Consider the following 50,753-nt stretch of genomic DNA (forward strand, 5'->3'; position numbering starts at 1 on the left):
GTAGTCGGTAATCGTCGTGATCTGGGCAACGTCGGAGGCGCGGGGTGTGCCAAACGCGTAATACGTTTGCCGTGAAGCCAGTGTCCCCGTTTGCGTGCTCGCTACGCTGGTGCTTCCCAGGTGGTCGCCGTGCAGGTAGGTTACGGTGCTGGCGTGCTTCATCGCGACCCGTTTCGCGCCAAACTAGGAGTATTTGGCAACTCTTGCCATCTTTCGGTTCATTTCAACTTGTGCTTCTTTTTTCCCTGCTTTTCCCAGAATTCATTGCCAACCTGTTGAATATAGGTCCCGGCAAAGGTCATAATTGTTATCAGCAGAGAAAGTAGTACTGGGATTTCAAGATTTTCCTCGATAGTATTTGCAGGAACAGACACTAACCAGGAAGCCAGAGATAAGCATAGAAAAGCACCAATTCCTGCGGTAATTCCGAGAGTTGCAGAAGTTTTCAGTTTTCCCATCTCCTTGGCGCGTGTCAAGAATATGTATATTGAATACCCAGTAGTTCCAAGCACGATGAAAAGTGCCAAGAGAACAACGCATGAGGTTTGGATCTGTTCAGGCATTTGCTAACCTTATCTGCATCCTGAAAGACCTGAACCAGTGATTGAAACTGGTCCGGTACATGGAATAGAAGGACCAAGGATATCGTTGGCGAAGAAATGCGTTGTCGAGACAGCGGTGCAGAAAATGGATTCTGGAATAAAACCCAAGGCTGTTGCAGTTACACTGTCAGCAGTCGCTGCCCCGAGCTGAACACCGCCAGGGATTAGTTTGGTTTCACCTGCAATCACATCCCCGGAACTAGTGAAAATTGTTCCTCCTACTGACAGGATGCTCGAGATATTGCGGAAAGGTTCACCGACACGTTCGCCCCAATTTACTCCGCCTACAATTCCTGCCAAAATTGCTCGCGGATCCTTTCCAACAACTGCGGCATAAACTCCTGCAAGACCACCACCGCCGACTGTAGTGCCGGCCGCAATAGTATCGAATCCCATTGACGCGGCGTCGAAACCTGAACCTATGACGTACAAGACTCGTGCAATATCGCGCCGCCGTGAATCGTCTCCTGTCTTCACCGGCGGTCTTGGCCCTTCATCTCCCGGCTCGCCTCCTCCACTATCAGCACCCACCCCGATGAAGGGAAAAAACACGCGACTGCTAGATTTGGCTCCTGTTCCACCTCCTCCTCCCCCATCTCCAGCGTCATCGCACTCATTTATTTCGCATCCATCATGCCCCGTCGGATCGGTGTACTTGACTGGGTTGTTTAGCGTGTACGCATAGCGGTTGAGACTTTGCGGATTGTACATATTGGGTATAATCGTATCGGGTTGAGTCCAGCGGTTAAGATAAGCGTCGTAATAGCGCGCATTGTAAAACATCAACCCAGCACTGGTGTCCGCGCGTTGCCCAGTAAACGTGAAATCGGTAATCGTCGTGATCTGGGCAACGTCGGAGGCGCGTGGGGTGCCAAACGCGTAATACGTTTGCCGTGAAGCCATTGTCCCCGTTTGCGTGCTCGCTACGCTGGTGCTTCCCAGGTGGTCGCCGTGCAGGTAAGTTAAGGTGCTGGCTTGCTTCATCGCCACGCGTTGTGCGCCAACGCCATGTGATGAATCACACGGCTGATGAGATCAAGCCCGCTGAAGTGGGCTGGCGCGCAATCGGCTTTGAGCTACCCAGGACCGCCGTCAATGTGAGTGCAATTAAACGCATCGCTTGCGACACAGAAGAGATGACAACGGGCAACCCCGAAACTAAACGGACAGACCCTGGGACGTGCAGTGTCCGTTCAATTCGATTTCATCCGTCGTCATCTTCATGTTGCCGCGCGCTTAACGATCGGGCGAAACCTTGGGACGCGGCAAAGGTTCGGGTAAAGACCTTGGCTTGACGGGAGCTTTGAACGCAGGACCTGCACTCGAGTTTGCAAAACTCACCCGACGATAATAGTACGACATGCCGTACCCGCCATCGGGACCGTACACCCCGACATACCAACCATACGTCACATTTGGTACAAAGCCACCGGGAAGACTGTTGAGCGTAAAGTTGCCGACATATCCCAACGGGACCGTTGATGCCGCAAGATTGGGATTTGTTGGATCGAATAGATTCCACTCATAACTATCGGTTGGTGTGGCGGGACGAACACCCCACGAAAAGGTAGCTGGCACATTGACTTTGTTTCCTGACAACGGCGATACCAGTGTGATGTTCGCGATGTCAAAGTCGCCGATCGCGACATCACTTGTCCCGGCAAAGGACGTCAATACGCGTGTTCCCCAGTATGCGAGCCGCGTACTCGCCGCAGAGTTCACGTACCGCACATAGTACCGTTGCCCAGAACCGAGTGCCGATGCAAAGAAAGTGTACTTGCCATCTGTTGCAGTACTGGCGGTTGCCACCGTTGACCAGGCAGAGCCATCGTAGAAACGTAATTCCAAGGGTACGCCGGCGGCGGGCGTTCCGTTGTCGGTGACGTAGCCATAGATTATGGGAGGCATAGAAATTAATGGTAAAAACACATGCGGAAAACTGACCTCTACTGTGGCTGTGCGCGTGAGAACAACACCATCACTATTAATAATCGCAGAATTAGTTATCGGCGTCCCGAATGCGAGTCCCGGTTTGATATTCGTCCGGAAAGTAATTGTCACATTTGCACCTGCGTTAACTGTACCAGCCCAGGTAATAACACCATTGGAATAATTGGCATTCCCACTGGTTGCGTTCAACGATCCATTCTTGTATATGAGTTCTATCGGCAAAGTATCTGATACCAAGACATTGCTAGTATTAGTAACACCTCGGTTAGCAAGCGCAATGGTATAATCTACCGAATCACCTTGGTCTCCTGTGCTCTTGCTTGCTGTCTTGGTTGAAGTTGCTAAACGACTAATAACTTCAAATCCTTTAGAGATCGTACGTATTTCTCCACCACCATACATGGTTGCCGAATTTGTGATAGTTTTCCCTACTGTCGTGGTCTGGTTCACGGTGGCTCCAAAAGTAATTGTGACTTGACCTCCCGAATTCACATTTCCATTCCAAGTTATCATCCCGCCGCTATATCCAAACACACCGCTCGTAGCATTCAATGTACCCACATTATAATTCAATGTGGATGGTAACGTATCAGTTATCAGAACGTTTGAAATATTGCTATTCCTACTATTTTGAACCACCAACGTAAAAACCACCGAATCACCAATTACTGCTGAGGTCTTATTAACATCCATAGTGGAATACTCAAGTGGCTGAGTTTCGAACGCCCCAATATCGCATCTGTCAGAACGCGCCAGGCCGCGTTGATCAATCGCCAAGATATTGCCTTGATTGTCGCTGCATCCCGCTGGATTGCCTGCATTGATGGCTGGACTTCCAAGCAGCAAAGCATGCGCCAACGTAGAACCGCCATTATCTTGGAGTAATCCTAATTTAGGATCGAGATTTGTTAAATCGCTTCCAACAAGTGAACAGTTGCTATTATATCGCACAAGGTTATACCCCAAACTGTTTACTGTCCCCGCGTAGCCCGGTTCGATGGAACAATCTTCCGTGCTATTGTTGGCAATTAGTGTGTTTTTCAAATTTATCGTTCCGAGATAGTTTTTGATTCCAGCCCAACCATTGTTACTTATTGTAGCATTGTTCAAGCTCACTGATCCACTCCAAGTCAAAATGCCAACACCATATGTATTGCCGCTAACAGTAGTGTTATCCAGGGTCAAAGCCCCAGAAAACCCCAAAATCCCACTCCCGCTAGTCTCACCCAAAAGTGTATTACCAGTAACAGAAGTATTACTCAACACAAGAGTTCCCGAGTTGTATATCCCGCCTCCGCCATTGCCGGGATATCCCAACATGCCAGCCCTGTTATTGATAATATTAGTATTGCTCACAGTTACTGAACCACCATTATTGTAGACGCCTCCGCCACTACTATCTGCTACATTCCCTTTGATGGTACTGTTTATTATAGTCAGAATGCTTGCTCCACCACCATTATAAATACCTCCTCCCAATCCAAAACTAGTAGCACTAGAAGAAGTGTTGCTAATAATCGCACTGTTGCTAACCGTCAGAGTACTTTGATTATTGCTAATGCCACCTCCAGAACCGGCAAAATTCAGGTCAAAACCATTCTGAACTGCAAACCGATCAACGACAACAATATTTCCATTGCCAAGTAAAATACCGCGCCTCACTCCCTGCCCATCAATCGTCGCCATCCCACTCTGCGTCGCGAACGTTGCCGCGTCCCATCCACCGGATAACGTCGCATCTTTGTTGATGAGCACAACCTCACTACCCGTCCCAGTATACGTCCCCACCGCGACGCGAATCGTGTCGCCGGCAACGAAACCGGGCTTGGCAAGCGCGGCGTTGATGGACGCGCACGCGGTTGCGGGAGTTTGGCAATCGCTGCCATCGCTTCCGCCATTTTTCACGTACCACACTCCCGCCGCGTGAACCGGTTGCGGAAGCGCCGAAAGTCCGAGCACCAACAAAGCCAAGATCATCGCGCCAAGAGCGAACATGATTCGGTAATGGGTGTTCATGGTATCCTCGTCGAATGAGAATGTCGTGCGTTTTGATGTTGTCGCGAAAGGGATGTGCTGTTATCGAATCGTTCAACGATTCGGTGCAACCTTGGGACGCGGCAGGTCTTCAACGGTTGGACGTGCGCGTGCCGGCGCATTTGGACGCGGTGCATTGCCTGTATTGTTAAAACCAACTACGTACAGATAGAATGATTCTCCGTATCCACCATCCGGGCTGTACACGCCGACATACCATGCATAAGGCGTTCCCGTGCTGAAACCGGCGGGCAAACTATTCAACGTGTACCCACCGGTATATCCCAATGGGGCTGTCCACCACCACGGGTTGCCATCCGTGTAATCAATCAGATTAAACTCATAACTATCGGTTGGTGTCGCCGAACGCCGAGTCCACTGGAATGTTGTGGGCAGAGACACAAGCGAACCAGGTGCGGGTGCATTTAGTTCGATATTTCCAATATCGAAATCCCCGATTGCGATATTATCGCCCATCGTATAAGAGGTCAAAACGCGCGTCGCCCAAGACGCTAATGTTAGAGGCGAACCGGTATTGATATATCGAACATAATATCGTTGTCCACTTGTAAGGGTGGGAGGATTGAGGAATAGATATGTCCCATCTGGATTAGTTCTTGTGGTAGCCCGCGTTGTCCAGCCTGAGCCATTATAGAATCGCAATTCTAATGGTACGTATGAATATGAGATAGGTTGACCATTAAAAGTCACGCGACCGTATATACCATTGATGCCTGAATCGGGAGAGCGACCAATAAGTGGAAAATGAATCGGCACGATTGGAGTTTTTATGTTAGCGGTACGCGTGTAGATATTTGTTCCATCGTTAATCAGCGCCACATTGTTTGCAGACAGGTTGGGTAGTGTGCCAAGTTTAACCATTGCTTGATAGGTTACGGTTACACCCATCCCTGCAGTGATAGTCCCAGCCCAAGTTACGCTGCTACTACTCTGACCGAATGTACCGCTTGTTGCCGTAATGGAGTTGTCCACAAGTGATAAAACACTGGGTAGGGTATCCGTCATACGAATACTTGGATAACTAATTGTATTACGATTAATCATTGAGATTGTATAGGTTAGCTTATCCCCCGGCATAGGGTTCGATTTGTTCACAGACTTGGCAACTGAAAGATTACCTTGCACCTCATACGCGCCAACATCACACCGGTCGGTTCGCGATACCCCACGCTGGTCGGTTGTTAATAGCCCGATACTTCCCGAACAGCCAGTAGGGTTACCGGCATTGACTGCCGGACTAGTAACTGCTAATGCACGCGTTTTGGTTGCACCTCCGTTGTTCTGAAGCGAACCCAACTGCGGGTCCAAGCCGGTCAAATCATTGAATTTCAACAAACAATTCCCAACATTCTTCACAAGATTGTAACCTAAACTGTTTGCAGAACCACCGCGGAGAGCGTCAATAGAACAATCACTGTTGCCGGCTGTCCCGTTATTGGAAAGAATCGTATTCTGCAACGCGATTATAGTACCAAAAATCGTTATTCCGTTACCTTCATTGTGACTGAGTGTTGTGCTATTCAAGGCGAGAGATCCGTACCATGTAGTAATTCCATCTCCACCTTGGTTATCACTTATCGTGCTGTTGTTCAAGGCAAGATCGCCTCCATTATAAATTCCTGCACCATCTCCAGCCAACATTGTGTTTCCACTTATTGTGCTACTCGTTATCGTCATCGTCGCCTTATTGTATATTCCACCACCATGGTTTAGATACCCCCCCGCGGTGTTTCCTTCCACGGTACTTGTATCCATCATAAGTTTTCCACAATTACGAATTCCTCCGGCATCTGTATTGCTTTGGTTATTACGGATGATCGTATTCTGTATCTGCATTTGACTAGAATAGCATTCATTAGCTATCCCACCGTCCCCTGTGTTATTTTCAACGACTGAATCTCGAAGCGTCACTACACCGTTTGAATTGCCAATCCCACCACCCGAATTATTTTTGATAACAATGTTTCTCAATCCTAATCCTGATTCCATATCCACAATCCCACCACCATAGATACCGGGAATACTATTGCCATTCTGAACTATAAAATTCTCCAAGGTTGCGTTGTTAATCCACGCGACCCATACCCCCAAGCGCGCCCCCTGCCCATCAATCGTCGCCATTCCGCTTTGCGTTGTGAATGTCGCCGCATCCCATCCGCCGGACAACGTCACATCTTTGTTGATGCGAACAACTTCACTACCCGTCCCGGTGTACGTTCCCACCGCAACGCGAATCGTGTCGCCGGCGACGAAACCGGGCTTGGCAAGCGCGGCGTTGATGGACGCGCACGCGGTTGCGGGCGTTTGGCAATCACTGCTGTCGCTTCCGCCGTTCTTCACGTACCACACCCCCGCCGCGTGAACCGGTTGCGGAAGGGCTGATCGGACCAACACAAGTAATGCTAACAGTACTGCACTCAAGACGATGGTGAATTTGGAACGAGTCTCCATTCTAGTCTCCGTCGAACGATTTTGACGCACAAGATTATTTTATCATTTGAGGGTAATGCCAGTCAATACAAAATCGGTTCCAAAAGAACACAAAAAGATAAATTTTCTTTACTTTTATCGGCACGAAAAAACCGCCGCGTGCTACATAATGTAGCGCGCGGCGGTTGTGTTTCGATATTCGGATATGCGCCTAACGCGGCACGATCTTGAACAAGAACCTACTCCGCACCATCGCCCAGAGCGCGAGAATCGTCATCAACTGCAAAGCCGTATTCAACGATTCGACTTGACTCCACTCTTTTTCCCACGATGGCAGAATCGCGGTGAATACGCCGAGTAGCGCGACGTGCATCGTGTACCCGTACAACGAATTTTGTCCGAGCGGCACAAGCAGCCATCCGAACATCGCCGTGAACGGTTTCCACAACAGCGTCAACGCGAGGTAGGCAAACATGAAAAAGACGAGCGTCACGATCAACCGCCCCGGTCCCACCACACTCTTGCGGAACAGTTCGAACAAGACCGCGTTCACATCCCAGCCCGGCAAGTACGCGTTAAGAAACGTCACGTCGCTATTGTAAAACTGGACCAGCCACACGAGCAAGGTCGCCGCGATCAAAAAAGCCGGCAGACGCGGAATCGCGTTCAGTTTTTGTTTGAGCGCGTCCCAGTGAAAACCAATCGCCATCGCGAGCAAGAACAAGAATTGCCACGAACCCAGGTTGAACGACCACCCGCCAATTACCGTCCACGGCATATACTGCCGCGTCGCGTACGCGATTGCCCAGACCGCCGCCGACAAGGCGATCAGCACCGCGGTGTGCCCACGCGCGAGCAACCACAAACCAATCGGCGCAAGCAACAAAAAGATCGTGTACATCAATGGAATATCCGTGAGGTAAACGACTTGATGCAGCGTCAGTACGTTGACGACGAATTCGAGCGGATTGTCGAGCGGCACGTCTTGCGCCCAGGGGAACTTGAGCGCGAACGCGACCACGGTCGAAATAAACGTGAGACCAATTGTCACTTGATATAGCGTGAACGCTCGCTTGAGCGCCTTGACCTGGGCGACGCGCACACCCTCTTTCAACGCGATGCCGCCGTACACCATCCCGACGACCAAGCCCGAAAGCACGACGAACGCTTCTGCCGCCGAAATCCAAAAACGATTCGCGCCGGTAAGCGGATACAGCCACGACGCGCCACCCATGTGATTGACGATCATCGCGAACACCGCAAACCCGCGCAACACATCCAGCCGCAAATCGCGTTTACCGACGGCGACGTACGCCCAATCGGTCGGCGCGGTCGCAACCCGGCGCCACACATTCGCGATGGCGGGTGTGGTGATGGCGACCATGGTCGCCACAGGCGATTTTCGAGAGGTGACTTCCAACTCTATATTCTCCCTGCGTCAGGATAAATGCTCATCAGCACAACTGATTGCAGTTTACAATCTTTAGATTAAGGCAATCTGAGATTTGGCGTAAGAATATCGTTAGACAATGGATACCTTCGTGGGGCAATTTTGGAAAATTGCCTTTCTTTGCTTGGCGAGTGGTGCGAGGAGATAGCAGGGACGCCGCCGTATTTCTTTCGCTCTCGGTGACGTCTTGATGTTGATCGGATGTTAACGCGGCACGATCTTGAACAGGAATCGGCGTTGCGCCATCCCCCAGATCGCGAGCACTGCGAGGAGTTGCAGACTGGTATTCAGTGTGGCGATGGTCGGCACATTGCTTGGCAGGTACGGCAGAACGATGTAGAACGCGCCGATGACCACGACGTGCATCGTGTATCCGTACAACGAATTTTGCCCGAGTGGCAGCAGCAACCAACCGAACGCTCCGACAATCGGTTTCCACATCAGCGTGACGAGCAGGTACGCGAATTGAAAGACAAAGAAACTCGCGATCAAACGTCCCGGTGCAAGCGCGCTCTTGAGGAAAAATTCGTGGACGAACGCGCTCGCATCCAAGCCAGGAATCAAACGCGCGAGGTGCGCGCCGTTCGTCGCGTGCAGTTGCATCAACCACACCACGACCAAGCCGGTGAATAGCAGGTACGGCAAGCGCGGCAGTCCGCTCAATTTTCGCACGAGCGATTTGCGATGGAATCCAACTGTCATTGCGACAAAGAACAACAACTGCCACGCCGGTACGTTGAACGTCGTGTTGCCGGCGATGTGCCACACACCGCTGATTTGCTCCGGCGCGATTTGAAACGCGAGCCACAACGCGGAGGATGCCGCGAGCAACCACCCCGTCCGCCCTTTTACAAGCAACCACAATCCGCCCGCCGCGCCGACCATCAACATGGTGTACAGCAACATCACATCGGTCAGGTACATCGTTTGGCGCAACGTCAGAACGTTGAACACGAATTCGATCGGGTTGCCGATCTGCACCATGCCTGCCCAGGGCAGACCAAAGAACAGGGTCAGCGCGGCAAACATAATCGTCAGCGCGACCGACAATTTGTACAACGTGAACGCGCGTTGCAATGCTTTGAGTTGCGCCGCGCGCAAACTCTCTTTCAACGCGATGCCGCCATAAATCATTCCAACGACCAGACCGGAGAGAAACACGAACGCTTCCGCCGCCGAAACGAAAAACGTATTGCCGCCCGTCGCGAGATACAACCAGGACGTGCCACCAAAGTGATCCACCACCATCGCGAACACCGCGAACCCGCGCAAGAGATCGAGCCGCAAATCGCGTCTGTCCGCGACGGCATACGCCCAATCCAAACGGAGCGCGCGCGGGAACGTATCGAGATTTGGGAACGTGCGAACGGATTGAGTTGCAACCTTGGCGGTTGTCATCGGTTGATTTGTCAGTTGATTCACAGTATCCTGCCTTCCGTCGAGTGCGATGTGATTGGATTATCTCGGATGGCTGTAATACAAGTTTAGTGCGCCTGTAAAATAGTTGTAAATGCTGGAACTGGTACTCGGGTACCAATTTTTTTCCGGTTGCATCTCCATTTACGTTGTTACCCCATCGCAAGTTTCGCAGATGAGAAAACTCTAATCAATATTAAAATTGCATCAATCCACCAATCGGTTCACTAATTAAAAACAGAGCGCGAAATTGTGGGGCAATTTTCAAAATTGCCGCCCCAACTTGTGTGTGACGAGGGTATGGATCAAACAAGAAACCAGGTTTCTTGGAGAAACCTGGTTTCTGTCGAGCGGTTGGTCCGCGAATCCTGGGTTGGGTAAAACTAGTGCGCGAAATCTATCGTCGCGGTGTTGCAGCCCGCGGTGCTCGTCGTCTGCACATTCGCGTTGCGCGACATCGGCTCGCCGGCTGAGTTGATGACGAACACGAACCAATTCCCTTCGATGTGTTGTCCCTCCGACAAACCCAAACGATACTTGCCTTGAAATGTTGGATCCGCGCGTTTGTAATCGGCTGGATTGATCCCGGTCGTCGCGTCGTCCACCGCCGGCGGTCCGTGCGGCGACCCAGACACACGAATCACGATGCCATTTTGCAACGCCTTGTTGTCGCTCACCGTGCCTTCGACACGCGTATTATCCGACGCGACGCAAACGATGCGCGTGACGCGGTAAAAGTACCCCGCATCGAGATCGGGCGTCGGCGGAGGTGGAACCGCCGTGGGCGGCGCAAGACGCGCGGTCGGCGGACGCGCGGTCGGTGGGCGTGTGGTTGGACGCGGCGATGGGGGCGGAGGCGGGGGTTGGGTCGGCGGCGGAACGGGTGTGGGGACGAGTGTGGGCGCGGGACGCGTGAAGGTCGCACGCGGACGCGTCTCGGTTGGCGTCGGCTCGGCTTGTGCGACCAGCTCCAATGTCTGACAACCGAACAGCGCAAACCAGATCAACCCACCCAGCACGATCCACCAGCGCATCGGCAAGGAACGCTTCACGTGCACCTCTCAGTGAAAAACCTTGCGAAGGTTGATTGGCTAAACCTTCGCAAGGTTGGCTGACGACTACTCAATGATACCGCTTGACCTCGAATCGGTATAACTCGACCGGCTCTTTCGGGTCGGTGATGTTCGCTTTGTGAACCCGCGTGTAGTAAAGTTGTTTTTCGGCGGTGTCAATCTCTTCGAGATCGGGCAGAAGCAAGCCGCGTTTCCAAACGTTGCGTTTCGATTGGACGATCAGTCCGTGCCGCTTGGGGTCTTGATCGCGAATGGATTCGATGAGGACTGGTTCGGTCAACACATCCACCGAAATATCCAAGCCGTCCAATTCCCAGGTCGTCAGCGGCGGGAAGCGAGGATCGCGGGTCGCCGCGCTGATCGCGTTCGCGATGATTTCTTCGGCGAGTGTGTCGCACTGGGGTTGAATCGTGCCGATACACCCGCGCAGTTCGCCGTTCGGTTGATGCAACGACACGAACGCGCCGGCGGGTGTTTGCATTTCGGCGGATAACTCGCGCGGCGGCGCAATCGTTTTGCGTTCGCGAAGGTACGCGTCAATCGCCGCGCGCGCGAGTTGGACGAACGGATGAGGTTGCGGAGCGCTCATCGTTGAGTCTCCTCACTGAGCGACGAAAATTATCGTCGCCAAAAATCTACCGAGCCAGCCCAGCAGGTACCGGCGGCATCAGGCGGCAGAGGGTTGATATTGATCGGTCCGCCCACATCCGAGATGCGGTTGCCGTTCGAATCCATCACCCAGACATAGTACGTGCCCGCCGGTTTATAAGGTCCGGCGTCTCCCGCCAAAGTAAACGAGTACACGCCGTCGTCAAAATTATTGATGACGATCCAGGGATCGGTCCCGCCGCCACCACCGAGCGCAACCTTAAGACCCGAAACGCCATACGCGCTTGGATCGCTGCTGTCGTACACTTTGCCCTTGATGTATTGTCCACCCGAGTGTGTACACGACGCAGGATTCGCGGCGTAGGGCATTTTGGAAACCACTGCCGTTGGTTGTACCACGACTGGTGGAGGTGGCACCGCAGTCGGTGGTCGCGCGGTCGGTCGTCGCGTCGGCGTGCGTGTCGGCGTCGGCGCGATAGTTGGCGGTGGGGTCGGGCTGGGTGGGACTAGTGTGGCAGTTGGCGGAATCGGGGTAAAAGTCGGACGGACGGTACGCGTGGGAGTCGCAGTCGGTTGAAGTTGAGTGACAAGGATATCGGCAGACTGACAGGCGAGCGCGGCGAGAACCAGAATACATCCTAGCAGGAGCCGCCCTCCCCAATGTTTCAAATTCATTCAACGCTCCTTTTGATAGATCGGCGCGCCGGAAAACGCGGAACACAACGCGCCGTTGCGGCACGGATTATACCACAAAGCAAAAGGGAGGCAAAAATGAACTGGGGAAAGCAGGACTCGCGCGATTTTACTTGATCGAGATGATTAATCCGCCTTATTCACTGCGCGTGCGCGAATAACCAGTCCGACTCGATTTGGGCGCGGGCGTCGCCGGACGCGCTTGCGCGCGGCGATGCGTCATGCGATAACTCGGCGCGAGGATTTCGTTCACCGAACTGCGCGCGAGATCAAAGATGCGCGTTTGGATGCGCGGGTCAATCTCGGCTTCGTGATGAATCGTGATAACCGTGGGCAAGCGCGCGATATAACGATAGTCAACGATCTGGAATAATTTTTCGCTTGCCCATGCCGTTGCGCTTTGCGCGCCGAAATCGTCGAGCACCAAGAAGGGCGCGGTCCGCGTCTCTTCAAAACGCTGATCGAGGGAAACCGCGCTCCCCGGCGCAAACGTCGCGCGCAAATGATCGAGCAAGTCTGCCACGACGACAAAGGTCACGCTGTGTCCGCTGTGCTGGATGCTGTTGGCAATCGCGGCGGCGAGATGCGTTTTGCCGCAGCCGTAATCGCCGGTGAACACAATGAATCCCTGGGGATGCGCGGCATAGTCCTGCGCGATGTGAACGACGCGCCGCAAGCTCGCGCGTTCGTCGCCCTTGAGCTCGTCGCCGCGCAAATCAAAACTATCGAACGTCATGTCCGCGTAGAAACTCAAATTCGACAGCGTCGAACGCGCGCTATCCGTGCCGCCCTGACGAAAATCCGGCGCGAGAATCGTCGCGATCGAACACAACGTCGCATCGCCAAATCGTGAGCGCAAGCGCGGCTCGATCTCTTCAAGTTCGCGGTTCGTCGTGATGACCGTCGGCAGTTGCGCGTTGTAGCGATGGTTCAGCAGTTGGAATAATTTTTCCTGCGCCCACGCGGTCGCGCTCTGCGCGCCGAAATCGTCGAGAATGAGAAACGCCGCGTCGCGAATGCCTTCGAAGCGTTCGTCGTATGAGACGCGGCTCGTCGGCGCGAACGTCGCGCGCAAATGGTCGAGCAAGTCCGGCACGACGACGAACAACGCCGGCTCGTTGCGCGCCAAGCGGTCGTTCGCAATCGCGGCGGCGAGATGCGTTTTGCCGCTACCGTATCCGCCCTTGAGCAACAACCAGCCGCGCGGCTCTTGCGCGAATTGGCGCGCGCGCTCGTACGCTTCGCGCAGATTCTTACGCTTGTCCGGATTCAACCCAATGCCGTCCGGCATGAACGTCGCGAACGTCATTTGCGCGAGATGCGTGATGCCGCTCGTTTGGCGCAACTCGTCGAGACTCGCCTGTTGTGTCTCGCGCAATTTGCACTCGCACGGAATCGCGCGCCCGAAATCAGGATGATCGAGCGGCACCTCGCGCCGCACGAATCCCGCGCCGTGACAAATTGGGCAGACTGCGTTATCGGTTGATATATTTACCGTATTCATCGCCATACCAACGTTTCCGTTTCTTCGATTCGCCCGCGCGCCCTTCTGCGTGCCAGCGCGCGAGAATTTTTGCGATGTAACGCCAATTGCGTTTGTTGTGCTCGACCGCGATTTTGATCGCGTCCGCGATCCACTCCGCCGAGTACTGCTTTTCCGCGTCCTTCAACTCGTCCGCGATGATCGGCGTCAGCAGACCGACGTTTTGTTCATACAACGAAAAGATATTCGGACGTTCTTGGATGGGCGCGGGTTCCGCGCGTATTGTTTCAACCTGACTCTCGAATTTTTCGTACGCGCGACGCCCGGCTTGCGTGTTGGCAAAATACACTGGGTCGTCCACGTCCCCGCACAACAACGTCCCGCGCTCTACCGCCGCGTCGAGTCCGCGTGTTAACGCGTCTTGAGCGTCGCCGATTGCCGCGAGCGATTGCATCAACGTGCGGTCGCCGCGCAACTCGCTTGCAGTCACGGGCTTGGCGCGACGATTGGGTTCAGCCATCAACCAGAAAATATGCAGCGTCACTTTCAACTCGGCAAGGTCGTCCATCGACGGGAGCAGTTCGCTGAAAAATAGATTCGGCAGTGGCGTTACCGCCACCTTGCCATCGGGAAAGCCAGAGAATTTTTTCATCAGTTTTGGAATGATTCACCACAGAGGTCACGGAGAGCACGGAGTTTTTTTGTTTTTTCTCTGTGCGCTCTGTGTTCTCAGTGGTGATATTTTACAACGGCTCGCCGCCACGCGAGTCCACGAGCAGGTTTTCAAACTTGGCTTGCTCTTCGATGAACAACAATTGCAAATCCTTGGTCGGACCGTGACGATGCTTGGCGACGATGAGTTCGGCGATCTTGTCGGGGTACGGTTTGTTCGGATGCTTGGCTTGCCATTTTTCAATCGTTGGATAGTACGTTTTTTCGCGAAAGATGAACATGACGACGTCCGCGTCCTGCTCGATCGAGCCAGATTCACGTAAATCCGCCAACTGCGGACGATGGTCGTCGCGTGATTCGACCGCGCGCGAGAGTTGTGACATGGCGATCACCGGCACGTGCAACTCGCGGGCGAGTTCTTTCAACTGGCGCGAAATCATCGCGATTTCCTGGACGCGATTTTCGATGCGCCCGCGCACGGTCATCAATTGCAAATAGTCCACAATCAACATATCGAGACCGAATTCAGATTTCAAACGACGCGCTTTGGCGCGAATTTCAATCGGCGTCAGCGCGGCGCTATCGTCAATAAAAATCTGGGTCTCGGAAAGTTCGCCGGTCGCCTCGACAAGTTTGGGGTACTCTTCGTCGGTGATTCTGCCGAGCCGTAGCGATTGCGAATCAATCACCGCCATGGACGACACGAGTCGTTGCACCAACTGCTCCGCCGACATTTCGAGCGAGAACAGCGCGATGCGTTTGTGGTGTTTGCGCGCGGCGTTCTGCATCACCGACAACCCGAACGATGTTTTACCCGACCCAGGTCGTCCCGCGATGATGATGAGATCGGAGGGCTGGAATCCGCCGAGCAAACGATCGAGGTCAACGAACCCGCTCGGCACACCCAGGATTTCGCCCTGGTGCTTTTGCACGTAATCGAGTTGATCGAGGAAACGATCCACCGCGATGCGGATGGGGACCATATCGCGGCTCATGCGCCGCTGCGCGACCGCAAAGATGGATTCTTCCGCGCGATCAATCAGCGTGTCCACATCTTCGACGCCTTCGTACGCCATCCCGGCGATGTGCCCCGCCGCCGAAATGAGTTTGCGTTGCGTCGAGATGCGCTCGACCAAGTGCGCGTAATGCTCGATGTGCACTGCAGTCGGCACCGCGTTAATCAGTGCGGTGATGTACGCCGCGCCGCCGACATCGTTGAGTTTGCCGCGCCGGTCGAGTTCGGTGACGACGCTCAAAAAGTCAATCGGCTCGCGGCGTTCGTGCAGCGCGAGGATCGCGTCGAAAATCCACGCGTGCTTTTCGAGATAAAAATCCTCGCTCTTGACGATGGGCGCGGTTTTGATAATCGCGTCCGGATCAATCAATAAGCCGCCGATAACCGCCCGTTCTGCTTCGAGGTTATGCGGCACCAGCTTATCCGGCGTCGCATTCATCCGCGTCTCTATCACCGACACACCTTTTGAGACCTCACCCCACTCCCCCCACCCCCTCTCCCCTCTCCCAAACAAAGTTTGGGAGAGGGGAGAGGGGGCAAGGGGGTGAGAGGTGAGGCATGAGGCATTTCTACAAAGTGATTCCCGACCTCTTGCGAGCGCCGGGAATCGGTCACGTCAATCTTCTTTGGGCTTGTTCTCGCCCTTGCCCAGACCATCGAGGTCGAGGTCTTCGAGCAAATCGCGAAAGGCATCCAGACTTTCTTCAGATTCTTTTTCCGCCGGCGCTTCGCTTTCGCTCGCGCGAATCGAGGCGGTTGCCATCACTTGATCGGCGACAAAGATCGGCAATTGCATTCGCACCGCAATCGCAATCGCGTCGCTCGGTCGCGCATCCAATTCGATGTCGCGCCCGTTCACTTTCATCACAATGCGCGCGTAAAACGTATCCTCGCGCAAATCCGCGACGACGATACGTTCCGCCTTGCCGCCCACCTCGCCGATCAACGACTTGAACAAATCATGCGTCAACGGTCTGCCGGGCTGGGTGCCTTGCAACGCGATATTGATCGCTTCGGCTTCAAACGGTCCGATCCAAATCGGGAGAAAGCGTTCGTCTTCGTCTTTGAGCACCACGATGCGATGCGGCGAAACGAGACTCACCCGAATGCTGTCTATCGTGACGGGAACTAGAATCAATTTGTCTTCCATCGCGCCCTCCACATTCCACTGCCGGCATTATACCACAAGTGCAAAGCCGCGACAACCGTGTTTAACGACTATTTTGTAGTAATCGCGGGATGATGCTATAATGCGCGGCGGTTTCTCAGGTGAGTGGCTCGTTCCGCGTTGACACACTGCCGATTGAATCCAAACACAGGACGCGAAGACACCTAGACACGCCACAGCCCGCGCCGTGTCTCCCTTGCATCGTGTCGCCGTGTCGTGTTTTTTAGGGAGAAGTGATATGCCTGATCTTGGTGCGTTGGGTCCGATTCTGCAACTCGTCGCCGCGTTCTTCGGCGCGTACCTGCTCGCGATTTGGATTAGTCTAATCGTGTGGACGTTCCGCGATGTGCGTTCGCGTTCGCGCGATCTGTTCATGCAACTCTTGTCGGTCGCGCTCGTCATCATCTTTAACATTCCTGGGTTGCTGTTGTACTTTTTGTTGCGCCCGCGCGAAACACTTGCGGAGCAGTACGAACGCGAGTTATCTGAAGAAGCGTTGCTCCAGGACATTGAAGAACGGCAGGCATGCCCGGCGTGTCAACAAAAAATCAAAGATGATTTTCTCTACTGCCCCAATTGCCACACCAAATTGAAACGCCGTTGTGACAACTGTCATCGCATCACGAGTCTGCGCTGGAACATTTGCCCATTTTGCGGCGCACCCGCAACTGCGCCGAATCTGCCACCGCCGCCGTAAAACATCAGACCCGCAGGGTCGCTCACGCGAAAACCCTGCGGGTCTTTTATTTGTGTTCCATCTCCCCGAGACGTTCTGACGTTTGTCAACACCCCGGTTCGCCCGCGTGTCCACAACACGTTTGGCGCGTCGCGATTTTCCGCGCATTGTTGCGAATCAACAACCAGAGTTTCGTATGCCACGGATAAGGCGCGCGCATGTTCGTCCAAAAGTTGTCGAGCGTGCCGCGTCGCCAGCGCGATGCGCTCATTCGCCTTCGCCTGCCACGCGAACCTGGATCATATTCGTTCGCCCGGCAATACCGGCGGGAACGCCGGCGGTGATGACCGCGATCTGTCCTTTCTCGATCAAGCCCTGCTCCATCGCCGCCGCGAGACTTTCCGCGATGATGGCTTCGGCGGAGGTCGCGTGACTGAGCAACGCACAGCGCACGCCCCACACGAGCGCGAGCCGTCGTTGCGTGCGCTCATTCGACGTGACCGCGAGAATCGGCGTGGGCGCGCGATGGCGCGAGATCATGCGCGCGGTGTGCCCGCTCGACGTGAGCGCGATGATGAGACGCGCGTTCAATTGCTTGGCGATGTCGCCGACCGCGTTGCCGATCACGTCCGTGATACCCGCCGACGCGTCGCGATTCTCACGCGGCATCCCGCGATAACGCACGCGCTCTTCCGTCACCTGTGCGATGCGCGCCATGATTTCCGTGGCTTGCAACGGATACTTGCCCGCCGCCGTTTCGCCCGATAGCATCACCGCGTCCGTGCCGTCGAGGATCGCGTTCGCCACATCGCTCGCCTCCGCGCGCGTCGGGCGCGGATTTGCGATCATAGATTCGAGCATCTGCGTCGCGGTAATCACCGGCTTGCCGACGGCGTTCGCCTTGCGAATGATCGTCTTTTGATAGATCGGTACTTGCTCCGGCGGCGTCTCCACACCCAGGTCGCCGCGCGCGACCATCACCCCATCGCTCACGGCGATGATCGCGTCAATTTGATCGAGCGCCTCCGGCTTTTCGATTTTCGCGATGATGGGAATGAACGCGTTCTGCCCCGCGATCAGCCGACGCAATTCGAGCACGTCGTCCGCGCGGCGCACGAACGAGAGCGCGAGATAGTCCAGTTCCTGCTCGACCGCAAACAGCGCGTCCGTTCGATCCTTGGGTGTTAGCGCGGAAAGTTGCAGCGGTACGTTCGGCAAGTTGACGCCTTTGCGCGATTTCAACTCGCCGCCTTCAACAACCTGGGTCACTACATCCGTGTCGGTCTTGGAGAGGACGCGCAGTTCAATCGCGCCGTCGTCAATCAAAATGCGATCACCCGGACTCGCGGCGTGCGGGAGTTCCGGCAAATCAATGCTCGCGATTTCCGAGTTGCCTTCGACCACACGCGTCGTCAGCGTGAACGTCGCGCCGTCCACCAGCATCACCGGTGCTTGCGCCAGCACGCCGATGCGAATTTTCGGACCTTGCAAATCGCCCATCAACGCAATCGTCGCGCTTTCTTCGCGTGCGAGGCGGCGCACACGCGCGATGCGCGCGGTGTGCGTCGCGTGATCGCCGTGCGAAAAATTCAGCCGCGCCACGTCCATCCCGGCGCGAATCAAGCCGCGCACCATGTCGTCCGAATCGGTCGCTGGTCCCAGCGTGCAAACGATGCGGGTGCGTTGTGGTAGCATCACTCCGCCTTTTTCACCCAAACGTAACTGGCGACTTCGCGGCTGATCGCCACGGTGCGCGCGCCAACGCGCAACGTGAGCGGTCCACGCAATGGCGCGATCTCGTCCACGCCGAGTCGCGCGTTCGGCATGATGCCTTGCTTACCTAAATAATCGAGCAGTTCCGCGACATTCTCGGCGTACTCCGAGATGCGCGTCACGCTTACCTTGTCGCCCACTTTCGCGCCGCTGAGTTGGAAGGTCTTGGGCGCGGGCGCCATACTCTTGGCATTACCGGGAATCGGATTGCCGTGCGGACACGTCGTCGGATAGTCGAGATGCTTGTTGAGCAACGCGGCAACTTCTTCCGACATCGCGTGTTCGAGCCGGTGCGCTTCGGCGTCGCATTTTGCCCAGTCGAAGCCGAGCACGTCGGTCAGCCAGCGTTCGACGAGGCGATGCCGATGTTGCAAACGTTCCGCGACGGCTTGTCCTCTCGGCGTCATCGCGATTTCTTTACGGTCATTCAGTTTGACGAGACCGTCGCGCGCCATGCGCTTGATGGTCGCCGTGACGGTTGGACGCGAAACGTGCAGCGATTCCGCCAGCCGCGCGCCGATCACGGCTTGCTCTTCGACTGCCATCATGTAAATGATTTCAAGATACGCTTCGACAGTTGGAGTCGTCATACATCACCCTTGGTCACGCCTGGAAAAAGCAAGCGGGGGTTGCCCGCGTGCTATGCCGGGCGGACTCGATGTCTAACGGATGCTTTATCAAAAAGAGTTGACAAATTTTATTTGTTAGTGTATACTAACAATAATAGTTTGCAACACAATACTCTAACTCGTCTTGCGTTTGCGATTATACACGATAAGCCCGCGCGTGTAAAGATGCACGCGCCCAGGAGGAATCACGATGGTTTCCGCATTGCTCATCACCCTGCGCGAAGGACTCGAAGCCGCGCTCATCGTCGGCATCGTGCTGGGGTACCTGAACAAGACCGGTCAACGCGACCGCACGCCGTTTGCATGGGCGGGCGTCGCCGCCGCCGCCGGGTTGAGCGCGCTCGCCGCGCTGACGATGCGTTTTATCGGCGCAGAATTGGAAGAACCGTTCGAGCAGATATTTGAAGGCACGACGATGTGGGTTGCCGTCGCCGTGTTGACGTGGATGATTTTTTGGATGCGCTACCAAGCGCGTTTTCTCAAGAGCGATCTGGAACGGCGCGTGCAGACGGCGGTGACACGGGGACAGAACTGGGGCGTGTTCACGCTCGCGTTCGTCGCTGTGTTGCGCGAGGGCGTCGAGATGGCGCTGTTCCTCGCGGCGAACGCGTTCGCGGCGGATGGGCAGGGTACGCTTGTTGGCGCGCTCCTGGGCTTGGCGCTCGCGACGGCGAGCGGTGTGTTGATCTATGTGTACGCGGTGCGGCTCGACGTGAAATTATTTTTCACCGTCACCAGCTATCTCTTGATCGTGTTTGCCGCGGGGTTGCTCGCGCATGGCGTTCACGAGTTTCAAGAAATCGGCTGGTTGCCCATTCTGAGTACGATTGCCTGGGACACCAAAGCGTGGTTGAGCGATCAATCGCCGCTCGGCGCGTTATTGCGCGCGTTGGTGGGCTACAACGACAACCCCACTTTGCTCGAAGTTGTGAGTTACCTCGCGTACTGGGTGGTCGTGCTGCAAGCCGTGCGCTGGTGGACGAGACGGTTGGCAACTCAACTCGCGCGCGCGTGAAAATTGTAGGGCGCACAACTGTGCGCCCGTTTACACTTGCTCTGCCAGGATAATCGCTTCCGCGATTTCGCGCATACTCTTGCGCGCGTTGCGCGCTTGGAGTTGAATCCGCGCGAACGCGTCCGGCTCCTCGATCGTGTGCCGCTTCATCAAAATCCCTTTGGCGCGCTCGACCAACTTGCGCGTCTCCAACGCTTCCTTCAGCCCACCGACTTCGTCGTAGAGCACCGCCTTTTCCAATTCGCCGGCGGCGACATCCGCGATGATCGAAATCAGTTCGATATCGTCCGGCGTGTACTCGCGCCCCTCGCGTGTTTGCACGTTCAGCACGCCGATGATTTTGCCGCGCGAGATAAGCGGCACAGCAAGGAGTGATTGAAACGCCTGCTCTTTCGTTTCGGGCAGATACTTGAAATGCGGATCGCGGGAGGCGTGGCTTGCGGCGACCGGTTTGCCGATCTTGGCGGCGTGCCCGGTCAACCCTTCGCCAAACTTGAGCCGCGCGTGCCCCACCGCTTCGGTCGCCAGACCGGTAGTGGCTTTCAGCACGAGGAATTTGCCGTCGTCGTCGAGCAGGTAGATGGAGCACGAATCCACGTCCATCACGCGCGCGGTCTTGCGCGTGATCAGCCCGAGGATCTGGTCGAGCGAGTAAACCGCGCTAATCGCGCGGGTGATTTCGCGCAACACGGCAAGTTGTGCGCGCAAGCGTTTTTCGTTTTCCGTGGTTGTCATAGTCACGGATTATAGCGAGCGGGGTCTTGTTCGTCAAACTCGGATTTGGCTCACGTTGGGCGCTAAGACCGCCGCACCGGCGCACCGAGCGCCGCGTTGCCGGACGTTGAAGTGGCTCGCGCCAAAACCCGTTTGACACGACAGCCCGGCTGTCGTATACTTGCGGTAGGAGGGACGGACAGCGCGTCGTAGTCGCCCCAAAATTTTTTGAGCCGACCCAGCGGGCGGCATCAAGGAGCCAGAGGAGATGGAAGCGAAATTGTACGTCGGTAATTTGTCGTACTCGACGACCGAGGACGATCTGCGCGATTTGTTCGCGCAAGCGGGCACCGTCAAGTCCGTGATGGTCATCAAGGATCGCGAAACCGGGCGATCCAAAGGATTCGGGTTCGTCGAGATGGGTACTCAGGAAGAAGCGCAAAACGCCATCACCAAGTTTAACGCTTCCAAATTCCAGGACCGCGCGCTGACGGTGAATCTCGCCCGTCCGCGCGAGGAACAGCCCCGCGGTGGATTCGGCGGCGGCGGCAGACGCGGTGGTGATCGCCCGCGTGGCGGCGGCGGACGCCGCGATCGCGAATTCTAATAAGTAGAATCGCGCAAGCGCAACCCTGTCTCAAATTGAGGCAGGGTTTTATTTTAGGCGCGCGGGATATTTGCAATTCGGTTTGAAATGGGTAGAATAGCGCCAAATCGTTGAGGAGGACGCGTGGAAGACACATCACTGCGGATCAAGCATGTTTTAACCGGTTCCCCGTTACGCCAGCCCGTTTATGCCGTGCTGTTTGGAATTGCGCTCATCGCGCTGTTGTTGCTCGGCGCGTACAATTTGTTGTGGCCCCTGTACGGCGGTGCACCGCTGATTTTGCAAACGTTCATCACCGGCGCGTTTGTCGCGATCATCGTTTCGATTCCCGCGGTCGCGGTCGTGTGGTACCTGGATCGGCGCGAACACGAATGGCCCTGGCTGCTCCTCGGCGCAGCGCTGTGGGGCGCGGTCGTCAGCGCGAGCATGTCGTCCTTGCTGGGTAGCGCCTTGTATGGCTTTTTCTTGCGCGCGGCGAAGCAAACCGGCGGCACGTTTATGGGCATGACAGCAGACTCGGTCACGACCGTTTTTGCGACGCCGATTGTCGAAGAGATTATCAAAGGCATCGCGATCCTGATTTTGTTCTGGCTCTTGCGCGCGGACTTTGACGATTTGCGCGACGGCTTGGTCTATGGCGCGATGGTCGGGCTGGGTTTCAACGCGGCGCAGTACGCGGTCAATCTGCTCGATGCGTTCGTCATAAGCGGTCGCCCGCCGTACCTGGGTCTCGGCGCGTTGCAATTTGTCTTCCTCGGCGTCAACGGACATTTTATTTACAGCGCGCTCTTCGGCGCGGGGTTCGGTCTTTCGCGCCAGCTGCACGATGCGCGCTTGAAAATTCTCGCGCCGCTCGGCGGCATTCTGCTGGCGATCCTCGCGAATATCCTCGCGAATTCGGTCGGCTCGTACTTGATCAACAGCATCGCATTCGCGCTTACCCACGAACGACTTTCGCTCGTGACAACACGCGGTTACATTATTTGGATTTCGACCGCGCTCGCTACAGGGGTCATCCACTTTTGGGCGTACATTCTTCTCGTCATCGCGGTGATTCGCAGTGAAGCGTGGGAAGTGAAAACAATTCGCGAATACTTGTTCAGCGAAGTCGGCGTTTCGGTGACGCCGGACGAATACGTGCAAATCGAACTCGACGCGCCGTTCCAAGGTCGCATGGTGCCGGGTTATCCGAAGAAGATCGCAACGGCGATTCTCGATGCGCAAGACGAATTGGCGTTTCGCAAGTGGCACGTCGAACACGATGGTGGGGATGTGGAGCAGGACGAGATGGTGCAAGCGTGGCGCGCGTACATCGCGCAGTTACGCACGCGAGGCAGGGCGTCCGCGCACTAGGTGCGTCCCTTGTTCCCGTAGACCCGCGCAGCCTTCTTGACGTAACTACGAAATGTAACTACAATCAACCATGCGATTTGATTGGGACGAAAACAAGCGTCAATCCAATATCCGGGATCATGGAATTGATTTTTTGATGTGCCACCACTCTTTGATGGCTACACGGTGACCGTGGAGGACACGCGCGTTGAATACGGCGAGACGCGCGTTATCACGATTGGAATCCTCGAGGGGCGTACCCTCGTTGTGGCGCATACCGAACGCGGAGAGAAGATACGTCTCATTTCGGCTCGAAAGGCAACCAAGTATGAAGAGATCGCGTACTTTGAACAAATCACTGACCGATTGGGTGCGACTCGACGCGCAAAGCGACGAAGACATTGACTTGTCTGACATTCCGGAAATTACTCCAGAAATGTTCGCGCGCGCGGTGGTGCGTCGTGGGCTAAAACCTATCCCTAGCAAGGCGCAAGTCACGCTTCGGCTTGATCGGGATGTGCTGTCATGGTTCAAGACCCAAGGGCGCGGGTATCAGACGCGGATTAACTCTCTGCTCAGAGCGTATATGGAAGCGCATGGATCCCAGCATTCCAAAACAAATTTGCGCGAACGGAAAATACATGCTGCCCGAAAACAGAACGCGCGCGGCTTGTCAGCCACACCACGTCGCTAAAGGCATTATTATTTTTCTCCGGACGTCGCGCCAAGTCAAAGAGCGCAAAGGTAAAATCTTTGCGCTCTTCTCATTTCGTCACTTTAATTTTCCCAATTGAACGTCCCTACAAATCGCGGCGCGCAAATGTTCGAATCGCGACGGCGAGCGTGACCGCGAGATAGGCGGAAGCGTACCCGATCATCGTCGGGCTTGGCACCGAGATGGTTGCCATCGGACCACTGAAGGTAAACCCGAGCGACTGGGCGACGGACGGCGACATTTCAAACGCGGCGCGTCGCCACAACGCCTCGCTTGGCATCAGCAAACTGGAAATGATGCCGATGTTGATCGCGCCCTGGTTCTGCAACACCGCGCCGAATTGCTCGACCCAGCTGCCAATGAACGCGAGACCGTACATTCCAAAAATCACGCCGCCGGTCGCGAGCGTTGAAAGCATACTGCTGCACATCAAGGTCAGCGTCATCACGAACAGCGCGGCGAGATAGATCAACGCGACGCCGATCAACAAATTGGGCGCGACATAGCCCGCGCGCAAAAACGCAATCGCGGTGACGCCACCTGCCATCAACACGAGATATAGCGCGAGCAAGCCGGCAAAACCCAACCATTTGCCCAGCACGATTTGCGCGCGATGCACCGGCTTGGTCACCACCGCTTGAATCGTCCCCGAACTTATTTCTCCGGCAAGCGTATCCGCCGACACGAGCACGCCCATCGCAAGCGCGAGAAAATTCACCGCGTATAACCCGGCAAGCACGAGAAAACTGTTCAGCCCGCTCGACATCAACGCGTCGCGCGGCGTTTCGATGGCGCGCGGCATTGCCTCGTTGCGCATCAAGTGAAACCCCAAGCCGTACAAAATTAGAAACGCGACGCCGAGCACGAACGCGGCGAGCAAAATGCGGCGACGCAACGCTTCGAGAAAGGTGAGACGCGCGATGATGAACGTCGCCATCACAGCCCTCCGTCCGTGCCGACGATTTGAATGAACAAATCTTCGAGCGACAATTTTTGCGGCGTCAGCGCGTAAATCTTGACATCGCGCGCGACGAGATACCGCGCCATGTCCGGCACTGCCGCGTCATCTTGGACGGTCAGCGTCACGTGCTCGCCGTCCGCGCGAATGTCGCTTCCCCACTCCGACAACCCCGCCAGGATTTCCGGCGTCAGCCCGCTCGCGCGCAGTTCGACGTGAATCGCGCCGCGGTCGCCTACGAGCGTTTTGAGTTCGCGCACCGTGACAACCTCGCCGTGCTTGATGAACGCGACGCGGTCGCACGTGATTTCGACTTCGCTAAGTAAGTGCGAGTTGAGAAACACGGTCGTACCGCGCGCACGTAAATCGCGAATAATATCGCGCACCAAACGCCGACCGACCGGGTCGAGTCCCGAAGTCGGCTCGTCGAGGAACACGAGTTTCGGGTCGTTCAACAATGCTTGCGCGAGTCCGATGCGTTGCAACATCCCTTTCGAAAAGGTTCGCAGTTGCTTGTCGCGAAACGGCGTCAGCCCAACCAGGTCGAGCAGTTCCGCCATTCGCGTTTTGAGACGCGCGGCAGCCATACCATAGAGTTGTCCGTGAATATCTAGAAACTCGCGCGCGGTCAGCCACTCGTGAAAACGAAAATGCTCCGGCAGAAAACCCATTTGCGCGCGCATGGCGCGATTGCCCAGCGGCGCGCCGAGCAAGGTCGCGCGTCCCGTCGTCGGTGTGACGAGACCCAGGAGCATTTTGATCGAAGTGGTTTTGCCCGCGCCATTCGGTCCGAGAAAACCAAAAACCTCACCCTGCTCGACTTGCAAGGTGAGTCCGCGTACGGCAATGTTCGTACCAAATTCTTTGCGGAGGATTGTGGTTTCGATAGCGAATTGAGTCATAGTGAGATAGTGCGTTAGTGCGTTAGTGAGATAGTTGGTTTGATTGTGCGAGAACGGCGATAGGTTGATTCGGTTTGCGATCGTGCGCGAAGCGAAGATTCTCGCAACAATTTGTTACGGGAGACTTCGCTTCGCACAGCATGAAAACGAGCAACCACTATCGCACTATCAAACTATCTCACTATCGAACTACTTGAGCGAATTCGCCAGGGTGAGCGCGGCGCTCGCATCCGTGCCCATCGTCGCCACCGCGTAGACGATATTGTTCTTGGTCCAGATGAGCGCGTACTGCGCGCCGTACACTCGGCTCTCGATCAAGTTACCGGTTGCCCCGTCCACCGGCACTTGCTTGTGCGATGCGGCATTGCGCGGAATCGGCACGACGAGCGTACTCGTCCAGTCCACACTCTTCGCGTACGCTTGCGCTTGCTCTTTCGTCATTCCGGTAAACTGCAAACCGATCTCGGCGAGTTGAAGCAGGTCCACATTCGGCGGCGTGTCTACGACCGGGCTGGGAATTTGCGTGAGCATGACACAGTTCGTCGCGCGACGCGGCGCGTCCTTGGAATCCGGTTTCGGGCAATCGCCGTACTCGGCGGTCACGCCGGTCGGAATGCTCACTTTGATGTTCGCCTTGTCGAGCGATGCGGGGAGCGGCGTTTTGCTCAAGCCAGCTTCGTTCAACCACGATTGCACGCGTGCGCGATTCACGACGAACTCGAACGCGGAGCCGTCTCGGACGGTGAGGCGCGGCGCGTCACTGCGTGTGGTCGGCAGGCGCACGCTAAACCCGGCGAGCTTGCTCGCTTCCGCCGCGTTCGCCACGACGCGCGGAGCTGCCGGTTCCTTCGTCACGGTCACCGAATCGGCGACAACCTTGCTCAGCTCACGCGCGAGAGTCGAGTCGCCGTTGAGGTTGCTCAACCCGGTCGTATCCACCGGCAAGACGACGATATTCTTGACGCGGAATTGCGCGAGCATTCCCTCTGCCCAGGTTTGCACCGGCGGGAGCGTCAACGAGACCGCGAGCAAGGCGACGACGACTGCCATCGCCCACGCGACGCGGAAACGGGGATGGAACAATTTTCCGAACATACTCTCCTTTCGTTCTTCCATTCGACTGGATTTGAAACGCGCGAGCGCGACCGGCGCGCTGAGTTCGCGCGTGACTTGCGGCGTCAGCGCATCGAAATGTGCGGCGACGCGGTGCGCCTGCGCGGCGAGTTCATCGGCGCGGGCGCGGCATATGGCGCACGCCGCGAGGTGTTGCAGTGTGCGCGCATCGGCTTCATTGTCGCGCGCGGCGCGCAAATCTCCATCATTGAGATGCATAGTCCTTCTCCCTTTCACGGTACCGCTTTTCAAACTCGCGTTCGGCGCGTATCAACAGCGTACCGATGGAATTGACTGAGACCTCGAGCGCGGTCGCCAGTTCTTTGTACGACGCACCCGAGTGGCGCAAGATAAGTAATTGCGCTTGCCGCGCGTCCATCGCGCCGAGCACCGCGCGCACGCGCGCGCGTTCCTCGTTCGCGATGGCTTCGCACTCTGGGTCGCGTGCGTGATTCTCGATCTCCCACTTGCCCGCGTCGAATTCGTGACGCGTGCGGCGTTTGCGCGCGCGCAGCGCGTTCAGACCCAGGTTTGTCGCAACGCGATACAGCCAGCCACCCAGGTTCAGCGCCGGGTTGCGCGTGGGCGGCTCGCGATAGAGTTGCCAAAAGGTTTCGAGCGCCAGGTCTTGTGCCTCGTCCGCATCGCCCACGAGCCGCACCAGGACGCGATACACCTTTTGCCAATTTGCGAGAAACGCGTCTTCAAACTGCGGGTGTTCTGGCGCGGACGCGACCCTCGGCACCGCGCGCGTTTTGTTGGTTGACACGATAATAGGTCACCACTCCATCGGCGCAGGTTCGCGCCACCGTTCATTTCGAAAGCGCTTCCACTACTAAAACACCGATGGAGAAAATTTTGTGACAGGAGGGGCGTTCAATTGAACGCCCCTACTTGAGCGCAAAACCTTGCTCTGCCAATATCGCGCGTAGCTCGACGCGCCATGCCTGCGAGACGCGCCGCGCGGTGTGCTCGAGCCAGCCGTACTCTTCCATCTCACCGGGCTTGCCGGGAACCGGCACTTGGCGTTTGTCGTAGATGCCGGTTTGCGCCATCACGCGATCGTACTCACGCAACGATTCATCTTGCGACGAGTTGTACTGTTCGCGATGCAGAATCGCGGGCAAGGGCAAGCGGGGACGCGGGCGCGGCGAGTGCGCCGGAAAGCCGACCGTCATCCCGGTCACCGGAAAAACCAGGCGCGGCAAGCCCAACAGTTTGATCACTTGGCGCGGGTGGTTGCGAATCGAGCCGATGTAGCAGATGCCGAGTCCGAGCGATTCGGCGGCGAGCGCGGCGGTTTGCGCGACAATCGCGGCATCCATCGCGGCGATCAGAAAATTTTCGGTGTGCTCGACGACCTGGGTGTAGCCGCGCAATTCGCACACGCGGTCGAGCCGCGCAAGATCGGCGCACCACGCGAGGAACAACGGCGCTTGCGCGACATGCTTTTGATCGCCGCAAAAATGCGAAAGATGCGCGCGTTTGTCCGCATCCGTCACGGCGACGACGGAGTACGCTTGCACATTGGACGACGTGGACGTGCGCTGTGCGGCGGCGACAATCGTTTCGAGCATCGCGTCCGGCACGGGATCGGGTTTGTACGCGCGCACCGAACCGTGCGCGCGAATGAGGTCGAGAGTTGGATTCGGCATGAGGTTTCCTTTGCAGACGTGGGGCAAGTTTCTAACTTGCCTTGATTCGTGTATCAATCCGGAATCTGGGCAAGTTGGAAACTTGCCCCACAACATTTTATCGCATTCGAGATGAATGGCAAAATGCAAAACAACTGTGCGCGTGACCGACGCGAGAATCCAGGTTTCTTCGAGAAACCTGGATTCTGCCAAAGTACCTACATAACGCGCCGGCGCGCGATCCCTACGAGGTGGTATCCTCAAACAAGAACGCATCGCCAATTTGATTGGTGATCGCGACGTCACGCAGACGCAAGCCGCGCACGTTCCGCGCGAACAAGCCGGCGGCGCGCTGTTGCGGAATGTCGTCCGCCATATCTGCGTAACCTGGGTCGGCGCTGCGATCCATCGAAATCGAAACATCGTCGAGCGTCACATCTTCGATGGGCATCTCTGGCAAGCCGTACAAAAATCCCGCCGCGATTTTCGCGTTGCGTGCGGTGATGTGCGCGAAATGAATGCGGCGAAAACATGGCGTGCCTTCGTTGATCGGTTTCGGGTTTTTATCGGCAATGTCCTTGTCCCCCTTTTTGCCGATGTGATAAAACAGATTCATCGTAAATGGACACAATACGTCTTGCATCACAATGTTCGACACGCGAATGTCCTCGACGATGCCGCCGCGTCCCCGGCGGGATTTCAAACGAATGCCACGATCCGTGCCGACGAACACGCAATTCGAGATCACAACATTGCGAACATCTCCGCTCATCTCACTGCCGATGACGACGCCGCCGTGCCCGTGCACCATCGTGCAATTCGTGATGGTGATGTTTTCGCACGGCGCGCGAAATTCCGGCGCTTCAGTTTCGATGCCTGATTTGATCGTGACGCAATCGTCGCCGACGTCAATGTGACAATTCGAGATGTGCACGTTGCGGCACGAATCGGGATTGACGCCATCGGTGTTCGGCGAGTCCGGCGGATTGTTGATCGTGACCTGGTTTATCGTAACGTTTTCACAGCGCACCGGATTGATCGTCCACGCCGGCGAGTTTGTTAACGTGATACCTTCGATCAACACGTTCGCGCAATTCGCGAACGAAATCAAGCGCGGGCGCGGCGCGTCGAGCGTTTTCGCGCGATGTTTTTGCCACCAGATCGCGCCGCGTCCGTCAATCGTGCCGCGCCCGGTGACCGCGATATTTCGCAAGCCATCGCCGGTGATGAGTGGCGCGTGCGTCGGCTGGGTCACGCCTTCCCAACGCATCGTGACAATCGGATAATCCGCTGGGTTTTCGCTGCCGAGCAAAACCGCACCCGCGTCAAGAAAGAGCGTGATGTTGTCGCGCAGAAAAATCGAACCGGTCACGTACTTGCCGGCGGGCACGCACACAGTACCGCCGGTTTTTGTTGCCGCGTCAATCGCGCTTTGCAGCGCGCGCGTATCGTTCGTTGCGCCATCGCCCAGCGCGCCGTACTCGCGCGCGTTGAACAACGTTGATGCTTGAAACATCTTTACCGTCTCCTTTGTGTAACAAGTATAAGAAAAAAATATCCGCGTTCATCCGCGCGCGAAGCGATCTGCGTCCCAAAATTGAGCGCGTGATCTATGATGTTTGCATCGTGTAGATGTACTGATCGGTCACGCCTTTGATCGTGCCATCGGGAAATTCATAACCGCCGTCCACATACGCGCCGCCATCCATAAAACTTGGGACCGCATCTGCCTTGTCGTCCAGCGCGGCTTGGAGCGCGAGCAACGCAAACGGTTCGATCAGATCGAATTGCGCGTGGATATACGTTGCGCCAAGCGTGAAATACCCGCGATGAAAATATGTCTTGACGATTTGGCTGCCGATGCGCCGACCCAGTTGCAAGTACGCGGGATCTGCGGTGGCGTGATAGAGATCGAGCAGGACGAACAACGCGTGTGCATCCGCACGGTCCGCGTCGAGATTGAGGTTGACGGCATTGCCCGGCGCAGAACCCAGGTCGCCAAGCCCGTTTGCTTGCGCGATATTGCGCGCGGTCTGCCACAACATTTCGTCGCCCGTCGCCAAAAATCCGCGCACGTACGCCAACAAGAATTTCGGCGTCGCGGGGTACTGCTTGAGCACGGGACCTTCGCGATCATAATAGCCGCGCCGCTTGAGCGCGTAATCGGAGAGGTCGGTGCCGTCGGTAAACATGGGCTTGAACATGTTCGTCGCCGGAATGTAGGCGTGAGTCGCGAAACTGCGTAAGCCCTGGCGCGTCCATTCGAGGAGATCGCTTGCCGCCGCGCCTAGTTCGCGCGCGAGTTGCATTTGCATCAGCGCGTTCTTGCCGTAGAGGAAACCGGTCTGCCGACTAGAGAGCAACATATTCGCTTCAAGCGCCATCGCGCCGAACTCGGGACCGAATTGTCGTTGCGCGCGGTCGCCGAACCAGGAAGACGTAATCGTGTCATCCGTCGGTTCCTGGGTCTTTTCGGTTGCGTAAATTGATACGCGCCCAAGCCGGTTTTGGGATGACGCGCGAGGACGTACTGTTGCGCGAGATATTTTGCCCAGTCCAGTGCGCGCTGATCCTGGGTCAAGCGATACAGCGTGCCCGCCGCGTAAATCAAATCGCTGCCGGTGTTGATGAACGATAGACCAGGCGATTCGCGGAACGGCGGCAAATCCCTCATCGAGTGTGTCCACGCATCGCTGACCGGCAATCCATACTTGCCATGACGGCTGACGAAAAAATTATCCCAGTCCAAAATGTGCGCGTTCCAAAACGCGTGGATGTATTTCACCGTCGCGTCTGGGTTGACCTGGTACATCAAATCGTAAAATGGGAATGCGCCTTTGAGTTCGTGCACCAGTCCCTTTTGTTCGGGTCCCGTCATTTGCAACGTTTCCAGATCAATGAACCGGTGGTCGCCCCATTGCAGCAAACCGCTCGAATCGAGGAGATGTTCAAAGTGATACGCGATGGCGGCTTGCGCGGCGTCCTGGTACTGGTTGTCGCCGGTGAGATTGGTCAGGGCAGTGAACGTGCGGAACAAATTCTGCTGACATGCGAGATCGGAAATGACCGGCGCTTTGCCGCGGGTGCGCCAGCGCACGTGCTCGCCGGTAAACGTGTTGATGCCATCCGCGAACAAGGGTGTGGGGGTCGCGCGGTATGTATCGCGTCCGTGCCGCAAAACATTATTCGCGAATTCGATCACCGCATTCAGACGTGCCTGGTCTTGGCTTTGCAAATCCGAAGGTTGACTCATCAAGTCTTTCCTCTCGAACAATGCCTTTGGCAAAATCCAGGTTTCCTGAAGAAACCTGGATTTTTTCTTGGCTCTTATTTTTTCTTATGCCAAAAACCAGGTTTCTTGGAGAAACCTGGTTTTTTCTCGCTTGCGAAGGAGATACAAACCGGCAAGCCTACCAGCTGATTGGACCCGCACCGCTCTCGACGGTAGAGACCACGGTTTCGACCGGCTCAACCTTGACGACCAGGGTCGGTTTCCATTCCACTTTGCCGGCGATATCCGGATCGTTCGCGGCGTTGTGCGCGGCGAGCAGGTCAACGTCCTTGTCGTTCACGCGCGTGCCGGAGGTGTAAATCATCGTGCCTTTGTAGTTGCCGATGACTTTATCCAGCGCAACTTGAGCATCGGTCTTGAAATAATTGTTCTCGGCGTAAATCTGCGATTCGATGCCGACACCCCAACTATATCCATACTTGGAATTGTTCACGATCTTGTAATAGTTGTTGTAAACGTGAACCTGACCAAAGCGGACGCGCGGCGTGCGTTGCCCCGTGCCGTCGAAAAAGTTGTGATGGATCGTCACGCGCAACTTGCCTTTGTCACCGGTCGCCGTTGCGCCGGTGTCGGACGAACCGATCAGCATGGTCTTGTCGTGATTCAGGAAGCGATTCCAGGAAAGGGTCACGAGATCGGCGGCGTTGGTGATATCTACGGTCCCATCGTGCATTTCAAAGTGGCGACCAAAATATGTGGGGGCTTTGCCGTCGGCGGTTTCCACATCTTCGAACGTGTTGTGGTCTACCCAGACATGATCCACGAATCGCAGTGAGACAGAATCGTACACCGAGTTCCAGTTTCCATCCGCGCCGTCGGTCGGATCCCATTGCGGGAAGCAGTCAAAGGTATCCTGGAACGTGATATTGCGAATGATGATATTACTGAGTGGCGCCGTCGCGGCGCCGCGCACATCGAACCACACGCCGCGAATCGTCGCCTTTTGCCCAACGCCGACGATGGTCGTGTTCGAGCCGACGCGCACGCGCACGCGTTCTTCCTGCGTTTTTTGCGAAGCCACCCGCGCGGTTTCGAGAGTGCCCGTCACGGCTTTGCGACCCCACGTCGCCGGATCAAACGCCGCGTTGTAATCTTTTTGAGTGAAACTATCGCGTTGGTAGTCCTGACACGTCAACGATTTGTTATTGTCGTCCACGTTCAGGTCAATCGTACCATCAACATAGATGATCTTGGCGACATTCGACGGCGTCGTCGAAGGCGCGGGGTACTTGCCATCGTTGAGCGCGGCGATCAATTCTTTTCGGTTCTTCACCGTGTAGACCTGGCTCGTCGCGGCATCCGCTCCGCCGGACGTTCCTTTACCCTCCGCTGCCCAGCCATCATTCGCCGCGAGTTTTTCGCGTCCGAGATCGCGCTTGGCAACCGTCGGCGCGGCAGTGGGCGCGGTGGTCGGCGCGACCGTGGGCGCGACAGTTGGTTTCGGCGCTTCGGTTGGCTTGGGTACCGCCGTTGGTACATCGGTCGGCTTGGGCGCGACCGTGGGCGCCGGTGTAGGAGTTGCCGGCGCGGTACACGCCACCATCACAACAAGCAAGACGACGATGCCAAGTAATGCAAAAAACTTTTGGTCTTTCATCTTTCTCCTCCATTGGATTTTATTTGCTGGGATTCCAGCCATTCAGAACATTCGAGATCGTATACTTTTGAGATTGGCTCTCCGATAACAGCCGACGTGTGTCGCTCTTGATCGCGCCGGGTCCGGTCGTGCCGCATTCGTAAAAGCGCGAATCGGCGGGGAGGAAGGTCAGGGTGTTGCCATCCTTGTCTTTGCCGGTCATCGAATCCCAACCCTTGGCAGCGACGTGTGAATCCATCCAGCAATTGATGAACGCGACATGACCGACCGCGTTTGGATCAGCGGCGCGTGTGCCATCCGGCAAATTAGTCGTCGGATGCCAGGGACGACCCAGTGTCACCGAAGCGTCCGCCATCGCCGGCGTTTCTTTTCTCAGTCGACACTGGATGAACAAGAATCCGAACGGTTGATCAAGCGAAGTACTTGCGGCGGTGATGTAGCCATTGTTGGTTGTGCTGCCGCGGTCGCGCGAGACAATCTCGCAATCGTCGAACACGGCTTGCCCCGCGCCGAAAATAAAATCTACGTGCCCGCTGATCGCACACTGGCAAAAATATTGCCTGCCCGAATTGACGAACAACGTGTCTTGATAACCGACCAGGTTGATGTTTTTGAAAAAGGCGCGGTCGCTACCCTTGTCGGTCTTGAGCGCGACTGCTTGTGGATTGGCAAAGCGTGTCGGATCGTCGTTCGCTTTGGCGGCGTTCGCCGGATAATCAAAGCCGTTCTCAATCGTCAAGTTCTCGGCGCGAAAATCGCTCGCGCGCACGATCACCGTGCCGCTGTCGTACGTGCCGTAGGTTGTGCCGTCCGGTCTTTTCGTGTCCGAAGCAACATCGAACGTGACGATGGTTTTAGCGCGATCCTCGCCGAGCCAGGTGATGAACGGTTTCGTGATGTCGAGTTTTTCGTAATAGCGTCCGGCCTTGATGACGATGAGGTATGGCTGGGTCGCGTTGCTCGGCGCATCGTTCAACGCACTCGCGATCCGCGCGAATGTTTTGACCCCGTTCACGCGCGCGCCCTCTGCGCCAGTGTACGCGGCATCCACGATTGCATCAAAGGTTGGCATCATGGTTATCCCAGTTTTTCGATTTCCGCGCTCGCCAAAATAAACGCGCCGACGCCGTGATGGTTGTTCGTCACGATAGGTTCGTTGATATAGTACTCGAACGAACCGTCGCGGTACGGCGTGCCGCCCAAGCCCGCGCTGCGGCACGTGTGCGTGAGATTGATCGTGCCGTCGTCATTCGTCGTGACGAATTGCTGGACGATGCCTTCGAACGCACGTTGCGCGACGCGTGCGTACTCCGCATTGAGATAGCCCAAGCGCGCGCCACTTGCCATCGCGCACACGAACATGCATGACCCCGATGATTCGAGGTAATTGCCGGCACGCGTGCCTTGATCGAGAATTTGATACCACACGCCGGTGGCTGGGTCTTGGACGCGCATCACCGCTTCGAGGGTGCGCGTGAGAATCGCAAGCAAGAGCGCGCGCGTGGGATGATCGCTCGGCATGTAGCCGAGCACATCCACCAACGCCATCACGTACCAACCGATGGCGCGTCCCCAGAAATAGGAGGAACACCCGGTTTGCGGGTTTGCCCAGAGTTGCTGTTTGCTTTCGTTCCAGGCGTGGTAGAGCAAACCGGTTTGCGGATCGCGCGTGTGCGCCTCGATCAAGACGAATTGGTGCGCGATGTCATCCCAGGGCGCGAGCGTGTGGTTCGGTCGGTGCGCCGCCTCCGCCCGCTGGCTCGCAAAGCTGGATTCGTACTGCGCCCAAAACGCGGTTGCCATGTACAAACCGTCGAGCCACATTTGGTACGGGTAGATTTGCTTGTGCCAAAAACCGCGCGAGTTGGTGCGTGGGTGCGTGTCGAGTTGTGCGCGGAGGAGATCGAGCGCGCGTTTGTATTTCGCGTCGCCGGTTTTTTCGTAGAGCGGAAACAACACCTTGCCAGTGTTGAGCCGGTCCACGTTGTACTCTTCGACGTGGTAACCGCGAATCGTGCCATCAGGTTGCACAAAGCGATCAATGTTGGATTGCATGTACGCGAAATATTTATCATCGCCGGTCGCGCGCCACACTTGCTCGAAACCTCTCAGCACGAGACCCCATTGATAATTCCACTCGTCGGCGAGCGCGTCAAAGCGCGCCATCGTCGAATCTGCCATTCGTACAGACCATCGTTGAGTCATTGCTTCTCCTTCGAAAATACCCCGCCCTTACCCTCCCCTTGCCAAGGGGAGGGAAGGATGGGGTCGGTCGTCTGCGATTAAATATCCCAACCCGGCAAAAACGCGCGGCTGGCTTGCAACATCTCGCCAAACATCTCCCAGGTTTCGTCCAGCGGCAAACGATTGGTCGGATCGTTGAGCACGGCTTGGAACGCAAGGTCTTTATCGCGCGACAATGCCGCTTCGACGATCATCTCTTGATCCGCCACATGTTGCGCGACGAGCGCGTGGACGCCGGGCGGCAGCGCGCCCGCGACTACGGGTTGCACTTGATCGCGCGAAAAGCGCGCGTTGGTTTCCACAACCGCGCGCAAAGGCAAATTGGAAATTTGCCCCACGTTCTCAATGTTCACATTTGTCACCAAATCGCCAAGCCCAAGCAACGCGCGCATTTGCGCGACGCCTTCTTCGCCGGACGCATCGAGCGCGAGCGGCACGCGTCCGGTCATCACCTCGCGCGTTTGTTGCGGCGCGTCGCGCCAACGTTCGATGCGATAACCGGACACGGGCGTGCGAATCACGCCCCAGCGAAACAGTTCTTCGGGCGAGCGCGTGAATCCCGGTAAAAATTCGGCGAGGTGGCGGTCGCCCGCCGCGCCGAGCAGTCCGTAGCGTTTGAACAATTCGAATTTGATTTGATGCGCGCTGCGGAACCAATCGTTCCAACTTTCGACCTCGGCGCGCGTGTACTCGCGGAGCACGCCGGGTTCGGCGATGTGTCGCCGCACGAGCGCGAGCAAGTCCAGGTCGCGATAGAACGCGCGATCAATCCACGTAAAATGGTTGATGCCGGCAACGTTGACTTGAATTTCCTGGCGCGCGGGCATCGGCGAAACACCGAGATACTTTTCTACGAGTGAGGCAAGCAGATGTTGCGTGCCGAACACTTCGTGGCAACAACCGAACACGTTCAACCTGGGTTCGACGCGCGTGAGCGTGCGCGTGCAGATCGTCATCGGATTCGTGTAATTGATGACCCAGGCATTTGGACACTGCGCGGCAATGGCGCGCGCGAAATCGGCGTAGATGAGCGCGGAGCGCAGACCGCGCACGAGCCCGGGCGCGCCGGTCGTGTCGCCGACCGGGAAGAACATGTCGTAGCGTTCGGCAATCGCGATTTCTTCGCCCATCACTTCCAGCGAGCCGGGCTGAATCGAAAGCACGACGAAATCCGCGCCGCGCAACGTTTCTTCGAGCGTGGCAATCGCCGTGTAATGCCAGCGCGAGACAACGCCGGGCTGTCGCGAAGCGTGCAGCCAGTTACCGAATTCCTCATTCAGTCGCGCCGATTCGAGATCAAGATCGTACAGCGCGACCTGCCCCGCCAGGTCGGGGCAGAGCGCGAGATCGTACATCAACTTGCGCGCCCACTGACGACTGCCGCCGCCGATGTACGCGATCTTGAGTTCGAGCGGTTTTGAGTTTAGGTACATATTGGATAGCAAATTGAGCATGGAGCGTTAGAATGCTTCCAACGCTCAATGCTCGATGATCTATCGTTTTCGCGGCGACAGAATCCAGGTTTCCGCCGAAGGCGAGAAACCTGGATTCTACCCTACAAACATCTCGCCGCACAATCCATGATTATTTTACCGCGTATCCCGCGTCTTGCAAAGTCTTCTTGGCTTCGGCTTCCCACTTGGCAGCGCCCAGACTGTCCAGACCCTTGAGAAAGTCTGCCCAGGACTGATCGGTCAGCGGCTTGGTTCCCAGGACGAATCCCAGGATGTTTTCATCGTAAAAGCGCTTGAGGTCCGCGCGGTTCGCCGGGAACGTGATCAATTTATCTGGCTTGGAATCGGTCCACGGTTGGCTCGAGAAGAACTGGTAGAATGACATGGGTGAAATCGTGCGACCGTTCTTGCTCTTGAAATCCACGTAGCGCGCTTGCACCTCTTTTGGATCGTTGACGTAGATCAATTGATTCCGCATTTGGGTCAGGTTCTGCGTGGCTTCGGCATTCCATGCCAACTTGGGGTCGGGCAGACCTTCGGTCGTCACCACGCCATCCTTGTCCAATTTGTAGTTGACGCCTTCCACGCCAAAACCATTCAGATAGTAGCCCTCCGGCGACGCCATCCATTCGAGCAACTTGGCGATGGCGGGACCTTTGCCGGCATCGGCGGCTTTTTTGGACATGGCAAAGATACTGCCGATCGCGCCATACGCGTCATAGTACGATTTTTTCCCGGTCGGTCCTTTGAGCGCGGGTAGCGGCGCCCATTCGCCGGTGGGAAAGTTGGCGTCGAACTTGACGTAGTTGGGTTGATTGGCGAGCGCCGCGAAATCTTCCCACATGATACCATACCGACCCTGGGCGTGACGAATGCGGAATTCGTCGCGATTGATCGTCGCCCAGTCTGGATCAATCACTTTGGCGTCCACAAATTGTTTGAACGCCGCGAGCGCCTTGGGAAAGTCTGGGTCGCGCACGTTCAGCCCGAACTTGTCCGGGTTGGCAAAGTTCCACAAGTCGGGCAAGCCATACGCGCCGACGAAAAAGTCGAACCGATTGCCCAGTCCCCACGTCCCGGAATCCCAGTAGCCGCCGAGTCCGTACGTATCGTTCTTGCCGTTGCCGTCCGGATCCTTTTCGGTGAATGCTTTGGCAACGACGAGCAACTCGTCAATCGTCGTCGGCGCTTTGAGTCCCAACTTGTCGAGCCAATCTTTGCGAATGACAAGACCCTCGCGGCGGGGCAGATTGGGCACTTCGACGGTACACATTTGTTTGCCATCAACTTTGGTCAAGGCGAGCGAGGCAGAGTCATAGTGCGTCTTGACGCGATTGGGCATTGCCTTCAGCACGTCGTCAATCGGCGCGATCAAACCCTGCTTGTTCAGTTCGATGCACTTGTTGCGTTCGCTCGAAGTACTGGCGGTCTGAAAGAAATCGGGCAAAGCATTCGCGGCGGCGGCGGCGTTGAGCTTGGTTTCGCCGTCTGCGCCGGTGGGAATGATCACGTACTTGAGATTGATGTTTAGTTTTTCGCGGATCGTCTTGTAACCGACCCAGCTTTCTGGGGGCGGACCTGCCTGGGTCGTGGTTGCCTGCGCCCACAGTTCGATGTCAACGGGCTTAGTCGCCGCCGGTGTCGGCGGCGCGGCGGTCGGCGCTGGCGCTTTGGTCGCGGCAGGCGCTGTTGCGCCGGACGCACCTGTCGTCGGGGCAGCCGCAGGCGGCGCTTTGGTCGGTTCGGCTGTTGGCGCGACACACGCCGTCAGCGCCACGATGGCAAGCGCGACCAACGCCATTCTGATGAACATGATTTTCTGACTCATCGAATTCCTCCTCGAATCGTTTGGTATCTTGGGAAACACATAATTGTGGTTGGGTTGATCAACGCGCGACAATCAAACTCCTCTCTTCACGCGACAAGTGAATTCATTCTTTCACACTGCCGACCAGGGTCCCCTTGGTAAAGTAACGCTGAATCCAGGGATAGACCGCGACCATGGGCAGCATCGTGAGCAAGACGGCGGCGGACTTGAGCGATTCGATGGACGCGGCGCGCGTGACGTCGTAATCTACGTACTCGCTGAAACTCGTCCCAACGAGAATGTTGCGGAGGAGGACGGGCAACGGCGTCAAGTTCGAATCGTTCAGGTATAGGATGGGTGTGAAGAATTCGTTCCAATATTGAACGGCGTAGAACAAACCAATTGTGAGCAGGATCGGTTTGGACAACGGCAGGATGACCTGCAACAAGACTTGCAAGTCGTTCGCGCCGTCAATGCGCGCGGCTTCTTTGATTTCGTCCGGAATACCCTCGAAAAAACTTTTCATCACGAGCACATTCGTCACGCCGATGGCGGGCGGCACGATGATGGCGAGAATATTGTTGATCCAGCCCAGCGTTCGCGCGACGAGCAAATAGACCGGGACCAAACCGACGTGAAACAAAAAGGTGAAGAGGATCAGTGCGATGATGAGATTCCGCCCCGGCAGGGTGCGCGTGGAAAGCGCGAACGCCAGCGGCACGGTGAGCACGAGCGAAAGCGTGGTGCCGGTGATGGTGATAATAATGCTATTGAGCGTCGCGCGCGGAAAGGTCGGATGCGTCAGCATCTGTTCGTACGCGCCCAACGACCACTCCCAGGGCCATTGAAACATGGGCACCCCGCCGCGATTGAAAACTTCTAATGGTGTAACCGAAGACATGATCACGCGCCACAATGGGACGATGATGATCAGTAAGACGACCAGTAGAAATCCGTTGACGAGCAATTGAAAACCTCGGTCTTCACGACCACTAATGCGGAACATATTCACTCCTAAAGAATGAACGCGGGGGGATGAAGGATGAACAACAATCGCCTTGATTCTGCATCCTGCGTCCTTGCTAGAATAGACTCTGGTTTGCCATCCGCTTGGCGGCGCGATTTGCAGTGACAATCAAGATCAAACCGAACACGCCCTTGAACAGACCAACTGCGGTCGCCAGACTGAATTGAAAGTCCAGAATGCCGCTCCGATAGACCCAGGTGTCAATGATGTCGCCGACGCTGTACACCGGCACCGAGTACAACACAAAGAGCTGACCGAACCCGGCGTCGAGGATATTGCCGATCCGCAGGAGTGTAATGAGCACGATCACCGGAACGATGCCTGGGATCGAGATATGCCAAATGCGTCGCCAGCGCGAAGCGCCATCCACTTCCGCCGCCTCGTACAAGTCGGGGTTGATGCCGAGCAGCGCGGCAAGATAGAGGATCGTGCTCCAGCCGGTTTCTTTCCAGATATCGGAACCAATGACGATCTGGCGGAACCAATCCGGCGATGTGAGAAACGAAATCGGTTGACCGCCCGCGGCTTTGATGGCTTCATTGATCATGCCGTTGCCGGGGGAAAACAATGAGAGCATCAGCCCAAACATAATCACCCACGATATGAAATGCGGCAGATACGTGATGGTTTGCACCAGCGAGCGGAAGAACATGAATCGCGATTCGTGAATCGCGATGGCAAGCACGATCGCGATGGGCAAGCCGAGAATGAGTTTGGCAGTGCTGAAGAAAACAGTGTTGACGAGCAACTGACTAAAATAGAACGAATTAAAAAAAGTCTCGAAATGCTGAAACCCGATCCACGGACTCGCTTCGACGCCGAGGAGGGGACGAAAATCTTTGAACGCGATTTGCGCGTTGTAGATGGGGATGTACCGGAAGATCACATAGTAGGCGAGCGGGGGAATGAGCAGCAGATACAACCAGCGATGCTTCCACATCGCGCGCGCGAGGCGTTTGAAGCGGATGGATAACGCGTCGGTTGGCACCATCGCGAGTTCGCGCGAAGCCGGTTTCAAAGCATATTCACTCATACACACCTCGTCGTGCTTTGACAAGCAGTTTAGCCGATGTTAGAATCGTAGCAGGTTGATTATAAACGATATGAACTGGCGCGCACGCCAACAATGCGCCAAGAATGCGCCATAGTGTGTACTCAAGTATGGAACTCGACAATTTTCGCAAACAAGTTAGAGATGCGCTAGAGCATCTGTACGATACCGCCTATCTCGAAACGCACCCGCTGTTGTTACAGTTTCCCAATCAACCCGCCGATAGCCGTTTGACGCGCGCACAAAAACTGCGCGGGCTGTTGAAAGAGGCGATTGAAGCGTTGCGTCCGCCAGAAGGATCGCCCGCCGGTTCGCCGGAATGGCGCAGTTATCTCGCGTTGCGTTATCGCTACGTGCAGGGTTTGAGTCACGGCGAAGTGGAGAGCGAACTCGGCATCAGTCTGCGGCAATTGCAACGCGAGCTTCACAAGGGTCTGGACGCGGTTGCAACGGCGCTGTGGGAGAAACGGGTCGCCTTGCCGGCGTCGGCGCCGGATGAAACGCAAGCCCTGGAGCGGGAGCTGAACGAGTGGCACATCTCGCGTCAAAATTGCGCGGTGCAAACCTTGGTGGACGATACGCTGTGGATGTGCCAGCCGTTATTCGCCGAACGCGGCATCCGCGCGCAGAACGATTTGCCCGCGCGCCTCGCGCCGGTGTACGTGGATGCGACGTTGACGCGCCAAGCGTTGTTCCACGTCCTGCGTGTGTTGGCGCGCGCGCCGGGCACGCTGACCCTGGATGCGCGTGAGGAGAGCAAAGAAACACATCTCGTTTTGCAAAGCGAGACGCCACGGATGTTTGAACGAGAAGCAAACTGGCGACTCGCGCAGGTAATTTGCCAACAACTCGGCATTCAACTGGCGGCGCGCCAGCTTGCCGAGGGGCGCACCGAAATTGCGTTGACGTTGCCGCGCGCGAGCCAGCCGCGCGTGTTGATGATTGACGACAATGCGGCGTTGCATACCTTGTTCGAGCGCTACCTCACGCCGCAGCACTATGAACTTTTGCACGCGTACAACGGTCAAACCGCGTTGCAATTGGCGGCGACGCGTCCCGATGTGATCACGCTCGACGTGATGATGCCGAACGTGGATGGCTGGCAAGTGTTGCGCGCGCTGACGAGCGACCCCGCAACCGCGCGCATCCCCGTCGTGATTTGCTCCGTGCTCAAAGAACCGCAACTCGCGTTCGCGCTCGGCGCGCGCGCGTACCTCAAAAAACCGGTAGACCGCAACGAGTTGGCGACTACGCTGGCGCGTCTGTTGTCGTCGGCAGACCGCGCAGCGGCAGAGTCGCCAACAATGCCTGCAGATAACTCAGCGTCTCGGTCGTAGATGCATCGGACTGGCGCGACAACTCGACGCGCAAGCCACCCTCCGGGTGTGTCGCCTCGGGTTGTTGCGCGCTCACGACAATCACCGGCACGTTTGCCAACCCTGGGTCGTTTTTCATCTCGCGGAGCAATGCCATCCCGTTCATCTCCGGCATTTGCAGATCGAGCAAGACCAAATCCACGGACTCGTTCCGCAAGCGCGTTAATGCGTCCTCGCCCCCGAACGATTTGATCGGACGATAGTTTTCCTCCGCCGATTGCAACATGCGCGCCAGCAGTTCCACGATTTGCGGGTCGTCGTCCACAATCAGCACGTTTCTCGCCGTGCGTTCCATGTTCGCGATTGCCTCGAGCAATTGCTCGCGCAACACCGGCTTGATGAGATAGTCCTGCACGCCGAGCGCCTGCGCGGCGCGTACGTTTCCGGACAAGGCGACGCGCAGAATCGGCAAATCGTCCGGCACGGTAAACGTGCGCGTCTCTTGCGCGTTCGCGATCAACGCGATCGGTTGATGTTCCGCGACCAATGCGCGCGCGTCGTCGTGATCGCCGAGCGCGAGCACGTCATAGTTGCTCAACTGCCGGCGCAACGTTCGCAACAATACCGGGTCGGGTTCGTAAACGAGCACTGCCTTGCGATAAGTCGCGCGCGTCGCGCGCGTCGTGGTCGTGACACGCCCCACGCTTCCCGACGGCATGATCGGCAGCGTAAAGTAAAACGTCGTGCCAATGCCGGGTTGACTCTCCAACCACATCTGCCCGCCGTGCGATTCCACGAGCCGTTTGCTCAACGGCACACCCAATCCACTGCCTTCGTGTTGGCGCGTCGTCGAACCATCCACCTGTCCAAATTCCTCGAACACTTTGGGAATGTCCTGTGATGCAATGCCCATGCCGGTGTCGCGCACCGCGATGCGAATATCGTCGCCGATGCGTTGGGCGCGAATCGTGACACCGCCATGATACGTAAAGCGACTGGCATTCGTCAACAGATTGATCAACACCTGCCGCACGCGCGTCACATCCATCCGCACGCGCGGCAAACCTGGGTCGCATTCGACGTTCAAGTCCAAATTCTTCGCGTGGTACAAATCGTGCATCAACGCAACCGCGCCGTCAATCACTTCTTCTAGCGCGGCGTCTTGCAAGATCAAGCCCAGGCGCTGCGCTTCGAGCGCGGAGAGATCGAGAATGTCGTCAATCAGCGAGGCGAGGTGGCGACTGCTCTGGTAAATCTGCTCGATGTCGCCGCGCAACGCGGGCGACCACGCGACGCCGCCGTACGTTTCCGGCGCGTTTGCCATCGTCTCGCTGAAACCGATGATCAGGTTGAGCGGCGTGCGTAACTCGTGGCTGATGTTCGCGGCAAATTCGGCTTTCAACTGGCGCGCAGTTTCTGCGCCGCTCCGCGCTTCGATGAGCGCGTAATTCATTTTTTCGATTCGCAGGTACGCGTCTTCCAACATCCTCAACGTGCGCGCGAGCGATGCACGTTCATCGCGCAATTGTTCGAGCAGTTCGCTGGCGCGGGCATAACTCTTACGCATCCAATCGAGCGCGAGGTGAATTTGATGCGAACCGATCCAGGCGGCGGACGCGGTCATCAAGGTCAGCGCAATCGGTGCGACAACTTGTTTGTTATCGAACCAGTCCGCGCCTTGTGCGTGCGCGATGCCAAGCACCGTCGCGCTCGCGACCGCGGCGACGATGAACACGTTGATGCCGGACACGAGCAAGCTCGACACGACGACGACGATCGGAAAATAGTATTGTGCGTCGCTTGCCGGATAAATCCATTTTTGTACGGCGAGCGCGGCAAGTAGTGTTGCGACGAGCCAGGGCAACGCGAGCGAGTAATGGTCCTGGCGCAACCAGATACTGCCGAGCGAACATGCCAGCAAGAGAAACGCAACGGCAAGTTGTTCCGGATGGTCGTAGGCACTCACGAGGAAAAACCATGCCAGCACAAAAATCACTACGGCGATTTCAAAAATCATGCCGCGCCGCATTTCGTTCAAATCGCCGGATTCGAAGGGCTGGGTTAACTGCGCGAAAAGATTGCGGACTTGCATTCGCATCACCTCTCTTGACGATACTGTACTTGAATTTGGCGGATTAGGCAAAACACCAACCCCCACCGACCCCCACCCTAACCCGCCCCCGCTATCGCAGGGGAGGGAACAATTCTCCCTCCCCCATTCGCCTGACGCGAAGCGTGGCGAACGGGGGAGGGTCGGTGGGGATTTATTTTGTTGAACTCAAAGTACGCGTTTCGTTGAGATATTTTTCTATCTGTTGATAGATGTATTTTGAAACGCAATCGGTTACACTCGCGCTAGACCTGCGAAGAGTGAATGAGCGTGAGATGATGTCCTCGACCAAACAACCTGCTATCGTACTAGTTGCTGCCAAACCGGGAATCATGCGTAACTCGCTGCAATCGTATCTCCGCACGATTCCACACATTCACGACATCGTGCTCGCCGATGACGCGCTCGCGGCTTTTCATGTGATTTGCTCCCATAAGCTGACGCTGGTGATCGTGGATGCGGATTTATCCGAAAGCGAAATGCTGGGACTGGTGTATCAAGCGCGCACCGAGAAACCGCATATTCAAATCGTCGCACTCGTCGAGAATATGCGCCAGCGCCAGTTGTGTTTGTCCGCCGGCGCAAATCACGCCTTGCTCAAGGGATTTCTCGACGAGCAACTTCGTCAAGCCATCTTGAGCGATTTGGAATCGTTCTGACCTTCGCCAGAGATGCGGCAAAAGAGAGAGAGCATTTATGGATCCGGAAACTCGCAAATGGATTTGGATCGTCGTGGGATTGTTGACGCTCGCCGCGTTGCTCGCCGCCGGGATTGTTTTCGTCGCGTTCGGCGCGCCGAGCAAACCGACGATCACCTTGGGCGCGCCGGCGAGTGGCGCGCAATTGAGCGAAGAACAAAACGTGATTGTCCGATCTACGTCTACCGATTCAAACGGCGTTGTGCGCGTTGAATTGCGCGTGGACGACGCAGTGGTCAAGTTGGAGAATGTTTCCATTCCACAAAAATCATTCGTCGTCGAGCAAGCATGGCAGGCGAAGCCGGGTCAACACACACTGAGCGTGCGCGCGTACAACGCACATGGCATCGTCAGCGATCCGGCGATGGTGCGCGTCAATGTCGCAGTAACCAATCCCACGCCCATGCCACCGATGCCAACCGCGATACCGTCACCCACCGAAGCGCCGCCCGGACCTTGCGCGAACAACGCGACTTTTCTTACCGATATCACCGTGCCCGATGGCACACCGCTTACGCCCGGTCAGGCGTTCAACAAAATTTGGCGCGTGATGAACAATGGCGCCTGTCCCTGGAGTGAGAATTATCAATTCGTCTTCGTGAGCGGCGAAGCCATGTCCACGCGTAATACGATTTCAGTGCCGTACACCGCGCCGGGCGCGACAGCTGATTTGATCGTGCCGATGACCGCACCCAACGTTGCGGGACCGCACGCCGGGCGTTGGCAACTGCGCGGCGACAGCGGCGCGTTCTTCGGCGCGTTGCTCGACGCGCGCATCAACGTGATCACGCCGCAACCGACGCCGCCCGCGTGTACCGGCAATCCGCAAATCGCATCGTTCACCGCATCGGCAACGACCATCGCGCCGCACACACTCATCGCGCTGAACTGGGGCGCGGTCAGCAACGCAACCGCGATCCGCATTGACCCTGGCGTCGGCGCGGTGACTGCGCCTGGGTCGTTCCAGGTTGTGGTGGACCACACGACGACGTTCGTGCTCACCGCGTATTGCGGTACGACCCCATCGAACGCGAACGTGACGGTGTACGTCCAAGCTACGCCGCCGACGCCAACGCCGATTCCGCCCACGCCCAAACCGGCATTCCGCGTGACGGGCGCAACCGCGACGGTGAATCCCTCGAATTGGACGGGATCGTGTCCTGGCACCTTCACCTACGCCGGCAATATCACGACGAACGATGCTGGGACGATCACATATCGCTGGGTCGGCTCCGGGAGTACGTCGCCTTCGCCGGTGATGTCGTTCAATGCGCCGAGCGCGGGCGCGTTCGCGCTCCCCGGTTATCAAGCGCAGTGGGGTTCGAAAGGCGGACAGTCGGCACAGTTGATGATCCTTTCGCCAAACTCACTCAGCTCGAACCAAGCATCGTTCACGAATAGCTGCGCCGATCCCAAGCCCGCGGCACCCGAAGCCCAGGTGCTCGAACCCAGCAATGGCTTTGTCGGCTCGACACTCGTGCCAGTCCACATTGCGTTCCGCGCGCGCGGCGCGAATAGTTTGCATCACATCACGCTCTTTGGCAATGGCGTACAGTTGGCGCAACAAACTTCGCCCGGCGCGACGAGCGAAATCCTGGGTCAGTTCGATTGGCGACCTGGCGCAGGCAGAGTTGAAATCTACGCGGTGGCGGAAGATGTGTACGGACAAACGACGCGCTCGGCGACGATTGTCGGCGAGATCAAAGCGCCCGCGCCTCCACCGACGCCGGCGCCGCCCACTCCGATTCCACCCACACCCGTCCCGGTCGTGCGCCGCAATATCAACGGTACCTGGGTCGCGGGTGATTATCAACTTACGTTGAACGAAGCGATTGGGTGTACCACCGAGTGCGCCGTCGCCGGCCAGTTGATGAAAGCGGTTTTGCCCGCGCCGGAAATTCACGCGGTCAGCGGTCATCTCAATACGAACAACGGCGTCGTGTCGTGGAGCGTGACGATGCCGGGTGGACAGAACTTTAACGGTACGGTGTCGGCAGACAGCCGCACCATGTCCGGGGCGTTGAGCGGAGTTGGATCGCTCACCTTTACGAAAAAGTGATAACACAACCTTGCGAAGGTTGATCGAGCAATTCGCAAATTGATTTGGGTTAGGGAGGTAAAATGAAAATCCAAAATTTGAAATGGTTCGTGCTCGTTATGTTGATGTTTGCGCTCGTCGCGTGCGGCGGGGGCGGGGGATCGAGCCGACCGACGGTTGCGGTCACTTCGATGAGTAGCAGTACGCCGACCGACGGTCAAATTGTGACGTTGCAAGTTTCGGCGATAGATGCCAAAGGCATCGCGGAGATCGAACTGACCGAGGGTGCGGATATGCTTGCGGAAGCGAACATTACGCCGCCGCAAAAAACGGTTATGGCGCCGTTGACGTGGCGCGCGTCGGCGGGACAGCATACGCTGACCGTGCGTTCGTTGAACCAGGATTCGATGTATAGCGATCCGGTGACGATCGCGATGAACGTCGCACCCGCGCCGGCTCCGACGATAGCGCCCGCGCCGACTGCCGCGCCAGTTCCCACCATCGCGCCAAATCCGCAACCGACGCCACCGCCCGCGCCGACGCAACCGCCGCAACCCGGACCTTGCACGAACGTGGCGCAATTCGTCGCGGACGTGACGGTGCCCGATGGTACGCAATGGATGCCGAATCAATCGTTCAACAAAATTTGGCGCGTGAAAAATGGCGGCACGTGTACGTGGACAACCAAGTATCAACTCGTGTTCGCGAGCGGCGAAGCGATGACCGGTTTGCGCGCAATGAACCTGGCGAACAATGTTGCGCCGGGACAAACGATTGATTTGCTCGTAACGATGGGCGCGCCAGCCACTGGCGGTTCACACTCGGGAATTTGGCAGATCAAAGATGAGAGCGGCGCGACCTTGAACTTGTTCTTGAAAGTTGCGATTGTCACGGTCTTGCCGCAACCGACGGCATGCATCCCGACGATTCAGTACTTTAACGCAGACCATGCCGTGATCAATCGCGGTCAATCCACTACGCTCATGTGGGGCTTGGTCGGCAACGCGAATCGCGCCGAAATTGATCAAGGCATCGGCGGCATCACCACGCCCGGCTTCAAGGTTGTCTCGCCGCAACAAACGACGACGTACACACTCTCGGCGTACTGCGGAGCAACGTTGCGCCAAGCCAGAGTGACTGTTTCGGTGAATCAACCTGTCCAGCCGACGCCAGTTCCGCCAACGCCAGTTCCGCCAGCACCGCCAACCCAGGTACCCGTCGTGCGCCGCAATGTCACCGGCACCTGGAACGCTGGAGTGTGGTCGGTGCAACTGAATGAAGCGCTCGGTTGTTCGAGCGCGCAGTGCGAGGTTGCTGGGACGTTGACGCACGGGGTACTCCCTGCGCCTTCAATCTTTGAAGTGCAAGGAACGATCAACGTGAATACCGGCGCGATCTCGTTCTCGGCAAATATCCCAGGTGGTGTGAGTTTCAACGGTACCGTCTCTGCGGACAGTCGCACTATGTCTGGCACATTGAGCAGTGTAGGTTCGCTGACGTTTACGAAATAGTTGCTGGCACAGCAAGCCCGGCGTGACACCGGGCTTGACCCGCTGTCAGAATCATCGTGCGGAGCGAAGCAAAGCATCGCGGTTCACGACAATCTATTCATCGCGGTTCACAACAATCTGTTCCTTTGCTTCGCTCTGAATTTCTTTATGATGTTCGAGCCAAGCAACAATCCAGGTTTCTTGAAGAAACCTGGATTTTGGCGAACAATCCTTCGCAAGCAAGTCGTTTGCCTCTGCATCGTTTTGTGATAAAATCGAAACACCAAACGATGATTCCTATCACCTCCACGATTTCGCTCGACGAGACCGAACTCCACGAAGAATTCATTCGCGCGTCCGGACCGGGCGGGCAAAACGTCAACAAGGTCGCGACCGCGGTGCAACTGCGTTTCGACGTGCGCCATTCGCCGTCACTCTCCGACGATGTGCGCGAACGTTTGACGCGCCTCGCGCACAATCGCATCAACGAACGCGGCGAACTCATCCTCACCGCACAACGATTTCGCACGCAAGAACAAAATCGCGCGGACGCGCGCGCGCGTTTGATCGCGCTCATTCGTCAAGCCGCGATTCCACCCAAAACGCGTCGCAAGACCAAGCCGAGTCGCGCGGCGAAAGCGAAACGCATCGAAGGCAAAAAACATCGCGGCGCGGTCAAGGCGATGCGGGGACGCGTGGCGAATCTTGATTGAAGCAACCAAGTAGGATCACGGGAGCAGAGGAGCAGGGGAGCAAGGGGGCAAGGGGGCAAAAGAGAGAATGGGAATATGCTCCTCTGCTCCCGTGCGCCCCTGCTCCCTTGCAAGAGGAAAATGAGGATGCCAGACCAAGCATCAATCCAAGTTGCAGTCGTCCAAGCCGCGCCGGTACTTTTCGACCGCGACGCGACCATCGAGAAAACATGTTTGCTTACGCGCGAAGCAGCCGAGCAAGGCGCGCGTCTGATTCTTTTTCCCGAAGCATTCATTCCCGCGTACCCGCGCGGGTTTTCATTCGGCGTCACGATTGGCAATCGCACGACCGATGGTCGGCGCTTGTGGCAACGTTACTGGGAAAACGCGGTGGATATTCCCAGTCGCGCGACGGAACAACTTGGCGAGGCGGCGCGGCAAGCGAACGCGTATCTCGTCGTCGGCGTGATCGAGCGCGAGGGTGGGACGCTGTATTGCACACTCGTATATTTTGCGCCAGACGGACACTTGCTCGGCAAACACCGCAAACTCAAGCCGACTGCCGGCGAGCGACTCGTCTGGGGCGAGGGTGACGGTTCGACGCTCACCGTTATCGAAACCGAGTTCGGCAAAGTGGGCGGACTGATTTGTTGGGAAAATTATATGCCGCTCGCGCGCGCGGCGATGTACCAAAAAGGTGTCGAGATTTATCTCGCGCCAACCGCAGACGGGCGCGACACCTGGCAAGCCACACTCATCCACATCGCGATGGAGGGACGCTGTTTCGTCCTGGGTTGCAATCAGTTCGTCGCCAAAGCGATGTACCCGACTGATCTCCCCTGCTACGACGAGTTGACGAATCTGCCGGACGTGATGTGTCGCGGCGGCAGCGCGATCATTTCGCCGATGGGTCGCGCGATTGCCGGACCGTTGTTCGATCAAGAAGGAATTTTGTACGCCGAGTTGGATCGCACACTCGTCTCGCAGAGCAAATTCGATTTCGATGCTGTCGGGCATTACGCGCGCCCTGACGTGTTTCAGTTGCATGTGAACGAAAAGCCAGGTCTGACATTCTGAGAGCATCACTTGATCCGCGAATTACGCGAATTTTCGACAGTGTAGCATGGCGACCGACAGGGGCGATTGAAATCGCCTTTGGTGGGCGTTCCGCCGGGCGTCCATCCCTCATTGCATTCGGGACAATTGCCTACGTGGACGCGAAATTCGCCCGCGTACTATAGCCCCGTAGCGAA

Annotated in this window: 43 protein-coding genes and 1 pseudogene; 12 read left to right on the top strand and 32 right to left on the bottom strand. The window is 56.6% G+C overall.

The window, feature by feature from the left end; genetic code table 11:
* Nucleotides 1–218: 218 nt before the first annotated feature.
* The 13 genes from HY868_19630 to HY868_19690 form a co-directional block, all read right to left on the bottom strand.
* Complete coding sequence (locus tag HY868_19630) at nucleotides 219–563, bottom strand: hypothetical protein (GenBank protein ID MBI5304354.1); 345 nt, start codon at nucleotides 561–563, stop codon at nucleotides 219–221.
* A gap of 9 nt (nucleotides 564–572) precedes the next feature.
* Nucleotides 573–1,586, bottom strand: a complete 1,014-nt coding sequence (locus tag HY868_19635) for an RHS repeat-associated core domain-containing protein (GenBank protein MBI5304355.1) — start codon at nucleotides 1,584–1,586, stop codon at nucleotides 573–575.
* 252 nt (nucleotides 1,587–1,838) lie between these two features.
* Nucleotides 1,839–4,568: a DUF11 domain-containing protein gene (locus HY868_19640; GenBank protein MBI5304356.1), complete on the bottom strand. Its 2,730-nt coding sequence runs from the start codon at nucleotides 4,566–4,568 to the stop codon at nucleotides 1,839–1,841.
* Between the two features lie 72 nt (nucleotides 4,569–4,640).
* Nucleotides 4,641–7,058 (bottom strand): DUF11 domain-containing protein, encoded by a 2,418-nt coding sequence (locus tag HY868_19645; GenBank protein MBI5304357.1) that lies wholly within the window; start codon nucleotides 7,056–7,058, stop codon nucleotides 4,641–4,643.
* Between the two features lie 190 nt (nucleotides 7,059–7,248).
* Complete coding sequence (gene opgC / locus HY868_19650) at nucleotides 7,249–8,430, bottom strand: OpgC domain-containing protein (protein ID MBI5304358.1); 1,182 nt, start codon at nucleotides 8,428–8,430, stop codon at nucleotides 7,249–7,251.
* Nucleotides 8,431–8,691: 261 nt separating this feature from the next.
* Nucleotides 8,692–9,909, bottom strand: coding sequence for an OpgC domain-containing protein (gene opgC / locus HY868_19655; GenBank protein MBI5304359.1), 1,218 nt, complete (start codon nucleotides 9,907–9,909; stop codon nucleotides 8,692–8,694).
* A 377-nt stretch (nucleotides 9,910–10,286) separates the two neighbouring features.
* Nucleotides 10,287–10,955, bottom strand: coding sequence for a hypothetical protein (locus HY868_19660; GenBank protein ID MBI5304360.1), 669 nt, complete (start codon nucleotides 10,953–10,955; stop codon nucleotides 10,287–10,289).
* Nucleotides 10,956–11,025: 70 nt separating this feature from the next.
* On the bottom strand, nucleotides 11,026–11,565 hold the full coding sequence (gene amrA / locus HY868_19665) for an AmmeMemoRadiSam system protein A (GenBank protein ID MBI5304361.1): 540 nt from the start codon (nucleotides 11,563–11,565) through the stop codon (nucleotides 11,026–11,028).
* A 29-nt stretch (nucleotides 11,566–11,594) separates the two neighbouring features.
* A complete protein-coding gene (locus tag HY868_19670) occupies nucleotides 11,595–12,260 on the bottom strand; it encodes a hypothetical protein (GenBank protein MBI5304362.1) in 666 nt (221 codons plus the stop codon).
* A gap of 154 nt (nucleotides 12,261–12,414) precedes the next feature.
* Nucleotides 12,415–13,788, bottom strand: a complete 1,374-nt coding sequence (locus HY868_19675) for an ATP-binding protein (protein ID MBI5304363.1) — start codon at nucleotides 13,786–13,788, stop codon at nucleotides 12,415–12,417.
* Nucleotides 13,754–14,413: a DnaD domain protein gene (locus HY868_19680; protein MBI5304364.1), complete on the bottom strand. Its 660-nt coding sequence runs from the start codon at nucleotides 14,411–14,413 to the stop codon at nucleotides 13,754–13,756. Before HY868_19680 ends, HY868_19675 begins: the two co-directional genes overlap by 35 nt.
* Before the next feature lie 91 nt (nucleotides 14,414–14,504).
* A complete protein-coding gene (dnaB, locus tag HY868_19685) occupies nucleotides 14,505–15,887 on the bottom strand; it encodes a replicative DNA helicase (GenBank protein ID MBI5304365.1) in 1,383 nt (460 codons plus the stop codon).
* A gap of 177 nt (nucleotides 15,888–16,064) precedes the next feature.
* Entirely contained in the window at nucleotides 16,065–16,598 is a 534-nt protein-coding gene (locus HY868_19690; protein ID MBI5304366.1) for a bifunctional nuclease family protein, read from the bottom strand.
* 256 nt (nucleotides 16,599–16,854) lie between these two features.
* Here HY868_19690 and HY868_19695 point away from each other — a divergent pair, with 256 nt between their 5' ends.
* Entirely contained in the window at nucleotides 16,855–17,313 is a 459-nt protein-coding gene (locus HY868_19695) for a zinc ribbon domain-containing protein (protein MBI5304367.1), read from the top strand.
* Nucleotides 17,314–17,398: 85 nt separating this feature from the next.
* Here HY868_19695 and HY868_19700 read toward each other — a convergent pair whose 3' ends face one another.
* Genes HY868_19700 through HY868_19710 form a run of 3 tightly spaced genes read right to left on the bottom strand, consistent with a single transcriptional unit; the run spans nucleotide 17,399 to nucleotide 19,655 of the window.
* The gene (locus HY868_19700; protein MBI5304368.1) at nucleotides 17,399–17,563 is read right to left on the bottom strand and encodes a hypothetical protein; all 165 of its coding nucleotides are present in this window, start codon (nucleotides 17,561–17,563) and stop codon (nucleotides 17,399–17,401) included.
* Nucleotides 17,560–18,987: a pyruvate kinase gene (pyk, locus tag HY868_19705; GenBank protein ID MBI5304369.1), complete on the bottom strand. Its 1,428-nt coding sequence runs from the start codon at nucleotides 18,985–18,987 to the stop codon at nucleotides 17,560–17,562. The genes HY868_19700 and pyk overlap by 4 nt, the downstream gene beginning before the upstream one ends.
* A complete protein-coding gene (locus HY868_19710; protein MBI5304370.1) occupies nucleotides 18,987–19,655 on the bottom strand; it encodes a metal-dependent transcriptional regulator in 669 nt (222 codons plus the stop codon). The genes pyk and HY868_19710 overlap by 1 nt, the downstream gene beginning before the upstream one ends.
* 229 nt (nucleotides 19,656–19,884) lie before the next feature.
* On the opposite strand from HY868_19710, the gene HY868_19715 reads away from it, so the two are divergent.
* Nucleotides 19,885–20,709, top strand: coding sequence for an FTR1 family protein (locus HY868_19715; GenBank protein MBI5304371.1), 825 nt, complete (start codon nucleotides 19,885–19,887; stop codon nucleotides 20,707–20,709).
* Between the two features lie 30 nt (nucleotides 20,710–20,739).
* On the opposite strand, the gene HY868_19720 is transcribed toward HY868_19715, so the two are convergent.
* Nucleotides 20,740–21,444: a GAF domain-containing protein gene (locus tag HY868_19720; GenBank protein ID MBI5304372.1), complete on the bottom strand. Its 705-nt coding sequence runs from the start codon at nucleotides 21,442–21,444 to the stop codon at nucleotides 20,740–20,742.
* Nucleotides 21,445–21,691: 247 nt separating this feature from the next.
* Here HY868_19720 and HY868_19725 point away from each other — a divergent pair, with 247 nt between their 5' ends.
* From HY868_19725 to HY868_19740, 4 genes and pseudogenes are all read left to right on the top strand, one after another.
* Nucleotides 21,692–22,030: an RNA-binding protein gene (locus tag HY868_19725; protein MBI5304373.1), complete on the top strand. Its 339-nt coding sequence runs from the start codon at nucleotides 21,692–21,694 to the stop codon at nucleotides 22,028–22,030.
* Nucleotides 22,031–22,153: 123 nt separating this feature from the next.
* Nucleotides 22,154–23,383: a PrsW family intramembrane metalloprotease gene (locus tag HY868_19730; protein ID MBI5304374.1), complete on the top strand. Its 1,230-nt coding sequence runs from the start codon at nucleotides 22,154–22,156 to the stop codon at nucleotides 23,381–23,383.
* Nucleotides 23,384–23,453: 70 nt separating this feature from the next.
* Nucleotides 23,454–23,767, top strand: a pseudogene (locus HY868_19735) (BrnT family toxin).
* A complete protein-coding gene (locus HY868_19740) occupies nucleotides 23,691–24,056 on the top strand; it encodes a BrnA antitoxin family protein (GenBank protein MBI5304375.1) in 366 nt (121 codons plus the stop codon). Before HY868_19735 ends, HY868_19740 begins: the two are co-directional and overlap by 77 nt.
* Nucleotides 24,057–24,162: 106 nt before the next feature.
* On the opposite strand, the gene HY868_19745 is transcribed toward HY868_19740, so the two are convergent.
* From HY868_19745 to HY868_19810, 14 genes are all read right to left on the bottom strand, one after another.
* Entirely contained in the window at nucleotides 24,163–25,014 is an 852-nt protein-coding gene (locus tag HY868_19745; GenBank protein ID MBI5304376.1) for an ABC transporter permease subunit, read from the bottom strand.
* On the bottom strand, nucleotides 25,014–25,937 hold the full coding sequence (locus tag HY868_19750) for an ABC transporter ATP-binding protein (protein ID MBI5304377.1): 924 nt from the start codon (nucleotides 25,935–25,937) through the stop codon (nucleotides 25,014–25,016). Before HY868_19750 ends, HY868_19745 begins: the two co-directional genes overlap by 1 nt.
* Nucleotides 25,938–26,126: 189 nt before the next feature.
* The gene (locus HY868_19755) at nucleotides 26,127–27,269 is read right to left on the bottom strand and encodes a hypothetical protein (protein ID MBI5304378.1); all 1,143 of its coding nucleotides are present in this window, start codon (nucleotides 27,267–27,269) and stop codon (nucleotides 26,127–26,129) included.
* Nucleotides 27,256–27,819, bottom strand: coding sequence for a sigma-70 family RNA polymerase sigma factor (locus tag HY868_19760; GenBank protein ID MBI5304379.1), 564 nt, complete (start codon nucleotides 27,817–27,819; stop codon nucleotides 27,256–27,258). The genes HY868_19755 and HY868_19760 overlap by 14 nt, the downstream gene beginning before the upstream one ends.
* A 121-nt stretch (nucleotides 27,820–27,940) precedes the next feature.
* Nucleotides 27,941–28,705 carry an NADPH-dependent oxidoreductase gene (locus HY868_19765; GenBank protein MBI5304380.1) on the bottom strand — a complete coding sequence of 255 codons (765 nt, stop codon included), beginning with the start codon at nucleotides 28,703–28,705 and terminating at the stop codon, nucleotides 27,941–27,943.
* 223 nt (nucleotides 28,706–28,928) lie between these two features.
* Nucleotides 28,929–30,200, bottom strand: coding sequence for a glycoside hydrolase family 28 protein (locus HY868_19770; GenBank protein MBI5304381.1), 1,272 nt, complete (start codon nucleotides 30,198–30,200; stop codon nucleotides 28,929–28,931).
* A gap of 94 nt (nucleotides 30,201–30,294) precedes the next feature.
* A complete protein-coding gene (locus HY868_19775; protein MBI5304382.1) occupies nucleotides 30,295–31,371 on the bottom strand; it encodes a hypothetical protein in 1,077 nt (358 codons plus the stop codon).
* A gap of 723 nt (nucleotides 31,372–32,094) precedes the next feature.
* A complete protein-coding gene (locus tag HY868_19780) occupies nucleotides 32,095–33,519 on the bottom strand; it encodes a pectate lyase (GenBank protein ID MBI5304383.1) in 1,425 nt (474 codons plus the stop codon).
* 73 nt (nucleotides 33,520–33,592) lie between these two features.
* Complete coding sequence (locus HY868_19785; GenBank protein ID MBI5304384.1) at nucleotides 33,593–34,645, bottom strand: pectinesterase A; 1,053 nt, start codon at nucleotides 34,643–34,645, stop codon at nucleotides 33,593–33,595.
* A 5-nt stretch (nucleotides 34,646–34,650) separates the two neighbouring features.
* Nucleotides 34,651–35,778: a glycoside hydrolase family 88 protein gene (locus tag HY868_19790; GenBank protein MBI5304385.1), complete on the bottom strand. Its 1,128-nt coding sequence runs from the start codon at nucleotides 35,776–35,778 to the stop codon at nucleotides 34,651–34,653.
* 77 nt (nucleotides 35,779–35,855) lie between these two features.
* Entirely contained in the window at nucleotides 35,856–37,250 is a 1,395-nt protein-coding gene (locus tag HY868_19795) for an alpha-glucosidase/alpha-galactosidase (GenBank protein MBI5304386.1), read from the bottom strand.
* Nucleotides 37,251–37,401: 151 nt separating this feature from the next.
* A complete protein-coding gene (locus HY868_19800) occupies nucleotides 37,402–39,099 on the bottom strand; it encodes an extracellular solute-binding protein (protein MBI5304387.1) in 1,698 nt (565 codons plus the stop codon).
* Between the two features lie 103 nt (nucleotides 39,100–39,202).
* Nucleotides 39,203–40,084 (bottom strand): carbohydrate ABC transporter permease, encoded by an 882-nt coding sequence (locus tag HY868_19805; GenBank protein ID MBI5304388.1) that lies wholly within the window; start codon nucleotides 40,082–40,084, stop codon nucleotides 39,203–39,205.
* Between the two features lie 76 nt (nucleotides 40,085–40,160).
* Nucleotides 40,161–41,096 carry a sugar ABC transporter permease gene (locus HY868_19810; protein ID MBI5304389.1) on the bottom strand — a complete coding sequence of 312 codons (936 nt, stop codon included), beginning with the start codon at nucleotides 41,094–41,096 and terminating at the stop codon, nucleotides 40,161–40,163.
* A gap of 170 nt (nucleotides 41,097–41,266) precedes the next feature.
* Between HY868_19810 and HY868_19815 the strand changes: the two genes are divergently transcribed.
* Complete coding sequence (locus HY868_19815; GenBank protein ID MBI5304390.1) at nucleotides 41,267–42,493, top strand: response regulator; 1,227 nt, start codon at nucleotides 41,267–41,269, stop codon at nucleotides 42,491–42,493.
* Here HY868_19815 and HY868_19820 read toward each other — a convergent pair.
* A complete protein-coding gene (locus HY868_19820) occupies nucleotides 42,405–44,570 on the bottom strand; it encodes a response regulator (protein MBI5304391.1) in 2,166 nt (721 codons plus the stop codon). The two genes, HY868_19815 and HY868_19820, sit on opposite strands and share 89 nt — an antisense overlap.
* 290 nt (nucleotides 44,571–44,860) lie before the next feature.
* Here HY868_19820 and HY868_19825 point away from each other — a divergent pair, with 290 nt between their 5' ends.
* The 5 genes from HY868_19825 to HY868_19845 all read left to right on the top strand — a co-directional run bounded on the left by HY868_19825 (nucleotide 44,861) and on the right by HY868_19845 (nucleotide 50,577).
* Nucleotides 44,861–45,241, top strand: a complete 381-nt coding sequence (locus HY868_19825) for a response regulator transcription factor (GenBank protein MBI5304392.1) — start codon at nucleotides 44,861–44,863, stop codon at nucleotides 45,239–45,241.
* Nucleotides 45,242–45,278: 37 nt separating this feature from the next.
* The gene (locus HY868_19830; GenBank protein ID MBI5304393.1) at nucleotides 45,279–47,339 is read left to right on the top strand and encodes a hypothetical protein; all 2,061 of its coding nucleotides are present in this window, start codon (nucleotides 45,279–45,281) and stop codon (nucleotides 47,337–47,339) included.
* Between the two features lie 62 nt (nucleotides 47,340–47,401).
* Nucleotides 47,402–48,829: a hypothetical protein gene (locus HY868_19835; GenBank protein ID MBI5304394.1), complete on the top strand. Its 1,428-nt coding sequence runs from the start codon at nucleotides 47,402–47,404 to the stop codon at nucleotides 48,827–48,829.
* Between the two features lie 269 nt (nucleotides 48,830–49,098).
* Nucleotides 49,099–49,521 (top strand): aminoacyl-tRNA hydrolase, encoded by a 423-nt coding sequence (gene arfB / locus HY868_19840; GenBank protein ID MBI5304395.1) that lies wholly within the window; start codon nucleotides 49,099–49,101, stop codon nucleotides 49,519–49,521.
* 126 nt (nucleotides 49,522–49,647) lie between these two features.
* Nucleotides 49,648–50,577, top strand: coding sequence for a carbon-nitrogen hydrolase family protein (locus tag HY868_19845; protein MBI5304396.1), 930 nt, complete (start codon nucleotides 49,648–49,650; stop codon nucleotides 50,575–50,577).
* Nucleotides 50,578–50,753: the final 176 nt, after the last annotated feature.

The sequence above is a fragment of the Chloroflexota bacterium genome (assembly GCA_016219275.1).
Lineage (GTDB): Bacteria > Chloroflexota > Anaerolineae > UBA4142 > UBA4142 > JACRBM01.

Excerpts from the sequence above, each read along its gene's own strand:
- HY868_19720 (MBI5304372.1), bottom strand. The coding sequence starts at position 21,444 with ATGACAACCACGGAAAACGAAAAACGCTTGCGCGCACAACTTGCCGTG.
- HY868_19670 (MBI5304362.1), bottom strand. The coding sequence starts at position 12,260 with ATGAATTTGAAACATTGGGGAGGGCGGCTCCTGCTAGGATGTATTCTG.
- HY868_19825 (MBI5304392.1), top strand. The coding sequence starts at position 44,861 with ATGTCCTCGACCAAACAACCTGCTATCGTACTAGTTGCTGCCAAACCG.
- HY868_19810 (MBI5304389.1), bottom strand. The coding sequence starts at position 41,096 with ATGGTGCCAACCGACGCGTTATCCATCCGCTTCAAACGCCTCGCGCGC.
- HY868_19770 (MBI5304381.1), bottom strand. The coding sequence starts at position 30,200 with ATGTTTCAAGCATCAACGTTGTTCAACGCGCGCGAGTACGGCGCGCTG.
- HY868_19805 (MBI5304388.1), bottom strand. The coding sequence starts at position 40,084 with ATGTTCCGCATTAGTGGTCGTGAAGACCGAGGTTTTCAATTGCTCGTC.
- HY868_19635 (MBI5304355.1), bottom strand. The coding sequence starts at position 1,586 with ATGAAGCAAGCCAGCACCTTAACTTACCTGCACGGCGACCACCTGGGA.
- HY868_19750 (MBI5304377.1), bottom strand. The coding sequence starts at position 25,937 with ATGACTCAATTCGCTATCGAAACCACAATCCTCCGCAAAGAATTTGGT.
- HY868_19710 (MBI5304370.1), bottom strand. The coding sequence starts at position 19,655 with ATGACGACTCCAACTGTCGAAGCGTATCTTGAAATCATTTACATGATG.
- HY868_19690 (MBI5304366.1), bottom strand. The coding sequence starts at position 16,598 with ATGGAAGACAAATTGATTCTAGTTCCCGTCACGATAGACAGCATTCGG.
- HY868_19830 (MBI5304393.1), top strand. The coding sequence starts at position 45,279 with ATGGATCCGGAAACTCGCAAATGGATTTGGATCGTCGTGGGATTGTTG.
- HY868_19815 (MBI5304390.1), top strand. The coding sequence starts at position 41,267 with ATGGAACTCGACAATTTTCGCAAACAAGTTAGAGATGCGCTAGAGCAT.
- HY868_19845 (MBI5304396.1), top strand. The coding sequence starts at position 49,648 with ATGCCAGACCAAGCATCAATCCAAGTTGCAGTCGTCCAAGCCGCGCCG.
- HY868_19630 (MBI5304354.1), bottom strand. The coding sequence starts at position 563 with ATGCCTGAACAGATCCAAACCTCATGCGTTGTTCTCTTGGCACTTTTC.
- HY868_19680 (MBI5304364.1), bottom strand. The coding sequence starts at position 14,413 with ATGAAAAAATTCTCTGGCTTTCCCGATGGCAAGGTGGCGGTAACGCCA.
- amrA (MBI5304361.1), bottom strand. The coding sequence starts at position 11,565 with ATGAGCGCTCCGCAACCTCATCCGTTCGTCCAACTCGCGCGCGCGGCG.
- HY868_19835 (MBI5304394.1), top strand. The coding sequence starts at position 47,402 with ATGAAAATCCAAAATTTGAAATGGTTCGTGCTCGTTATGTTGATGTTT.
- HY868_19790 (MBI5304385.1), bottom strand. The coding sequence starts at position 35,778 with ATGACTCAACGATGGTCTGTACGAATGGCAGATTCGACGATGGCGCGC.
- HY868_19745 (MBI5304376.1), bottom strand. The coding sequence starts at position 25,014 with ATGGCGACGTTCATCATCGCGCGTCTCACCTTTCTCGAAGCGTTGCGT.
- HY868_19725 (MBI5304373.1), top strand. The coding sequence starts at position 21,692 with ATGGAAGCGAAATTGTACGTCGGTAATTTGTCGTACTCGACGACCGAG.
- HY868_19675 (MBI5304363.1), bottom strand. The coding sequence starts at position 13,788 with ATGGCGATGAATACGGTAAATATATCAACCGATAACGCAGTCTGCCCA.
- HY868_19640 (MBI5304356.1), bottom strand. The coding sequence starts at position 4,568 with ATGAACACCCATTACCGAATCATGTTCGCTCTTGGCGCGATGATCTTG.
- HY868_19715 (MBI5304371.1), top strand. The coding sequence starts at position 19,885 with ATGGTTTCCGCATTGCTCATCACCCTGCGCGAAGGACTCGAAGCCGCG.
- HY868_19780 (MBI5304383.1), bottom strand. The coding sequence starts at position 33,519 with ATGGTGGCGTGTACCGCGCCGGCAACTCCTACACCGGCGCCCACGGTC.
- arfB (MBI5304395.1), top strand. The coding sequence starts at position 49,099 with ATGATTCCTATCACCTCCACGATTTCGCTCGACGAGACCGAACTCCAC.
- pyk (MBI5304369.1), bottom strand. The coding sequence starts at position 18,987 with ATGCTACCACAACGCACCCGCATCGTTTGCACGCTGGGACCAGCGACC.
- HY868_19800 (MBI5304387.1), bottom strand. The coding sequence starts at position 39,099 with ATGAGTCAGAAAATCATGTTCATCAGAATGGCGTTGGTCGCGCTTGCC.
- dnaB (MBI5304365.1), bottom strand. The coding sequence starts at position 15,887 with ATGAATGCGACGCCGGATAAGCTGGTGCCGCATAACCTCGAAGCAGAA.
- HY868_19785 (MBI5304384.1), bottom strand. The coding sequence starts at position 34,645 with ATGCCAACCTTTGATGCAATCGTGGATGCCGCGTACACTGGCGCAGAG.
- HY868_19755 (MBI5304378.1), bottom strand. The coding sequence starts at position 27,269 with ATGCATCTCAATGATGGAGATTTGCGCGCCGCGCGCGACAATGAAGCC.
- HY868_19765 (MBI5304380.1), bottom strand. The coding sequence starts at position 28,705 with ATGCCGAATCCAACTCTCGACCTCATTCGCGCGCACGGTTCGGTGCGC.
- HY868_19645 (MBI5304357.1), bottom strand. The coding sequence starts at position 7,058 with ATGGAGACTCGTTCCAAATTCACCATCGTCTTGAGTGCAGTACTGTTA.
- HY868_19740 (MBI5304375.1), top strand. The coding sequence starts at position 23,691 with ATGAAGAGATCGCGTACTTTGAACAAATCACTGACCGATTGGGTGCGA.
- HY868_19820 (MBI5304391.1), bottom strand. The coding sequence starts at position 44,570 with ATGCGAATGCAAGTCCGCAATCTTTTCGCGCAGTTAACCCAGCCCTTC.
- HY868_19795 (MBI5304386.1), bottom strand. The coding sequence starts at position 37,250 with ATGTACCTAAACTCAAAACCGCTCGAACTCAAGATCGCGTACATCGGC.
- HY868_19695 (MBI5304367.1), top strand. The coding sequence starts at position 16,855 with ATGCCTGATCTTGGTGCGTTGGGTCCGATTCTGCAACTCGTCGCCGCG.
- HY868_19700 (MBI5304368.1), bottom strand. The coding sequence starts at position 17,563 with ATGAGCGCATCGCGCTGGCGACGCGGCACGCTCGACAACTTTTGGACG.